A 57,671-nucleotide genomic window follows, 5' to 3' on the forward strand; every position below is an offset into this window, starting at 1 on the left:
TTTCCCCTCGTCAGCCGCTTCCTTGAGACGCGCTACAAAATGCCCATATCCTTGGCCTTTTGCGCCGCTTCTTTACTGCTTTTGCCCCCGAGCTTTTTAAGAATATTGCCGACATGAACCTTAACGGTTCGTATGGAGATCACAAATTTGTCGGCGATTTGCGTCTGGGTATGCCCTTTATCGATCAAATCGAGCACCTGAATTTCAGTCGGTGTAAGCAAATTTTTCAGTTCTTTGGCCCGCATCTCCTTCTCCAACTGCTTGAGGCGCCGGAATTCTTCGCGCATTTGTGCGGCTACGCTGGGGTGAATAGCGCTTCGGTTGGCATAAGCGCTGCGAATGGCCTGCGGGATTTCGGTGAAATTGGATTTGACCATGTAATCCACGGCCCCGGCTTTGAACGCGTCGAAAATCAATTCCTTATCCTCCATGGAAGAAAGCATAATGACGCGCGCGCCGCTGCACTTGACGATTTCCGCAGCAGCCCAAATCCCTTCCGGGCTATCAGACATCATAATGTCCATTAAAACAACGTCCGCTTCCGTCTTCTCCAGCAGCTCCACCGCCGCTTTCCCGGAAGAAGCGTGACCGACCAGCCTGATATCCGGTTCCTTTTGCAGGTAGCTTTGCAGTCCGCGCAGCCAGTCAGGATCGTCCTCTACGATCACGACGCGAATCCCGCTCTGCTCCATTTAACCCAACTCCCTTTCGGCCGCAAGCGGTTTCCGTTTCGGAAACTGCATGAACACACTGGTTCCTTGACCCGGTTTGCTGTGAATGCTAATCGTTCCTTTGTGCTTTTGAACTATATTATAACAGTATGACAGACCTAATCCGAAGTTCATGTTTTTCCCTTTTTTGGTAGAGTAAAACGGATCGAACACCCGTTTTAGCTGATGTTTTTCCATGCCTGGTCCGGTATCCTTGATTTCCGCGACGATTTTTCGCTTTGTTTCCGTCAATCTGACCGTTAACCGTCCGCCGCCGGGCATCGCTTCCATCGCATTGGTCAGCACGTTCGTCCAAACCTCTGCAAGCAGCACCCGGTCAGCCGACATGGTGCCGTTATACGTATATTGTTCAATCACTTCAATGCCCGCAAGCTCCGGCGACAGCATGCGCAGGCACTGCCGCATGAGTTCCGCCGGACGAACCTCCTCAAGCTTAAGCTCTACTCCTTGGGTCTGTCCATGTATGCGATATATCATGTCATAAATATGCTGCGATGCCTGTAAAATGACTTCAACATCCTGAATGATCCGAGAAGAATCCGCCTGCCCGGACACGGCTTCCGATTTGATCTTATCGCCAAACAGCCTGATTTTGCCCACATCATTTTTGATCGCATGGTTCAGAATGGATGTTCCCGAGGTGATCGCACGAAGCGTATAATCGAGCTTTTGGTTTTGGATAGAGATCTGAAGTCCCATAAATCCGTAACGGAAGCTGGAGACGATAATGACGGCTAAAGTAAACGCAATGACCCAGGCATTGTAACGCCACCATTCGTACGTTTCAAAGAAATGCGGCAGTAAATAAAGCGTAAACAGCGCAAAAAACAATGCAGGCGCCGCTGCCGCCGTCGTCATCATCCGGCTGCGCCGTAGAAATGAATTGCGTTCCTTCAGCGTGGCTGCCACAAGCAGCCCAATGCCAGTTAAAATATACGGAGCTGCCCATAGGGTCACGTAACTATAAGGAATAGGCTCGTTCGGCTTCGGCTCGAAAGCCAAAGAGAGCAGAACCGGAACAAGAAGCAGCCAGGGGATATAGCGTCTTTTGGTCCACAACGAGTAACCCGGATAATAAACGACGGCAAACATCAGGAACGTGTAGGGCAAACCGTAGTAACAAATACGCGAACAAGCCGTCTCCACGATGGGAAGCAACTCCGCCAGCAGTTCCGTCATCCAGCCGCGGCCGGCCAAATAAGGGATAAGCTGATCCCCGATGACGGCGGCCATTCCGCCGGACCCTCCGGTAAATGCGATGCTGCTGATCCACCGTGTCGTCTGCCGCTTCGGGTCGGTTACGATCAGGAGCAGGCCGATCGACCATAGTCCGATGACTACAAACAGCATAGCTGACACACTTCCGTCCTAATTATATTCTCCTTTCAAAAGCTCCAATTCATGGAGGCAGCGCTCGGCCCAGCGAATCATCCGCCGCAGTTCTTCCTCCTGCCGCTGCAGGGCACTGTGCAGTGACTCTTTGTAATCCGGCACCGGGCCGCTATAAGGCCGAACCGTATTTAACGGTATCAGCGCGATTTCCTGATATGCAAGCGCACGCCTCTGATGAAAGAACGCCACGTCGGGGTCCATATTCGTGTGCAAATCCCCCTGTGTCGGATGTTTGACTACAGCTAAAATTTTCACCGCAGCTTTGGCGTTGGAGGTCTGCTCCACCACTTCACCGATATATTCGCCGGTTTTGTAGGAAGCTCTGACCCGTGTGCCCGGTTCATAAGCGAATGATTCCATATTTTAGGATCGTCTCCTTTTGAAGGATGATAGGTTGGCTTGATCTTCAAGACCGATCGGTTACTTTGCCGCTCTCGTCCAGCATCCACAGGCGAATCTCTTGTACGCTTCCCAGGCGGTACAGAAGCGCGGCGGGATTTCCGTCCTCGATCCGGACGAGACAAGGGACACTCTCAATTTGCCAACCGTTAGCCAGTCCCGGGGCATAGTTGATATTGCAGAGGCCGACAGGAATGTCCGGGTGCATGGCCGCGATGACTTCAAGCATGCGCATGCCTACCTTGCAAGTCCCGCACAGTGGCGTATAAAAATAGATAAAGCGAATATCCTGCTTCGCCGCTTTACCGCCCGATCGTTCCAACAGCTGCTTCTCGGTCCATTCCGGCAACATCGTCTGCTCCCCCATCTTTTTTACATGTTGCTTCCTTGTGTACTAATCTATTAGAATGTAGCTATATATGACAAGGGCAGGTGTGAAAGATGTCAGACTCCACGAACATAAACGAGCCGCGCAAGATCAGCTTGGCTGATGCCATTAAAAACAAGCTCGCGCAGAAAAAACAAGGGCAGCACGAAGCCAGGGCAAACGCCCAGCAGCGGGCAGGCAGCGATGCGGTCATGCGCAGCCAGAACAATAAAAAGCCAAACAACCAAAGGCGCCGTACCGGCGGGAGCTAGTCTTGCGCTCCGCAGCCGTATGGGAAAGAAGGATGAGCACCGCTTGATCGGCGGCAGCTCATCCTTTTTCCTGTTTCCGTTATGCGTACAGCGCTTCACGCTGCTTCTTGATCTCTTCATTCTCCAAATATTCATCATATGTGATGCTCTTGTCGATCAAACCGTTCGGAGTAATTTCGATAATCCGGTTGGCAATGGTTTGCACGAATTGATGGTCATGAGAAACGAAAAGAATCGTTCCGTCGAAGTCGATTAATCCGTTGTTGAGCGCCGTAATAGATTCCAGATCCAAGTGGTTTGTCGGCTCATCCAGAATCAGCACATTGCCGCCGCTCATCATCATTTTGGAAAGCATGCAGCGCACCTTCTCGCCCCCGGACAGCACGCTCGCCTTCTTTAATGCTTCTTCGCCGGAGAACAGCATGCGTCCAAGGAACCCGCGGATGTACGATTCATCCTGCTCCTTGGAGTATTGGCGCAGCCAATCGACCAGGTTCAAGTCCGTATCGAAATAAGCGGAGTTGTCTTTCGGGAAATACGCTTGTGAAGTCGTTATGCCCCAGCTGAATTCGCCCGAATCCGCTTCAATTTCGCCCATCAGAATTTGGAAGAGCGTGGTCTTGGCAATGCCGTTCGGTCCAACGAAAGCGATCTTATCGCCTTTATTGACCGTAAAGCTGATATTGTTCAACACCTGCTGCCCGTCGATCGTTTTATTGATCCGATCAACGGTAAGCAGCTGCTTGCCCGCTTCACGCTCCGGCGTGAATTTGATGAACGGGTACTTCCTTGTGGACGGTTTAATATCCTCGAGCTGCAGCTTCTCAAGCATTTTCTTACGGGAGGTCGCCTGCTTCGATTTGGACGCGTTTGCGCTAAAACGACGAATGAACTCCTCCAGCTCCTTGCGCTTCTCTTCCGTCTTCTTGTTCTGCTCTCTGACAAGCTTCAAGGCAAGCTGACTCGATTCGTACCAGAAATCGTAGTTACCGACATAAAGCTGGATTTTACCGAAATCGATGTCGGCAATATGCGTACATACCTGATTCAAAAAATGGCGGTCATGGGATACAACAATGACCGTCCCTTCGAATTTGGCCAGGAAATTCTCCAGCCAATTGATGGATTCGATATCCAAATGGTTCGTCGGCTCGTCAAGCAGCAGGATGTTCGGATTTCCGAACAGGGCTTGAGCCAGCAAAACACGTACTTTCTGATTGCCGTCCAGCTCTTTCATTTTCAGATCATGCAGATCTTTGGGAATACCGAGCCCGATCAAAAGCTCGGCCGCATCGGATTCCGCTTGCCAGCCGTCCAGATCCTGAAACTCGCCTTCCAGCTCCGCGGCGCGCATCCCGTCCTCCTCGGAAAAATCGGGCTTGGCGTACAAAGCGTCCTTTTCCTCCATAATCTGAAACAATCGCGCATGGCCCATAATGACGGTTTTGAGCACTTCCACTTCTTCATATTCAAAATGGTTCTGCTTCAGCACGGCCAACCGTTCGCCCGGAGTAATGCTTACTTCGCCTTTATTCGGCTCCAGCTCGCCGGACAAAATTTTTAAAAAGGTCGATTTACCGGCACCGTTAGCGCCGATTAAGCCATAGCAGTTTCCCGGTGTAAATTTGATGTTGACATCCTCGAATAAAGCTCGTTTTCCGTATCTCAAGGTGACGTTCGTAACGGTAATCATATGATAAAAAACCTACTTTCCAAATAGACTGAAGTATCCCTTAAAAGATGACAGCTTCCAAATTTATATTATAGCACAAGTTGCATACGGTTCCCAATACGTGTAAGTTTTTTTACGCTTCGGTCTATTTGTTCCGTGCAATCGTTTCTACAAGCTCGGACAGCTCCGCCCAGCGGTCCATGGTCTGCTCCAGCTTGACGGTAAGCTCCTGCTCCTCGCGGTACAGCTCCTGCACCTTGCCGTAATCGCTCCCGGCCTTTTCAATTTCCTGTCTAACGTGCGCCAAACGCTCCTCCAGCCCGGCGATAATGCCTTCGATTTCGTCCCATTCTTTCTGTTCCTTGTAAGAAAGCTTCCGGGGACGGTTCGGCTCGCGCTTATCATTGGCGGCAGCTTCAGAAGCCTCGGCCGGCTTCGATTCCCGTTTCTCCGCTTCAGCTTGCTTCGTCAGCCGGACGGACTCCATGTACTCCGTGTAGTTTCCGTAAAACCTGGTAACCCGTCCTTCCCCTTCGAACACAAACAAGTGATCGGCCGTCCGGTCCAGAAAATACCGGTCATGGGATACGGTGATGACAACACCGGGAAAATCCTCCAGGTACTCCTCAAGAATCGTAAGCGTCTGAATATCGAGATCATTGGTCGGTTCGTCCAGCAGCAGCACGTTCGGCTCTCCCATCAATGTGCGAAGCAGGTAGAGCCTGCGCTTTTCTCCGCCCGACAGCTTCCCGATCGGCGTCCATTGCTGAGCAGGGGTAAACAGGAAGCGCTCAAGCATCTGCGCTGCGGTCACCGTGTCGCCGCTTGCCGTGCGTACGACCTCCGCCGCCTCCTTGATGTAGTCGATGGCGCGCTGCTTCTCATCCATTTCCACGCTCTCCTGCATATAATACGCCAGCTTCACCGTCGTCCCTGTGACGATGGCGCCCTCATCAGGTTTCAGACGCCCGGCCAGCATATTCAAGAACGTCGACTTCCCGCTGCCATTCGGTCCGATAATGCCGATACGGTCTTCCGGAAGCACGATATAGCTGAAATCCCTGATTAATGTCCGGCTTCCGATCGATTTGGTGACGTTCTCCAGCTCCATTATTTTTTTGCCGAGACGACTTGCGCCGAGCGAAATATCCAGGTTCGCCGCCGGTCCATCCGTTTTGCGGTCGCGCAGCTCGATAACGCGATCCACACGCGCCTTTTGCTTCGTCGATCTGGCCTTCGCTCCCCGGCGCAGCCAGGCCAACTCGCGGCGCAGCAGATTTTGACGCTTATCCTCTTCCGCCGCTTCCCGCTCAAGCCGGTCCGCTTTCTTCTCCAGGAACGATGCATAATTGCCTTCATAGCTGTAAAGCTTGCCCCGGTCGAGCTCAAAGATCCGGTTCGTCACGCGATCCAGAAAATATCTGTCATGCGTAACCAGCAGCAATGCTCCCTTCCACTTTGCCAGGAAATCCTCCAGCCATTCCACCGTTTCGTGATCGATATGGTTGGTGGGCTCATCCAGAATAAGTAAATCCGCCGGTTGGATGAGCACTCGCGCCATTGCCACACGCTTGCGCTGTCCTCCGGAAAGCGTACCGACCTTTTGGCCGAAGTCGCGGATACCGAGCTTGGTCAGCACGGTCTTCGCCGTTGTAGACGCATCCCATGCTCCTGTGGCATCCATTCGCTGCTGCGCGGCAAACAGCTTGGCCTGCCGCTTTTCATCCTCCGGAGCCAGCTGCAGCTCGGCAAGCGCCCATTCATATTCCCGGAGCGCCTGCATGATCGGAGTGTCACCGAAAAACACTTGTTCGAGCACCGTAGAATCCGGATCGAATGAAGGATTTTGCGGCAGATACTCGACATGGAAATGATTGGCATGAATCAGCTTGCCCTGCTCCAATGGTTCCAGTCCGGCCATCACCTTGAGCAGCGTTGACTTGCCGGTGCCGTTCACGCCGACAAGACCGATCCGCTCCTTTTCATTGATCTGGAATGTCATATCGTCAAAAAGTACTTTTTCACCATAGCTTTTGGATAAATGTTCAACCGTCAATATGTTCACGAGGCTCCTCGCTCCTTCGCAATAGAATACGGTTCTGCGGGCTCCGTCACGTATGCGGCGAGCAGGGCCGTTGTCTGTACGATCGCTTCGACGTGCGTCCGTTCCATCGCGTGGGAGGCGTGCACCCCCGGTCCGATCAGCGCCGCCCGAATGTTGCCGCCAGCTCGAAGCGCTGCGGAAGCGTCCGATCCGTAATGCGGATAGATGTCTACGGCATGCTTCAGTCCATCGCGTTTTGCCAACTCGATCAGTCTGGTGGTCATCGCGTAATCGTATGGACCGGAGGAATCCTTGGCGCAGATCGACACATCGAACTCCGTACAGGTCAGGTCGTCGCCGATGGCCCCCATATCGACGGCAATCATTTCTTCGATATCCTGCGGAATCCAGGCCGCCCCGTGTCCGACTTCCTCATAGGTGCTGATCAATATCTTCAGCTTGCGTGCAGGTACGACCGACTCCCGCCTGATGAGCTCAAGCAGCCCGAACAGCGCAGCCACCCCCGCTTTATCGTCGAGATGCCTCGATTTAATAAATCCGTTGGTTTTAAACTGCGTTCTCGGATCAAATGAAATAAAGTCACCGGGGGCGATGCCGAGCGCCTTTACCTCGTCCGCACTGCTTACAGGTTCATCCAGACGCACTTCCATGACGGCTTCTTCCCGTTTCAGGTCACGGGCATCCGAAAAGACGTGAACCGACGGCTTATGGGTCAGGATCGTACCATCGTAGGTCCTTCCGTCACGGGTATGCACCCGGCAGTATTCATTCTCAATGGCCCCCATCATGTATCCTCCGATCAAGGTCAAACGCAGAGCGCCGTTCCCTTTGATCGATCGCACCATGGCACCGAGCGTATCGACGTGCCCGGACAGGCCGATGACCGGGTCCTCACGGCGTCCCTGCACCTCGATAATGCCGCAGCCTTTGGGGGTAAAGTCCATCGCATACCCAAGTTTATCGGCTTCCCGGGCAAGCTTGTCCATGATCTCCCCGCAGAAGCCGCTTGGACTCGGCGTTTTGAGCAGCATGTCCAGCACCTGAAGCACATAGTCTTGATTGACGTTCCATTTCAAGGTCTTCGCCCCTTTCTTGCTTCTATTTTCATTTTCGTGTAAGCTACGTTTGGACACAATGAAGGAGGTTTAATTTTACATGTCAGAAACAGCATTGCCGCCCAAAACTTGCAGCATCGACCAACTGGTGACCAAGGAAAACGACGTAGAAAAGGTGCTAAGCGGCGAAAAAACGGCGACTCGCCGAAACGGACGCTACGCCGATGTCGGCGAGATCATGGAGCTGAAAGGCCGTAAATTCGAAATCACGAAAGTATACCAGCAGTCCTTGGGCGAGTTAACGGACGAAGCCGTTCAAACCGAAGGATACCCTAATGTGGAAGCATACAAAAATTACATATTGTCCATGCATGCCGGAATGCCTTGGCTGCCTCACATGAAGGTGTGGGTTCACGAGTTCCGCGCGGTATGATATGCAAAAACAGTGTAGCCGCCTTTTCGACGGCAACCCAAGGTGCGGTCTCTCCGCACCCCGCCCGTCAACAGGCGCCTGCTACACTGTTTTTGTACTCCCTAACGATGGAGGCCTTATTTCATGTATCCTTGGCTTGTATTCATTCATTCCCTTAGCGCGATGGTGTCGATCGGACCTTACATCGTGCTTATTCCTATGCTCCGGAAGCTGAAAAGCTCCGAGGGAGCCGTGACGGATTCCTATCTGGATTCGTTCCAATTCACCGTTCGCCTGACCAAGCATGCCGGACATGTCCTCGTCGGTTCCGGGCTGCTCCTTATGTGGCTGGGCGACTGGCCTTGGACCACGTCATGGATCGCAGGCACGTTTATCGTACTGTTCGCCTCGCTGTTCTTCCTGGCGCGCGCCTTTTCTCCAACCATCCGCAAGCTGCGCGAACCGGGTCATGACCGCATCGCCCTGGTCCGAAAGCTGGGACGGGCGCTGTACATCTATTTATTCGTTCTTTTCCTGATGTTGTGGCTGATGGTGATGAAGCCTCAGCTTTGGTAACCGCTGCTCATGCCGGAATCAGCTCTCGAAATCGACGCAAATGCTGGTTCCGTCGAGCACTTGCTTCATGTGCGCTTTCACCTCAAGATGGACCGGGTGATTGTCGTACACCTGCAGGTCTTCAAGCGAATCGAACTTCGTAATCAGCACGATGTCATAGGAACGTTCCAGATGAAGCACGTCGGTACCCACTTCAATATGGCGAAGCACCGGAATTTTCCCCTCCATATTTTTGAGCACATCGTAAGTCGCCTTTACGGACTCCGGGCCCCGGTCTTTCAGCTTAAACATCACTACATGGGTTATCATCTCATTCTCTCCCCTTTATATCCCATATCTTTTTTTGCTGCATCTCATAGCGTCGATATGCTGCTGTATATGGATAATCTGCCATTTGCAGAATTTTTCCGAAGTTAGCGGCGCAATTCGTCAGCCATTGGATTTTACTGCCTATAAAAGAAAATTTCTTTATCAAGAATTCATTATAACATTGAAAGTGTCCCGTAATCTACTGAAATCCTGACTTCCATTTGCGGAGAATAACAGAAAATACGCCAAGCATTCTTTTCAGGAAAAGAATGCTTAGCTGAAAATGGACGTTCACACGTCTCCTGACAGAAACAGGCGCCGTTCCCGACGGCTCCAGCAGCAGCAGACTGATGTTGTCCTCCGATTTCTTACTCAAAGCCCTGGAGAGTAGCTCATCGCACATCTCCTGAGCGTCCATTCCACTTTGCCGCAGCTTGCGAAGCATGGAAGCAACGGATGGATCGGAATAAAGATTATGAAATCCGTCGCTTGTTACGAGAAACAACGTATGAGCCGAATACAAGCCGGAACGTATGTAAATATCGGGATCCTTACGCATGCCAAGCGACTGCAGCAGGACATGGCGCTTCGGATGCGTGCGGGCGCGCTTCGCGGACATCCGTCCCCTGCGCACCTGCTCGGCAGCCCATGAATGGTCACGGGTCAACCGGCCGCATTGGCCGTTCGGCTTTAAGCGGTAAATCCGGCAGTCTCCCACATGGACAATGGTATATACAGGTTCAACAAGAAGGAGCAGCGTGAGCGTTGTGCCGAGCGCATCGTTTCTTTGGATCGCCGCATCACGAATTTCCCTGTTTATAGAACGAAAAAGCGCTTCGCCCTCCTGCGCCAACGCCGTTAAAGCGTCTGCCGAAACAAGCTGGGGCAAGCGATTGTCGAACCATGCTTTTACCCTTTGTACGGCAATCTCGCTGGCCCAACCGCCGTCGGCCGTCCCTCCCATCCCGTCGGCAATGGCTGCGGCGGCATAAGGCTTTCCTTCCCGGCTCGTCCCCATCCGGAGCAGCGAGCGGTCTTCATTCCATGTGCGAAACCACCCGGAGTGCGTGGCCGCTCCGTACCGCCAATGCACGGCAATCGTTTTTTTCACCCGTCAAGACCCCATTTTAAACGTAAATTCGGTCGTTACGATCTTTACTATATCACCTTCTTTCAAAGGCTGCACCTGGTATGGTACCAGAGCTTCCCCATTCAGGGTCGTACCGTTGAGCGAACCCAGGTCGCGAATTCCATATCCTTCCTGATCCTGTAAGATTTCCGCATGAAGACGGGACACCCCCTCTTCGGCATGGATCAAATCCGCTTCATCAGCAGCGCGTCCTATAACGAAGCCGGGCTTTTGAATGCAAGCCTGCTGCCGAACGCCATCCCTGAAGAATTCCAGGAAAGGCGCAGCGCGCTTTTCCTTTCGGGCAGGCCTTCCAAGGAATACGGTGGCGTCGGGAGGACTGAGCAGCATCGTTCGCATCGCCAGATCAGGCGCAGGGGTTAAGGAAGGAAACGGTTCCACCGGTTGGATCTCCTCTTTTAACGGCTCCTTCCGCTGCACCGGTTCCGCAAGGCCGATTCTCGAGAAAAATCCGCCGTCGCCTCCGGCATCCCCGTAATCAGGAGCCCAATCTTCTACAGACGGCTCATCCTCAGCTTCGGTGCCTGCAGCATGACGAATCCGGCGCAGGAAGACAAGGGCGGCCGCACCGAACAGCACAGTCAGTCCGGCACAGACATACAGCATAAGTTCTTGGGGCTGATCGGCATAAAGCTTCCAAATCAATCCCCACATCAGCACAGTCAAGAGTACGATCCAGAGCTGCTTCTTCTTGTGCCGGTTCTCTTCCCTGCCTCGGGCTTCGTATACCTCATCTGTCGACAAGATTGGCGAAACGGCCTGCGCGTGCTGCATATCATCGAATTCTCGGCGCTCCTGCGGCTTTTCCATTATTTTTCGATCAACGGCAGACGGTTTCTCCGGCAGCTCCAAGGACGATGGAATCCCGGACGGAACTGCTGCGGGAGTTTCCTCAAGAAGGTTCAACTGGTTGTGCAGCAGCTGCTTCAGCTCGGGCAAGTTGAAGGAATCCTCCTGCAAATAGCGCATCAGTTCCTGAAAGCCGTTGCCATGAAGCTCGGTAACGCGGTGGATCCAACGGGAAGCCAACTGCTGAATATCCGAGGACACCGGATGTTTGCCTGTCAAATTGTTTTTGGGCACGTAAGTCAAATACAGGTCCTGCAATCCGCTGCCGCAGTAGATGTACTCTTCCTTAAGCACATATCGTCCGGGCTGCAGCATATAAACTTTACTGTCATCGAGGATTTCAACGATCCTTAGCAGCAAACTATAATAACTGCGAAGCGTCAACTGCTCCATGCGGAGCCAATAGGCAAGCATTCTCTTGCCAGTGATGTTGTAGTGAAGCCGTATTTGGCCATCCTTCGCTTCTACCTGCAGCTCAAGCAGTCTGGGAATCCGGTTGGCCGAGAGCATATTGACCTGAAAGGAGGATAGCTCTTCCTGCTCTCCATGAGGAAAAGTGAGAACCATATAATGCCCATGCTCGCTTACGTAATTCACTTGCAGACCATAAAGCTGCTGATCCACTCCGTTGTCCTCCTCTCAGCCTAAAATAAGGGTGTACGCCGCCCCCGGCGCTACAGCCCACATAAAAGGAAAGCGCAGACGGCTTCCCGGATCCCCTGCCCATTCAGACGGGTGCAGATCGCGGAAAATGACGATGCGGAGCAGTGACACAGCCGTATCTTTCAGCCTTTGAACTCCGTCGCTGCGCCATAACAAAATTACTACGGCGATACATCCGGCCGCCAGAAGGGAAGCTGCCATAGCATACAATACAAGGGTCGCGCCAACAAGCGATCCCAATGCGGCAAACAGCTTTACATCACCGGCAGCTACTGCACGTATCGCATATAAGGCCAGCATCGGAACAAAGCCGCATAGAAATCCAAGACCAGCGAACCACAAACCGTTCCAACCGTCGGCAGCGGCATGGCAAACCACCCCCGCCCCGGTTCCGGAAACCGTAAGCCAATTCGGAATTTTATGCTTCGTAATGTCCGTTACAAAAGCAATGGAAAGCAACAAGCCCGAAAGCCACAGCGCCATCATGATTCCCCTCCCACCCATGCACGCTCCAGCGCTTTTTTTCGCAGCATGATCGTTTTCTTGAAAAACGGAACGGCAAACGTGTATTCATACTGTGCCTCAATGGTGACATAGACCTCCTCATGGTGATCGAAATCGGGAAACGAAAGCCTCGTAACCAGCAGCTTCTCCCTCTCCAGCCGGTCCGTCGCGGCCAATGATGCAATGATAGGCGTTGCCGCTTCCGCCAGCCGACGCTCGAGCTCCTGCTTGGCTTCCGCCGCAGCAGAGCCCCCTAATGCCTCAAGCTGCTCCCTCCGCTCTTTCTCCCATTGAGCCAAGCGGACAAGCGGCTCCGGAATCCATCGCCCGTATTGCTCCACAAATTGTTCGGCATCCAACACCTTCTGTCTTGCCGCATCCGCCTGGGCCGCAGCATGGCTGAGCCATACGCTCGCACGGCTGTTTGACCACCGGGATTTCGCTTCTCTGTACAATTGTTCTACTGGATACATATTCGCAGCAACGACCTTAGCCGATTCCGAAACGGCCGACTGCAATGCCATCTCCGTAAGAGACAGCCGTATGAAAGCAGTGAGCAGCGTAACAAAGGCGATAAAGAAAGGCAGCGTCAACGCCGCTTCCAGCACAATGCTTCCCTGCTGCTCTTTCATAATACGCAAGCTCTTCCGCCCCCCTAATATGTATAATCCGCCGTCTTGGTGATTCGGCACCTGTTCCCTTCGATGACGCAGCCGGAAAACTCCGATTTCCCTAGCGCTTTCATTACCCGCGGAAGAAACCAAAGCTGAAACGAGGTCGAAGCCGTGCCCGTGACATAGGTCGAAGCTTCCCGCAAATCGAGGCCCGTATTCAACTGCAAAAGTCCCTGCATACGGGATAACAGCGTCTCTTCCCGGCTGTGCAGAAGCAGAAACACACGCAAATAATCTTTATATCCCATCGTCAAAAGGTTCCCGAGTTTGCTGGAAACGGGAAGCTGCTCGCCCTGGATCAGCCTAGCCATGTCCTGCTGCGCCTGCAGCGCTCCTTCTGCAATGGCTGCGAGCAAAACCAGCAGCGGCGAGCCCGCGGTTAATACTTTGCTCTGCGGTTCGAGAAGCGATTCCAGCACGCCAACCGCCAGCCGGAACGCAAACATCTCCGCGTATGCCATGGAATAATTACCGGCGCATGACCCCGCCCCATAAAGCAAGTATTCCACCTCCTGGTTTGTGAGCGGATGCTGTTGAGGAGCCGAAAGCTCTTTGGAGGCTTTGATTTGACCGAAGGCATCTTTTTCAAGCCCTAATGTACGATAACTGAATTTGCTTACCGCAAATTCGTTGATATAAAAGTCATCCCTGATCTCCATAAGGGCCTGCTCAAGCTCAGTGACAAGCCTTAAAGCCGACAAACCGGCTTCATCGGGTGTTCGCAGATTGACGTCGGGAACCGGTGCGGCCGCGTTCGCGGCTTGATTCCATTCCAAATAGGATTGAACATACCCCGATCTTGCGCGCTCGGCCGGATTTCCTTGCAGCTCCTTGTAATATCCTTCATATGGATCCGTTCCGCTGATCAGACTGCAGCTTCCAAGGCCTCGCTGAATCTGATCCAGCACAGCTTGTGTTTTTGACCGCTGTTCCCGCTTGGCCGTCCGGTTTGCGCCACTTATCCGTTGACGCTCCTCATGCCCCGGATTGTATCTGGAAAATACTTCATCCGCCTTCTGACGGAAACCATCCAGAGAAGACATGGTGGCGGCATATTTTTGCTGCGTGAACATCAACCCGTCCTGGATTTGGGCATGAACTCCGTAAAATTTGGAGACCGAGGCGCTAACGCCGGCTTCCTGTTCGTCCAAATCCTGCCGGTCGACAAGATGCACGTGTCCAAAGACCTTTTCGGCTTCCAATGCACCGCTGTCCTCCGCTTGAGAAGAAGCAAGCCGGGAGATTTCGGCGTTGAGCTCGTCGTTTGCCTTCTTGGCCAGACTCATCGCTTGGCCGTAAGCTTCATGCAATGAGCTTAATGCTTTCATATCTGCCGTGGATTTCAGTTTCAGCATAGCGAGTACTTCTGCATATCGGATAAGATCTTGCAGAAGCTGTTCGTACTCCATGACCTTTTGCACGGCCTCATCCAATTGCCGCTCAAGATTCACACGGGCTTGATTCAGCTGGGCTAAAGCCTCGGCAGTCACAGCTCCGGCCGAGACCATTGCAGCGATCGATGCATTCAAGCTTCGGATCTGCTCTTGAATGGTCTCCACCTGGGCTTTGGCGTTTTGGAGCGTAGACCGGACATTCTCGATCGTATGAATTCCGATTCGCCCGCTGAGTTCGTTCAAATCACGCAAGTGCGTTTGATAGAACGGATGCATCTCCGTCGCCTTTTGACGGATATCGAGAAAGGCCTCCCAAGCCTCGTCCAGACGCAGGTCCCGTTCCTCCAACAGCTTCTCCACCCTAGCGGCATGCTCACCGAATCGGGAGGCTTGGCCCAATCGGGCGGCCACCCCGGTTTTCTTGAACTTGTCGGCCAGCTCCAGCCCATATATCATCGGAGCCCGGTATTTCATCTCCTCCAGTATTTGCTGTTTAAATATGCCGTGGTTGGAGAGAGCATACATGGGTGTGATCCGGGCGGAACCCGCTTCATACCGCTGATCGATAAACCGAAAGCGATCCGGCTCTGCTGCCTCGGACACATTGCCGGCAACGGTCCGTTCAAAGATCCGGTTTGCCCCATCGCCTCCGGAATGAAGCGAATAAAGCCCGTAAGTCTGCAGCGATTTGGAATATGCGGAGAGCGTAGATCGGACTCCGGCCTTTACCGCATTCTCCGCTTCTTTATCCGCGCTTTTCCACCTCATCACATCGATCAACAGCCCGCACAATAAAAATATGGGAACAAGGACCGCAATCAAATAGATCGAGACGGCACCGCTCTGCTCCTTCCAAAGTCGGTTCCGGCTTCTCAGTTCACCCACCTCCCGATTCGTTTTATTCATGAATGACCACGACGATCCCGTTTCGCTCCAGTTCACGCAGCAAGCCAGGCGATAATTTCACCTTGTCTTGTTTGGATGACTTAAAAAAATGCCAGACGACCCCCTTCACTTCCGTCCCTTTCTTGAGCAGCTCGGCATCTTTGACCATTTGAACCTCACGTAAATTTTTTTCATTAAAGGTATAGTAAGCTTGATGAGCCACCCCTCCGGCATCCAACGCGTCAATCTTCCGCATGGTTCCCGGATTAACCTCTATCTCCTTTTCTGTGCCGCTGACGAGCAGACGCAAATATTGAGCTGCCTTCTTTTCGTTATCGATCAGGGGCTTTTCCTTAACGGAGGTTTTAGGTTCAACCATCGCCGCGAGCGCATCTTTAGGCTTGATTCTGCCTTGAATTTCTCCGATAAACGTTCGTGTCAGATCGGTTAGGCGGATCGTCTCCGCCGGATCGACCACATAGGATTTAGAGGCTCCGCTGACGTTGGCTCTGCCCCACAGCCTTTGCGCAAAGTCTGGAAGGTGCATTGGCTTATGAAGCGCCGCCCGGACAAAACGCAGCACGCCAAAATTTTCGTACCCCAGCTCTCCCTGAGCTTCATCAGCTGCAATGGTACTCGCTGCTCTTACCAGTTTCGCTTGTGGTCCGCTATCTGCGGAAGCGTTGTTTGGAGTCAGCGGAAGTTTGACGGATGCCGACGGCATCGGCAGCAAAAAACTGAACATATGAGAAACGTTATCGTTCGTAAGCCGCCAATACAAACCGTCGTTGTCTCCCGCCTTCACCGCGCCTGTGAGCGGATCCTTTTTGCTGTTATCCCAAATATAGGCCGCCCGTTCGGATGCTATGGCTGTCGTATACTGCAGCGAAGCCTGGTGATAGCTAAAGAGCGCCAGAAATAAGAGCAGCACCGTGGCCAGGAAAACGGCCGGCAGCGCAAGCGACGCCTCCAGCATGATTTGACCTGCCGGGTCCCTGAGAAAGCGATGGATTCGTTTCATCATCAGAGCACCTAATTTTGTGAAGCAGGAGGATTGATTCTGACTTTATCCGATTCATAATTGTTTTGGTTATCGATAATTTCTTGGTTTGCTGATTTAAATAAACCATCGATCCATTCAATAATCCACTTCCGAAACGCAATCGCAATGATAATCAATACGGCGACAATCAACAAAATTTCCAGTGTGCCGAGACCGTCCTCCTCTTCCCACAATGGTTTCCAACCTATCGGCCAATTGTTCATCCTTCACCCTCCTCTTCTCGTCTATACACGTTTTGTTATTTATCAGTTCATCATCAGCATGGCCGGAGCCGCCACAATGACCATGACGACAAAGAAAATCAGCACCATCGGAAATACCAGTTTCGACGAACCCTCCTCTCCCAGCGTACGGGCCAGCGCTTTCCGCTTATCCCATAAAGTGATGGACAGCTCTTGAAGCGACATCACAAGTTCATCGCCGCCCCTCTTGTGATTCATAAGCAGCGCAGTCGTAAACAGGGAGGTTTCCTGCATGGCGCAGCGTTTGCTGAACTCTTCCATCACCTTGGAAAAAGAACCGTTCATTTTCAAAGCTTGGACGGCCGCCGCAAGTTCCGTCAGCAGTGGACTTCCCCTGTTTTCCTTGCCTTCCACCGAACGGATTAAGGCTTGAGGCACCGTTTCACCGGCACTGACCAGCAGCAAGATACGGTTGAGCACCTCGGGCAGTTCGATCAGCATCTGCCGCTTTCGCTTCTGACATTGATTTGAAATTTGCTTGTACATTACAAATGGAATAAAAGCGGCCAACAGCAAACCGTACAGAAGCATTTCGGCTTGGCCGCCTGCGGCCCATCCCAGGAGTGTACTCAAGCACAGCGCACCATAGGAATACACGATGGCCTGAGCTGCAAACCGTTTGGTTTCGATCAATGCCTTTTTGGCTCCGTGCAATTGAATCATGATCAAATGCACTTGCCCGAGCGGCTCGGTTAACCGGTCTGCCAGTCTTGTCCGGTCCATGACCCAAAGACCTGCGGGCAAGATTCGGCTGAGCGCATCCAACGGTTTCGTCCCCCGATGCTCATACACCCACGAACTGTACTGCGGACGTGCCATATATAACGCAGCGAAAGCAGCGGTCAGCTCCAGCACAAACAGGACAGCTATCCACACCTCAACTCACACCTTTATGTCCATTATTTTTTGCGCCAGCACATAACAGCCAAAAAGCACCGCGAGCGCACAGCTCATGATCAGTAATCCTCCACCCTGGTAAAGCGGCTCCATATAATCCGGAGTCGTCCAGGCCAGCGTTGCGATAATAGCCACCGGAGCAACGGAGAGTACTTTGGATTCGAATTTTTTTTGTGCCAGCATGACTTGAATATCCTGTTCGATATCCAGCTTTTCCTGAATCAATACGGATGTGCGGCGAACGACTTGAACCAAGCTTCCTCCGGTTCTTTTACAGGTGACGAACACTTCCGCAAACCTGTCGATTTCCTCAATATGGGCCCGTCCGCTGAATCCTGTTAAGCAGCTTTCAACCGTTTCCCCGTTTTCCATGCGCCTTTGCATGATCTCCAGCTCTTGGATGATCATGGCTTTGGAATCGGGATAAAGCAGCCTTAAGTCGCTTAACGCTTCCATCAATGCTGATTCCACCGACCGGCCTGCGCTTAATGCCGATGCGAGCGCCGCCAGCATTTGTTTGAACTGCAGCTTTAACTGCGCTTTTCTTTTGACGATCAACTGCTTTCGGCGAATCGACGGATAGCCCAGACCGACAGCTCCGAATAATGCGGCTGCGACCGGATGCTTATAGAAAATGTAAGCAATGGCTGCCATCACCGCAGCCCCCCATAATGCGGCGATCGTTATCTGTCCTGGACTCATAACGTATTCGTCATAATCTTGAAGTGTTGAATTCGCCGGGGGCCGATGCCCCCGAACAAAAGGAATCGGCACTTGAAGCTTTGTACGCCCTGGCGTTGCCTTGAACATGGCCATCGATTCTCCTTTTCTGAAGCTCATCTTTTTTTTAACCCAAGCCTGCCATCCGAAGCTTCCATGTTCGCATCAGCGGATTTCCCGTCGGCTTGAGTTCACCCAGCACCATCCCCTCCGGCGTTTCTCCTGTTTCCTCGAACAGGTACAATGGATTCAGCATCACCTCCCCATCATCCATTCCCACCACTTCACTGATTTCGGTCACCCGCCGGGAACGGTCCCGCAGCCTCTGCAAATGCACCATCACATCAATCGCCGAGGAGATTTGCTTTCGTACTACGCCCACGGGCAAGCTCGCCCCGCTAAGCACCATCGTCTCCAGCCTGCTGAGCATGTCCTTGACCGAGTTGGCGTGACCGGTAGACAAGCTTCCATCATGACCGGTGTTCATCGCCTGCAGCATATCCAGAGCCTCCGCTCCCCGCACCTCTCCGACAATGATGCGATTGGGCCTCATCCGCAGCGATGTACGGATCAAATCGCGGATAGTAATCTCTCCTTTTCCGTCCGTATTGGCATTGCGCGTTTCCAGTCTGACCAAATTCGGTATACCGAGAATCTGCAGCTCCGCCGAATCCTCAATGGTGATGATCCGTTCATCCGCCGGGATAAACTGCGCCAGCGCATTCAAGAATGTGGTCTTTCCCGACCCGGTCCCGCCGCCGATAAACAGGTTATATTTAGCCTTCACGAGCCGGATCAAGTCCTCGGCAGCTTCCTGGGATACCGCTTGTCGTGCGGTTAAATCCCGGATCGTCATCGGACGCTCCGGAAATTTGCGGATCGTCATGGCCGGGCCCTGAAGCGCAATCGGCGGAAGCACAATATTGACGCGGGAGCCGTCCCGCAGCCGGGCATCTACCATCGGGCTCGATTCGTTCACTAACCGGTTCACCCGGCCGACGATCGCCTGAATGGTATCCTCCAGCTTCTCACGGCTGTCGAAACGGATATCCGTCGCGATCACTTGCCCGTCTTTTTCAATAAAGATTTGATCATGGGAATTGACCATAATTTCCGATATGGTTCTGTCATCCACCAGCGGCTGCAGCACATCCAAGCCCCGAAAAGAGTAAAACAGCTCCGAAACGAGCTGCCGTTTCTGCCCAGCGGTCAGAAACGATTCTTTTGAATCCGCAAACACATGCTGTTCGATCGTTTCAACCAACTGCTCATCCGATAATGTGTTTCCGTAATCCATGCTCTCTTGAATTTTTTTGAGTAATTTCTGTTTCCTTTCCGCTGCGTTCATCCGGCCCGGCTTCTCCTTTCTCGCGCAATAATTCCTGGACCATAGAAGCTGTGAAGGCGGCTGAAACCATCCGCTCTACATGAGCCACCGCTTTCCACTCCGGCACATAAGGAAGCTCTCCCTGAAGGGTTATTCCGTACTTTGAAAAATCATTGAGCGCATGTCCGGTACTTTTATTGAGCCAAAAGGCGATTTTATCTATCGAGAGCATATCCTTATGATTGTCCTCCCCCTTCCAGCTTGCAAAAAGCTCCGCCGTCTTTTGCAAATGAATGCAGTCGTCAAGCACCAGCCAAAAAATATGATCCGCTTCTTGCAAGCCCTTGAGCGTGACCGGACTGGGGAAGGAATCCAAATCCAGAATGATCCAGTCGTATATACCCGATGCCGCCGCCCCTTGCAGAATGCGCTGCAGATCGGCGCTTTCCATCTCTACCATTTCTTTAGGGTGTGATGATGGCGGTACATAGTCGAACTTCAACTCCGGATGCCTGCGCTTTAACTGCTCCATTTTGGCTGCGAGGATGTCCGGATTCGTTTTGGCATAATATAGCATCTGCGAGAAAGTCTCCGACTCCCCGTCGCGATCTTCCGCAAACCAGGCTTTGGACGGAAGCCGTTCCAGCGGTAAGCACAATACCTTCTCCCCATGGAAGGCGAGTTGACGGGCCAGATGGACAGCCGTAACGGTCTTCCCGCTCCCGCCGACAGCGGAGTATACCGCTAAGGTCCTTGCGCCCCTTCTGCCGCGCAGCGGAGCGTCCTTGCGATATTCGTTATAATGAACGGCAACCCCCGACAGCAGATGATTCAGCGGCTGAAATTTAAACAGCACCGGATATTCAAGCAGCCCGCCCGCTCTCATTGAATCGCTGATCAGGACGATGCATCCCGTTTTGACGCGATAAGCCGAATCCGGCAAAGGCATCCAGGATTCATGGACCATCATAATAAACGGCTCTCTGGTTTCTTCCACAAAGCGAAAGCCCTCTTCCGCAGCGGTAAATACGCGTAGGCTGAAGCGTTCCGCATATTCCGAGGAACGAATATAGGCCGACAGCATATCGGCAAAATACGCGTCGTCATCGAGCAGCACCAGCAGCATTTTTGCCAAGCAGCATCACTCCCTTTCCTGTTTAGCGCCGAAAAAAGGCAACAAAAAAAGCACACGCCGCCAAGGTTCCCATCAACCTTGAAACAGCGGTGCTTCCGCTTGATATCATGAAATTAATCGTATTATATCCCTAATATTTGGAAAATGCAAGAGGAAATTGAGATAAAATATCGCTATTGGCCATGTTTATGAAATGGGCTCATCCTCACGTCTCCCAATTCCCTCCCCGACCGTCGGCTGCTAAGCTGAAATTCAAAAAAGCACACGCCGCCAAGGTTCCCTCGAACCTTGAAACAGCGGTGCTTCCGCTTAAATAATGAATTTGATATATCATCAATCTAATATCCCGCGAACCATCAGCGGGTTTTCACCAAAAACAAGGTAAGCTCTTCGCGGTTATGAAAAAGCTGCTTCGCTTTTTGCAGCTCCAGCTCGGGAGACAGATCTTGAATGACCTCGCGGATCGATTGAAATGCTTTTTTGTTCATCAGCTTCACGGTAATAATGGCCGTTCCGCCCGTCTTCAAAGCGTAAAGCAACCCGCGGACCAGCTTGGCCATCTGCCGGTGACTCCAGCTCATATCGCAAACCAGCAGATCGAAGGCGTCTGCCGCAAACACCACTTCATCCGCTTTTTTGGCATGATACGTAAGGTTCGGATGACTCAAAAGCCCGGCATCCAGCTTGGCCGGATCTACCGCCGTCACCTTCAGCCCCCGCTCCAGCAGCAAGGAAGTCCACCCGCCCGGCGCCGCCCCGATATCAAGCGCGGACCGGTACTGCGTAAAATCAAGGCCAAACGCCTGCTCCGCTTCCAGCAGCTTGAATTTGGCCCGGGATACCTGCCCATCTTCCCTGCGGAAGCGAACGGCTCCGCCGGACCAATCCGATAAGTTCTCTTCCGGACGCGACATGCCGTAATAAACGGTATCTTTTGTCAAAAAGAGCGACAAAATGAAGTCCGCTCCTTTGACCACGGGCTCCGCGGTATAATCAGATGAAAGCCTCTCATCCACTGCGGTCTTGACAACGGAAGAGGAAATGTCCGGTGCGGCATCCTCCGTTTTGCGGACCTGCACCGCAATCTTACTGCCGGTGTACGGAGGAGATGCAGACAGCCGTTCGACAACAAAGCCCATGAGCGAGTCCATGGAACCGTTCCATGACGTTCGTGCGTCAACAGGCTGCATATGCCTTAAAAAAACCGGTTCATTGCCCGTGATCCTGCGAATCGCTTCTTCCCTATCCGTTTCGGCTGCGAACAGAAAGACTTCCCCGGGAACGATCCATTCGGACTTTACCGATCCCAGCAGCCGACGCAGCTCTTCCTGCGCCTGCTGAGCAAATCCCCTGTTGGCAGTTCCGATAAAAACGCCTGCGTTCATCATAGTACCCGAATCCAGGGCCGGTCCCCGGACCAATCGATGCGGATCGGAACCTGAAACGCCTTATATAAATTGTCTTCCGTAAGCACCTCTCGCTTTAAGCCGGAAGCAATCAGCTGCCCTTGCTCAATCAGCGCCACATGAGTGAACATCGGAACAATTTCCTCAATATGGTGCGTCACGTAAATGACCGTCATCTGCTGCTCACCAAGCTCATTGATGTTTTCCAGCAGCCTTTCACGCTCAAAAAGATCAAGCCCGGAACAAGGCTCATCCATAATGAGGATCGATGGCCGTGTCATCAGCGATCTGGCTAGCATCACTTTTTTGCGCTCTCCCTGCGAAAGCGTACCCAGCGGTTGATCCGCAAGGTGGCGCAGCTTGACGTCACTCAGCATGTGGAGCGCCTTTTCTTTGGCCTGCACAGGTATTTCCTCATAGAACCGCAGGAATCCGAATTCTCCGGTGGCGACCACCTCCCAAACGGAATCTGCAGGGTTCAGCTTTTCATAAAGCGATTGGCTGATGTACCCGATTTGTTTCCGTACCTCGCGCACGTCGCATTGTCCATATGTATTTCCGAGAACCTGTACTTTGCCTCTGCTCGGAAATTCATATCCGTTCATCATCTCCAGCAGCGTCGTTTTTCCCGAACCGTTCCTTCCGAGAATGACCCAATGCTCTCCGGCTTGGATCTCCAGCTGAACTCCCGATAAAATATGCCTGTCTTCCCGGATAAAATGAATTTGCTGTAACGATAAGACCTGTGACACCAGTGACCACAACCTATTCTTTGACGTTTTGGGCAATCTCCTCAAGCAGCGCATGCGGCATGGGGCCATTCACCACAAGGACATGCTCGGGCTTGCTCGCATATAAAGCTTGAAACATATGTTGCCTTCCCGAATCGCTGGATGTGTGTAAATAAATGCGTTTCGGGTAACGGTTTGAAGCAACGATGCCTCTGACGACATCCATCCCGTTAGGCTTGCCCCATCCAAGGTCGTAATCGAGCGAAAGCACATCCACCTCGCATTCCTGCAACAGAAGAAGGCATTCTTCCGCACTGCGTGCATGCAGGAATCCCTTCGGACAAGTCCGATAATCGTCCAAATAAACATGAATCACCCTTCGCTCAGCTCCTTGACATAACGGATTTCCCCGGCATGCGTCGTCCCTCGCATCAAAGGCGTTTCCAGGACAACCGGAAGATTCATGCTCTTGAGGCGTTGGGAACGCAGCAGCGGAAGAAAAAGCGCTTCACCCATTTGGCCTTTGCCGATCATGGCATGCCTGTCTTTGCATGCGCCGCGCGCATATACGGAATCGTTCAGATGGATGGCGCGAAGATGCGGCAAATAGCCAACGGCCTCGGCATGTCGTTCCCACTCCGGCCAACCCGCCGGGAGCGCCGGGAACAATTTGGAGGCAAAGGCATGGCACGTATCGAAGCAAAAACCGATCAGTTCGGGCCTCCGGCATAATCCCCGAATCTGTACAAGCTCTTCCAGGGTTGTCCCCATCAACGAACCTTCCCCCGCTTGATTCTCGATCAGCAGCAAGGCGCGACCCGGATATCCCGCAAGCACCTCATTAATACATTCTATAATATTTTTATAGCCTTGTAACGGGTCCTTGCCTTTGTATTTGCCAAAATGAACAACGACGCCTACCGAACCGCATGCATCCGCAATTTCGAGATCGTTGCGAAGAGAAGCGATCGTCGCCTGCCGCAGCTCGCCCTCGTCTACTGCAAGGTTGGTTGGATAGGGCGTATGAGCGATGGTGAGAATGCCATGCTCGCGGCAGTACCGCTCGCAGCTCTCCGCGTCACTGCGATTGTATGCCTTCACCATCAGGCTGCGCGGGTTTTTGGGGAAATATTGAAATGACTGCGCGCCCAACAGGACCGCCGTCCTGGCCGCTTCCAGGTAACCCTTCCGAATACTGATATGGCAGCCGAACCTCATGTCCTCTCCCCCTTACCGCTGGCAGCCCAGGCAGCAAAAGGATTTCTTCGAGGAGACATCCTGCCTCACGATAGGACGTCCGCAGCGTACGCACGGCTCCCCCTCACGGTCATATACGCGGCATCGGCTGTCGAAGCCTCCAGTTAACGTATCTCCCGTAAAAAGCGGCATTTCCATATACCCGCCATAATGCGTCGCCTCGATCAGCACTTCTCTCATGGACCGGTACAGCCGGCCAAACTCCAGAGAGGTTAAATCGAACGGACGTCTTGAAGGCAGCAGTCCGGCATGAAAGCAAATTTCATCACTGTAGCAGTTTCCGATACCCGCCAACAAGCTTTGATCCGCCAGATTGCTTTTGAGTGTGCCTCTCTTCACTCGCAGCCGTTCTTCAAACCTCTCCGCGGTAAAGCCGGGATCGAGCGGTTCCGGCCCGAGCTTTTCCATAAGGGCGGAAGCTTCCTCGGCCTCATAAAGATGCAAATATCCCAGGCGGAGTCCTATGCAAAACAAATGCCGGTCTCCAAAATCGATCCGCACCTGAACGGTTCGCTCAGGCGCTTCTTCCATCGTGCCATAAAATATCATGCCCCCCAGCATCAAATGGAGCACCAGGACTTTGCCTGAGGTCAAAGGAAACAGCAGATGCTTGGCTCTGCGATCCACCGTCCGGACCGCTTGGCCTGTCAGTTCGCGTTCAAACCGTAGCGGAGATACGTTGATCGACTTTTCGCGTCCAATCTCCGTGCCGGTAATCGTCCGTCCTGCGATTCGTCCGTTCAGCAGGATGCGGTAATTTTCCATTTCAGGCAGCTCCGGCAACGACTTCACCTTCCTCAACTTTTCGATCTTTCACTAGATTTCCAAGAGGAAGGGAAATTATACCTTAAAGAGGCATCGACAACTGCTCGAATCCGGGGGCGGGCTGCCGTTTTCTTGATGGCTTCGTCACGGAAGGAGACCAAACGGAAGTGGTGGATGAAGCCGACTTTCTTTTCAGCCGTTCAATCCTTTTTTCCAGTTCTGCCGCTTCGTTCCCCGCCTCCTTCGACCCAGCTTCCCGTCTCACGGCTCCCGTCCGGTTTCCGCTGCGCTTTAGCGCGCCTTGGCGCCATACGAGATCGAGTGCCAGCTGAGCGTACTCCAAAGCCGGCTTCCACTCCTTGGCTTTATGTTCGTAATACATAGACAGCTCTATATAAGGCTCCAAGGATGCGGTTCGGCTTCCGCCCTTGCAGGCGATATAATGCTTCCAAAGCAGGCATGCCTCAGACAGCATACGCCGCCGCTTGAAAAATTGAGCCAGAGGCAGCAGGCAAGCATCCACTTCGCCTGTTTCTCTTTGGGCAATGTCTGATAGAAGTTCCTCCGCTAACGCGCTCAAAGCCTCGTCGGCCTGCGCCCTCATCCCGATTTTATCCAGCCACAGCCCGAGCCGGAACCACTCTTCCCTGCCGAATTCACGGGCATGCATCCAATCCAGCTTTCCGCTCAGCAAGGCGGCAAAATGCACGGCCAACCCGGCCAACGATAGAACGTCCAGCTCGTTGTGAACAAATACGCCCTTTAAAATCTCAGGGTCCCGCTCTGACAAATATTGAAAATAAAGCGCCGGCGCCAGCGATCCCGGGACATCGTTGTCCCGGTACACGCCCAGCCGCTCCTCCTCGATATGGCCTAATCGGCAGGACGGCAGCGTATGCTTCCATAAGCTTCGGGACGGATACAAAAAATCGATATGCCCTGCGGGCTCCGCCTGCAGCGGCATCCGGTTCATAATGTACCGGTTCTTGACGATGGGCCAGTCAAACGATTTGCCGTTATAAGAAATAAGCACCGGACGGCTTTTCAGCTTGTTTTGAAGGTAACCAAGCATGGCCGCTTCTTCCCCGGGATGCCGGATCAGCATTTGCTCGACCGTGAAACGGTCCCCTTCATAGAACCCGATCCCGATCATGAAAGGGACATTGCCGGCGCCATGGCCCAGACCGGTCGTTTCCGTATCCATGAAAAGAAGGCGTTCGTGCGGCATGCCCGACGTTTCGGCAGAACCGGTCCCCGGTTCTTTGGCAGCCAGCAAACGCCAAAGCTCATCCCCGCTGTTTGCCAAATCTCCCAGCCGGCTCCCGCCGTGCCGGTATTCGGCCTCATAGGTATTCCGGCGCAGCACGAAATCGCCCCATTCGCTTTGTTCCATGACCGCGCCAACCGCACTCCACTCGTCCGTAGAAGGATTTTCGCTTGGAGTGACCGGCACGGCCGTCTCCTCAGGCCGCTTATGCCGCAACAGCCTTTCCCTGAGCGAGCTCATCCCGCTCCCTCCAGTCGACGCAGCAAGCCAAGCGACAGCTGCTTCCCGGTCATCCCCACTTCCTCGATCGGACCGACACAAGCCGGGCAGCCGCTAAGGCAGCCGCATGAAGAAATAAGCCGCTGCGCTTCAGCAAGCAGCTTACCATGCACTTCGTAGAGCCGTTCACTGAGACCTACACCGCCCGGATACCTATCATAGAAGAAGATCGTCGGCTGCTTGTTATGCACGGCTTTTACCTGAGGGACGACGCGGATATCCTGCGGGTCGCACATCAAATACAGCGGAGCGATATGCACCAGGACGTTGGATAGCCCGAGAAGCGCAAACTGCATATCGTTCGCCGTCATCCCGGAAGCCGCTTCTTCATCAAATGTGAACCAGTAGGAGCTGGTGTGCAGTTCTTCCTCAGGCAGATGAATCGGTCCAGATCCAATGTTTTCATGAGTCCCCAGCTTGATTTTTTTGAAAATCGTCGCTTTTGCGTTTACCGTCACTTCTCCATACTGCCTCAGCAGTCCCCTCTCGGCCGCTTCCCGATGAACGTGCAGCACCTTCAACTGAACCGCCAGATTGGCGTCCGTAAAGTAATCGACGTTCACTTCGCGGACATACGCTTTCTTCTCTTCATAATCCAGCTTCTCCACTTGAAACTGCACGCCCTCGTGAATATAGATCGCTTCTTCATGGATCAGCGTTGGCGCGCTGAACCTGTCTACCTCGCCGAGAACACGCGCACCGTTGGTCATATCGATGATAATAAAATTTTCCTGCGCGGCGGAGCGCAAGCTGATATCGTGCGCCGGAAACGACTGCTCCATCCAATGCCAACGGTTCTTTACCCGGTGCAGTATCCGCTCCTCCGTCAAAAACTCCAAAATGTCCTTAAGCGATTCGTCCCCGAACTTCTCATTCTCCTCGAAGGGAAGCTCATATGCGGCGCACTTCACATGATCCACCAGGATGATAAGGTTGTCCGGACTGATCCGCGCCTGCTCCGGCGGGCGTTCAAAGAAATACTGGGGGTTTTGGATCATGTATTGATCCAGCGGATTGCTGCTCGCCACAAGAAACGTAATCGAGTTCTCCTGTCTGCGGCCGGCGCGGCCCGACTGCTGCCATGTGCTGGCAATCGTTCCCGGATATCCGTTTAATACGCACGCCTGAAGCTGCCCGATATCGATGCCGAGCTCGAGCGCGTTCGTGCTCACAACACCGCGGATTTCCCCGCTGCGCAGCCCCCGCTCGATCTCGCGCCTCAGCTTGGGCAAATAGCCGCCGCGGTAGCCGCGTATCGATTTGGCGCCCAACTCGTGGGCGACAAGCTCCTGCAGATATGTAAGAAGGATCTCCACCCGCACGCGGCTGCGCGCAAACACAATCGTCTGAATACCCTGCTTCAGCAGCAGGCCGGCAAGCTTTCGCGTCTCCAGCACGCTGCTCTTGCGGATGCCCAGCTGCTCGTTGACGACGGGCGGGTTATAAAACACAAAGTGCTTTTCTCCCGATGGCGCCCCATTGTCATCCACCAGCGCCACTGGTTCGCCAATCAGGCGTTCCGCATGCTCCTTCGGGTTATCGACCGTTGCGGAAGCACAGATAAACTGCGGATTGGAGCCATAAAAACGGCAGATTCGCTTCAATCTCCGGATGACATTGGCGACATGGCTGCCGAATACTCCCCGGTAGGAGTGAACTTCGTCAATCACGATAAATCGGATATTTTCAAACAGCTTCACCCATTTGGTATGGTGAGGAAGTATTGCGGAATGGAGCATATCCGGATTCGTCACTACGATATGTCCGGCGTTGCGGATCGCCTGGCGCACGGCGGGCGGCGTATCCCCATCGTACGTGTGCGTCTTAATATCCGCTCCCATAACATTCGCAAGCTCCTGCAGCTCGGCAACCTGGTCCTGGGCCAGCGCTTTGGTCGGAAACAAATAGAGCGCCCGCGCGCTCTCATCCTTCAATATTTCCTGCAGCACAGGAAGGTTGTAGCAAAGCGTCTTCCCGGATGCCGTAGGCGTCACCGTAACGACGTTCCGTCCGGCGCTCACTTCACGGAAGGAGTAGGCTTGGTGTGTATACAGCTTTTCGATTCCTCTTGTCTCAAGCGCTTCTCGCAGAAGCGGATTTAACTCGTCAGGGAACGGCTCGTACCGCCCTTCCCGAGGCGGAATCGTATGCCAGTGCGTCACCTGAGACATCAGCTCAGGCGTCGCCTTGATCAAATCTATCAATTCATTTATGGAAGCAACCTTTCCGGTCAATGGGTTCATCTTTTCGACTCCTTTTGACGGCAGCGTTACTCCCATTATATAGAATGCATGTTCGTATTACAATTCCTTTTTGCATTTGATCTGCCAAAAGACCTTTTAGCAATGACATATGCCGGCGGATCACAGCCTTAATAAAATTTAACATCATAAAATATTTATATGAAAAGACTTTTAAAAGGATTAGCCCAGACGTCACCCTATGGCAGTCTTTATCGTGATCCTTACCGCACGGCCTATTTTTCCCTGAAATAAAAATATAACCCGAGCCGATGGGTTTCGGTTCAGGTCTTTTTTTACTTAAACGCGAAAGATGTTGAATATTACCCTTGCCGGCACCCATGGCCGCGCAGGATTGTGTCACTTCCTGCGCTTTCCCGGGCAATTAGGAAAAACCCTTAGAGCGAATCAGAGGAATCATCGTAATCGTAACGAAGCCCGTCTTGAGAAGCCGTCGTCTGTAAAGGGGGCGATACCATAGCTGCTGCCGCATTCGTTTTGAGCTTGTCCAGCACTTCATGAAACTTCCGTGCCTCTGATTCTTCGCCCTGCGAACGAATTGCGATTTGCAGAGCCTGTTCTATGACGGCGATATCCTGACTTGTGAAAGCCATACCGCAATCCCTCCTCCACATTTTTACTGAGACTATTCTTGCCCAATCCCCTGTTCTTCATACTTTTTTGTAAATCTAAACCTCTTCTTCTCCCTTGGTTCCGGAACGCATTCGTCTATTTGAACCAAATATATATCGGGACGAAAAGTACGCTGGTGATAATCGCTGTTACTCCCATGGCAAACCCACTAATGCTTCCTGCCAGCTCCGAGTCCCGGATCATCCGGGCTGTACCGATACCGTGGGCGGCGGTACCGATGGCCGTGCCGAGTGAAATATCCTCTCTTACCCCGGCCAAACGCAGCAAAGCCGGTCCGAGCAAACTTCCGATCAGTCCCGTTAACACCGTCATTGCCGCCGTGAGCTCGGGTATGCCCCCTGCTTGTCGTGCAATTTCCATAGCTACCGGGGAAGTCACGGACTTGGGCATCATCGTGATCAGCAGCTCGCGGCTGCCTCCCAAGCTCCAGACTAGCCCGGCCGACATCATCAGCGCACTTACTGAGCCTACGGTAACGCCAGTGATGATAGGCAAAAAGTTCCGTCCAATTCGCTGGGCGTTCTTGTAAAGAGGGACACCCAGCGCGACTGTAGCCGGTCCGAGCAGGAAAACGATGTAGTCCCCGCCCTTTTTATAGGCTTCATAAGGGATCCGCATCAACATCAGCACCGCAATGATCAGGATAGACGAGATAAGAAGCGGATGCAGCCCTTTCCACTTTTGCTGGCACTTTAAAGCGACGGCATAAGCGATCACCGTTAACGAAATGCCGAATAACGGCTCGGCGCTAAGCTCTTGAACGGTCATAACGGCGTTCTCCTTCTTTCATCTTCCTGCCGCTCATCAGCTTCACCGTCCAACCGGTGAAAAGCAGCACGCCGAACGTACTCATGAACAGACTGATCACGATCGTCAGCGCCTGCTCCCCGATCAAGGAGAAAAACACCATCGTTCCAGCCACAATCGGCGCAAATAACAGGAGCATATGCCGAATCAGGAACTGGCTTGCCTCTTCCACCCATGACACCTTAACGATTTTCAGAAATAAGCTGAGCGTAAATAGAATCAAGCCAATAACATTGGCGGGTAAAGGCACTCCGAACCCTTCATGAAGTACCGTTCCCAGCATATAAAAAACAAGTAATATGGCAAATCCCATCATAATTTTCGTACTCCTTCCAATGATGGCCGTATACCGGACTCGCCGTATGCATAATTTGCCCTTTCGGGTGGTATCGTAAAATTGGCGCAATGCCACTAACGTATTGACACTAACCAAAACGGGAGTTGAATCATCATGGCCAAGCCGGACAATCGTGCGGACAACGTAGAACACCTGCAAAAAAACATTAATCACACCATCGAAAACATTGAAGAGGCTGAAGCCTATTTGGACGAGCATGCCGAGGAAATCAGCCCGGAGGAACAGCAGCAGATCGAATCCAAAAATGACCGCCGCCGTGAAAGCTTAGCCGCGTTCCGTTCCGAAATCAAAGACGAAGCAAACGAACAGAACGAAGAGTAAACCGCATAAATACCTCCTCCCCCTTCAAAGGGGAGGAGGTTATTAGCTTTGCGGCTATGCATTCGTTGATCTCCGCGATACAGGGATTTCAAAACGAAAATGATCATAGGCCAGGTACGTCTCCTCATGGACAGTACGAGCCTCCGCCGTTAATTGTTCCGCCAGCTCACCTTGATAACGCGAACTAATGTGCGTCAAAATTAACGTTTTCGCACCGGCCTCCCGGGCTGTACGTGCGGCGTCGATCGCCGTCGAATGATCATATTTTACAGCCATCTCTTTTCTCTGCTCCGCAAATGTCGCTTCATGGACAAGCACATCCGCAGCCTCTGCAAGCTTCACCGCATGAGTGCACGGCTGGGTATCGCCCAATATCGTCACCGTGCGGCCGGGAATGGATGGACCGATAAACTCCTGTGCATACAGCACCTTGCCATCCGGCAGTTCGATGTTTTCTCCGTTCTTGATTTTGCCGAACAGTGGTCCCGAGGAAAGTCCAAGCTCCTTCAAACGGGCTGCATCCAGCTTTCCTTTTTGCGGTTTTTCGGTTATGCGATAACCATAGCTGTCAATGCGGTGCACCAGAGGAGCCGCCGTAACGGTCAGCTGCTCGTCTTCAAATACAAGGAACGGCTCCGATTCTTTAAATTCTACGATGTCGATCTCATAACTCAGATGGGAATCGCTCACACGAAGCGCCGTTTCAATGAATTCTTTAATTCCCTTTGGACCGTAAATGGTAAAGGGACTCTCTCCCCCTTGGTAGGATCGGCTTGACATCAAACCGGGAAGACCATAGATGTGATCTCCGTGCAGATGGGTAATAAACAGCTTTTCCAGCTTGCTGATTTTGACCGGAGCCCTGAGCACCTGATGCTGCGTTCCTTCCCCGCAATCGAACATCCAATAGACGTTTCTCTCCGCCAGCAGATTCAGCATCACGGAGGTAACATTACGTTCCTTGGAAGGCATTCCGGCACCCGTTCCCAGAAAATAAAGTTCCAATATCCATCGACTCCCGTTTCGTTAAAGTCCAATCAGTGAAAAGAGTGGAGCGTTCACGCTCCACCCTGTATAGCATACCCCAAATCGGCTTTAGGCGTTAAAATATCTGGCATCGGGATGTGCAAATACGATGGCGGATACGGAAGCCTCTGGCTCCATCATGCTGCCTTCCGTCAGATGAACGCCGATATCCTCAGGGTGCATCAATGCGAAAAGCTGCTGCTGATCATCCAGGTTCGGACATGCGGGGTAACCGAACGAAAACCGCTGCCCGCGGTATTTGGCTCCGAACCTCTCCTGCATGGTCATCTCCGCCGGATCCGGGAAGCCCCATACGTCGCGCATCATTTGATGGATGCGCTCGGCGAATGCTTCCGCCGTTTCAAGAGCGGCCGCCTGCAATGCGTGAGAACGCAGATAATCGCCTTTCTCACGCCATTCAGCCGCCAATTCGCTGATCCCATGGCCGGCTGTGACGACAAGGAAACCGACATAATCCATCTCGCCGCTTTCTACCGGCTTTAAGAAATCGGCCAGACAGAGATAAGGCTCTTTTTGCTGCCGCGGAAAACTAAATTTCTGCAGCACCTTGGTATGATCTTCCGGGTCGTAAACCAGCACATCGTCGCCATCGGCCTGAGCCGGGAAGAAGCGATACATACCGTGGGCTTTAATAATGCCTTCACGCTGCGCTTCGAATAAAATCTGATCTACCGTTTCCTTCAACTGAACAGCTTTCGGGTCCTTCTCGGCCAGCAATCGATCGACTTTACCTTTCAGCCCCAAATGGTGTCCAAGCAGCATCTGCATGTTGATATAAGGCATCAAATGACTGATCGGATAATCGCGCAGCACGCGGCGTTCCAAATCCGGCGGCTGCTGTACCGGCACCGTCCGGTCTAACGTAGATACCTTCACCCGTGTCAGCTCAGGCATTTGCTCTTCCTTACGCCCGGATTCCTTCACATCCGACTCCATGCTTTCTCTCAGCTCACGAATCAATTGCTGCTTTTGTTCCGGGTCGCTGAGCTTGTTCGCGATTTCCAAGCCATCCATCGCGTCTTTGGCATAAAGGACAAGGCCGTCATATTCCGGAGCAATCCGTGTCTTGGTAAACTTCCGTGTTAATGCGGCTCCGCCCACAAGAATAGGAACATCAATTCCCGCATTCTTCAAGTCTTGAGCGGTAACGATCATTTGCTGTGCCGATTTGACAAGCAGTCCCGACAGACCGATCGCATCCGCCTTCTCTTTGCGGTACGCTTCAATCAACTGCTCGGGCGGAACTTTGATGCCCAAGTTGATAATTTTATATCCGTTATTGGACAAAATGATTTCGACGAGGTTTTTACCAATGTCATGTACATCGCCCTTCACCGTTGCCAAGATGATTTTTCCTTTGACGGCGCTCTCCGTCTTTTCCATGAACTGCTCCAAATGCGAAACCGATGCCTTCATCACTTCAGCACTCTGCAGTACCTCGGCTACGATGAGCTCGTTGTTATTGAAAAGCCGTCCGACTTCCTCCATCCCTTTCATCAGAGGACCGTTAATGATCTCAAGCGGCGAATATTTTTGCAGCGCGTCGTTCAAATCCGGAATCAGGCCTTCTTTGGTGCCTTCTACCACATAAGAAGCCAGACGCTCCTCCAAGGTCAGATTGGAAATCTTCTCTTTCTTCTCGACCTTCTTGCTGCGGAAATGCGCAACAAACGCGGCCAGCGTATCATCATTGGTATCATAGATGAGGTTTTCCGCCAATCTCCGCTCTTCTTCAGGAATGGACGCATAACGTTCCAGCTTCTCCGTATTGACAATAGCGTAATCCAGTCCTGCCTTCGTACAGTGGTACAAAAAGACGGCGTTAAGCACTTCACGCCCAGCCTCCGGGAGACCGAACGAGACGTTGCTGAGACCGAGGATCGTTTCCGTATCCGGCATCGCTTCCTTGATCATGCGAATGCCGTCAATCGTTTCTTTCGCCGATCCGATATACTGCTGATCACCCGTACCTACAGGAAAAACGAGAGGGTCAAAAATGATATCGTTCGGGTTCATTCCATATTTGTTCACAAGCAGATCATAGGAGCGCCGGGCAACCTCCAGTTTGTCTTTCGCTGTAATAGCTTGTCCCCGTTCGTCAATAGTACCTACGACAGCAGCTGCGCCATATTTATGAATGAGCGGTACGACTTTCTCGAACTTCTCTTCGCCATCCTCCAGGTTGATCGAGTTAATGATCGCCTTGCCCTGAGAATACTTTAGGCCCAGCTCAATGACCCGGTGGTCCGTGGAGTCGAGCATCAGCGGTACCTTTACTTTCTTGACGACAAGCTCCAGAAACTTCTGCATATCCGCCATCTCGTCGCGATCCGGATCCTGCAGGCAGACGTCGATCACGTGGGCTCCGCCCTTCACTTGAGCGCGGGCAATTTCCGACGCTTCCTCATACTTGCCTTCAGCAATCAGGCGCTTAAATTTACGCGAACCCAGAACGTTTGTTCTCTCTCCAACCATGTACGGACGATTCGCGTCTTCAATATATACCGTCTCTATCCCGGAAACGGCCGGCGGGTGAGTCCCTCTATGCACCCGAGGCTTGTATGAGCTGAGCGTCTCCGCCAAGGCTCGAATATGGTCAGGCGTTGTACCGCAGCAGCCTCCGGCAATGTTCAGCCAACCCTGCTCGGCGAATCCCGCCATCTTCATCGCTAACGTCTCCGGAGATTCATGGTAATTTCCGTTCTCATCCGGCAGTCCTGCATTCGGGTAACAGCTGACGGCCGTACCGGCGATATCGGCCAGCGTCCGAATATGATCCCGCATAAATTCCGGTCCCGTCGCGCAGTTCAAACCGATCGAAATCGGCTCCAAATGCTCGAGGGAAATATAGAACGACTCGATGTTTTGACCGGCAAGCGTCGTCCCCATCGGTTCGATCGTACCGGAAATCATCAGAGGAAGCTTCCTGCCCATCTGATCGAACGCCTTGCGAATGCCGATGCTTCCGGCTTTCACGTTAAGCGTATCTTGGGAAGTCTCCAGCAGCAGCGCATCTACGCCGGCTTCGATTAACGCCAGCGCTTGTTCATAATAGCTGTCGATCAATTCATCGAATGTGACGCCGCCTGTGACCGAAAGCGTCTTGGTTGTCGGACCCATGGCGCCTGCCACATAACGCGGCCATTCCGGTGTACTGTATTTATTAGCTGCCTCGATAGCCAGCTTGGCTGCAGCCAGATTGATTTCCCGGGCACGATCCTGCAGACCATATTCCGCGAGCACCACGCTGGTAGCTCCGAAGGTATTGGTCTCAACGATATCCGCGCCTGCGGCAAAATAAGCTTCATGAATTTTACGGATAATATCCGGTCTGGTAAGAACAAGGATTTCATTACACCCGTCCAGCTCTTCCCCGCCGAAATCTTCCGCAGTGAGATTTTCCTGCTGGATCATGGTACCCATGGCACCATCCAATATCATAATTTTCTTTTGTAATTGCTCTTGCAAGGATGACTTATCCATCAATAATCCCCTTTCAAACTGCCGCCATACCTGTCGTCTCTTTTTCTCAACCAGCATCTCTTTCGTCGCTGTCGAATAAACACGAAATTCAGCAAATCGTTTATCCCTAAAGTGTACCAGAAACATGCCATGATGAAAAGGAACTTCCATCATGTTCAACAGCTCACGATGCAAAAAGATTGAAATCTTTCTCCAATACTCATCGACAGATGTGGCACCTTTCACTATAATATATATAGAAACGAACAATTCTTATAGGAGAAGAGGGATTTACCATGGCAGAAATCAGAATTCGCAATACCAACGAACGAATCACCGGCGAGCAAAATGTCAAGGCATTTTTGGATAAGCAAGAGGTGCTGTATGAACACTGGAACGCTGCGAAGCTGCCGGCTGAGCTTCAAGAAAAATTTGTACTGACCGATGATGAAAAAGCGCAAATTTTATCCACTTTCGATGCGGAAATCCGCGATCTTGCAAACCGCCGCGGGTACCGGACATGGGACGTCATCGCTCTTTCCGATGCGACGCCCAACCTGGATGAACTGCTTAAAAAATTCGAGCAGGTGCATACGCATACGGAAGATGAAGTGCGCGCCATTACAGCAGGTAAAGGCATATTCATTATTAAAGGCAGCGACGATGTAGGCTATTTTGACGTCGAACTGGAAGCAGGTGATGTCATTTCCGTACCGGAGAACAAGCCTCACTTCTTCACTTTGATGGAAAACCGCCAAATCGTGGCCGTTCGCCTCTTTATTGAAACGGAAGGCTGGATTGCACACCCGTTCGAGGATCCGACGTTCCAGAAGGCATAATTAAATAACAATGAACCCCGCCATATAAGGAGGCCACGGAAGAACTTACACTTTTTCTCGGGGCAGCCAAAGCAGGACGACGAAAAAGGGGCCGTCCCAAAAGTAGCTTTTAGCTACGCAGGGACGGCCCTGTTTTCTTAACTTCTCGTTTCCATACAGAAAAAAAGGTCGAGTAGAGGGCTATACTTGCTCTCTTACTCGACCTTTTTGGTGCATCGCCGCCCACTTTAATAAATTATGGGCAAGGGAAAGCCACCCGACCTCCAGGCTCACTTTGGGCAAGCCGCGAAGCAGGAAACGCCGGCAGTTCCGGTTGTTTTTCATTTGTCCGAACACACTCTCCGGTTCGATCATACGTCGAACCGACATCGCGTAGCCTTCCTCACTTCGCAGCTTTTCCCGCGTCTGCTGCTTGTAACGATGGTATTTGAGACTCACTCGGATTTCCCGGTTCCCTTTGGCTTTCGTGCAGGCGTCTTTTAAAGGACAGCCTGTACACTCCCGACTCCGGAATAGTGCTCCAGCTTGACGTACTTCTCCTCGACAAGAAAACCCAAAATGGCTGTAAAAACCGTTTCGAGAACATCTTTCATCCGCTCGGAGCGGAAGCGGTTAATGGTGCGGAAATCCGGCCGCTGTCTGGCCGCAAGCCACATGAACATGATATTTTCGCGGACGGCTTTGCGATCTGACGAGAGGAATAGATTCGCTGGGTGTAGGCGTACACGATGACTTTCGTAAGCATTTTCGGTTGGCAGCTATCCTGCCCCCACCCGGGTAAGCAGCTGCAAAGATATTGTCGTCTAACCGATTAACCGCATCATTGACAATGCGGACCAGATGCCCCGCGGGAATATCTTCTTCTAAATCCATTGGCAGACAGAGTTGATCCATGTTATATTGAATGTACAAAAGAAGCCCTCCTTTGAATGGTTGCTCGTCACTTCCATTTTACCAAGGTTTGGCTTCTTTTTGTTTTACAAAATTAAAAAAGGGGGTATCCCCGTCACCTCAGTGACCTCCATCCGATTCAAGGTTCCGAACAATCTGGTCAAAAAGCGGCATCGAGTTTAAAGACTATGAATGGCCGGAACCAGTACTTCCTAAATTCAGAGAGCATTAAAACGAATTAACCGACTTCAATCAAGTCGGTTACTTTTTCATATATTGAACTTTTTACTAGCCAGTTGCTCTAAGACTGAGTCAAACCGTACGGGGGACGGTTTATATCCAAATGCTATTGGCTGGAATGAATCATTGTATGGGGTTTCAGGCCAAACGATTTCTAAAGAGAAAATACGGGAACATTAGGTGTGATCACAAGCATTAATCTTCCCATGCCAATAAAACCAGGTGAATCGAATAGCTTAATTATACAGGAAAAAAGGTACAGCCTTCTCATTTATTTTAGGGACTGTACCTTTTTTAATCCAAAGGGACTTTTTCAGTGGCCTCCCCTAACAGAGGGGTTTTCTTTTACCGACAATATGATAAAGTATTAGGACCAATTTACAACGAATCGATGACCGATTGAATCTCACGCAAGCTTTTGATTTCGTGCGACGGTACGATGTCATCCGTACGCTTTAGGCCGTGGCGGTTGATCCACATATTGCGCATACCGACGGTATTGGAGCCGAGAATATCCGTCGTCAGCTTATCCCCGATCATCACACCTTCATCCGCTTGAATCCCTAACAAACCCATTGCGTGTTCAAAGATCGCAGCCGCCGGCTTCCCTTGACCGAAATCTCCGGAGATGACGATATGATCAAAATACGGAGCAAGCTCAGGAACGCCTGCCAGCTTTTCCTGTTGCAAATCGGGCGAACCGTTCGTCAAAAGGAGCAGCTGGTACCGGCCCTTCAGCTGCTCCAGCACCTCGAATGTTTCCTCATAGACGATAGGGCGATTTCTTCGTTCTACGGGAAACAGCTCTCCAAGTTTATAGCCAAGCTCCTTGTCTTCAATGCCTACCGCTTTCAACCCGCGTGTCCAAGACTCGGTACGGTATTGGGGAGCCAGCGCTTGAAGCTTGCGAAATTCTTCTTGTTTCCCTTGGGTAAAATGCGCCCAGAGTCCTTCAAACGGGTTAATTCCGATCATTTTTGTGAACGGGAACGTCTCGTACGATTCATATAAAGCGCGGGCTTCACGTCGTACGGCTTCCTCCAACTGATCCGGATCCACTTGATAATGTTTAGCCGCTTCAGCACAGGTTGCTTGAAAAGCTTCTTTCACACTGCGGTCGTCCCACAGCAGCGTATCATCCAAATCAAAAAGTACTGCTTTGATCGCCATAAAAAGTGTTCCTCTTTCCAGATGTTAATCTTGTATTAACGTCACGTTGTATTTTTCAGCATACTCCTGAAGCTTGATTCTGGCGGAATCGATCGGAAACATATGATAGATCTTGGTGAAAACCCACCGTTTTCCTTTTGCCTTAAAGTTAATGACTATCGCGTCTTTGCTTATGGTAATATCCTTGATTTGGTCCGCGTCATAAAAACGGTCCCCACCAAATCGGCGGGAAGATAAGGTTTTTTTATCGATTTTCAAAAAAGGGCGACGAATCCAATAAATCAGTAACGCCAGAAATATATAGCTTGCTCCTGTAATCCAATACAGCTGTTCTTGCCCGGGTTGATTCCGAAACACGATAAAGCAAAAAACACCGGTAGCCACGAGCAGCATCGGCAAAAACCAGCTCCGGCCTTTGAATATGACCGAACCGTCGGCATTTACTCCCGATATCTCACCTTTTCCGCTCTTCCTCCGCTGCATATTAGAAATTTTCGTATTTTTACGAACCATACGTTCCCACTTACGTGACATGATGAGTGCCCCTTATATCGTCATTTACACCTTGCGCGAAAATTTATCAATAAATCGGGTTGGATATTCGTATTCCAGAGCGCTTACATCATCCAGACGCTGCCACAAGGAGTCGTCCAGCTTCCAATCCACCGCTCCCATGTTTTCCTCGAATTGTTCCAATGTCCGCGCGCCAAAAATAGGAGAAGTGATGCCCGGTTTATGAATCAACCAGTTCAATGCCACCTGAGCCGGGGTCTTGTCCGTCTCATGGGCAACCGAAATCAATTCATCCAGAATGCGGAAGTTTTTCTCCGTATTGCGAATTTCCCAACGGCTTTCTCCCGTTTTAGACGCCAAACGCCCTTCCGTCGGTTCCTGTCCACGAACATATCTTCCTGTCAAGAAGCCGCCGCCAAGAGGAGCCCAAGGGATCACACCAACGTTTTCCTCCAAACAAAGAGGCAAAACCTCACGATCCATTGTACGGCATACTAAACTGTACTGCGGTTGAATGGAGATAAAACGGGCATAACGATTAAAGTCACTGATGCTTAATGATTTCATCAGCTGATAGGCCAAAAAGTTGGAGCAGCCGATATACCGTACTTTGCCTGAAGTAACCAGATCATCCAAAGTTCTCAATGTTTCTTCTATGGGCGTAATTTGATCCCATACATGCATTTGATATAAATCGATATAATCAGTGCCTAATCGACGAAGACTGGCTTCCACACCGTCGAGAATATGTTTTCGGGATAAACCGACGTGATTGACATTATTACCTGTAGGAAAGCGTACCTTGGTCGCCAAGATCACATCGGAACGACGCTCCCGAATCGCTTTTCCCACGATCTCTTCGGAAACACCGGAGACATACACATCCGCCGTATCAATAAAGTTTCCTCCGCGATCCAAAAAACGATGAACCATTTCAATCGAGTCTTGTTCGTTTGTCGTATTTCCGAATGTCATTGTTCCTAAACAAAGCTCGGAAACGGCAATTCCGCTTTTGCCCAAAACACGATAATTCATCCCTTAACCCCCCTTCTTACTTCTTCTCTTCCTGATCAACAAACTTGATGTTATCCAGTTGACCACGCAAGGAGGTTTTAAAAGAATCGATATACTTCCTTCTTAATCCATTGCGTTCATCCAGTTCGGCATCGGTTAGCCCTTCCGATTTCGCTTTGCGGGCCAATTCGTTAATTCGCCGCACCAATGCATCATGATTCGATTCACTCATGCCGATCCTCCCGGTAATGTCATTTCAAATTATACTTTGACATTACCGAATCTGATTGTCAAGAGAAGCAATACGGCACATGCGCAGCGATTAGGGAAGCAACAATTTTTGTCCTACTTGCAAATGGGAATTCTTAAGATGGTTGATCCCTTTGATCTGATGTATATATTCCCTTATATCCTGTCCTTGGTCCGCATATTGAGAGGCAATGCTCCAAAGCGTGTCCCCCGATTCAACCTCCACGTAAGAATATATCTGAGGCTGCGAGGATGCCGCATGAACATCTTGGTCAAAAAAGAAGCTGAACATCGTAGAGATAAAGAACACTGCACAAAAAAGCAAGGCACCCAAAACGGCAGCGTGAACATATGTTCCCTTATTATTATCATTATGCTTGGTTAGCATTACCTGGCGGGAATGATAGTTATGTATAAGCCGAGAATTTTGAATCATCATGATCGACCTCCAAACATTTGTTCTGTTTTTAATCTATCAGGAACATTTGTTTGTGTCAACCATTTATTCGAACTTATGTTTGTACGAACTCCGGTTCTATGTTATACTTCTAAGTAATGATTACCAAAAATGGAGTGATGATCTTGAGCAAAATTTCCAATCGGCAGCAGGCGATTCTAGACTTTATCAAGAATGAGGTCAGAGAAAAAGGCTATCCCCCTTCAGTAAGAGAGATCGGAGAGGCTGTGGGACTGGCATCCAGTTCCACAGTTCACGGGCACTTGGAACGTTTGGAAAAGAAAGGAATGATTCGCAGAGACCCGACGAAGCCGAGAGCTATTGAAATATTGGACGGAAGCTCGGCGGACGGCGCATTCTCCGTATCGGTTGCCAGAGTGCCTTTGATCGGGCGCGTTACCGCCGGCGTACCTATTACCGCGACGGAGAACATCGAGGATTACTTCCCGCTGCCCAGCCATTATGTAAAAAATGATAACGTCTTTATGCTAAGCGTAATCGGAGAAAGTATGATCGAGGCCGGTATTCATAACGGGGATTATGTTATCGTACGCCAGCAGCAAACCGCCAATAACGGAGATATTGTCGTTGCCATGACCGAAGACGATGAAGCGACAGTGAAAACCTTTTATAAGGAAAAGGATCATATTCGACTGCAGCCTGAGAACCCGACGATGGAGCCGCTGAGACTCAAGAACGTCACGATCTTGGGCAAAGTCATTGGTGTATTCAGAAATATTCAATAATTTTTTCCCTTTCACCGCCGATTCCGCCGGTTGAAAGGGATTTTTTATATCAACGCATTTATGGCGAGTCTTTGGAAAGCGAAGAAGGATTTTACCGCTGAAATCCACTTTTTATGAGCCCAGTGCACCGCAGGAAATCTTGTTGAGCGTTTGCAAGCATATGATCTGCGTAAAATAAGCCTGTTCCGGCGTTATGCGGATAAGCGGCTTGTTTAGGCTTGTTTATATATGATCCTCAATTAGAAAAACCAAAAATCTACGTCGTCACCATAGCTCCACCGTTGACATGGACAACCTCACCGGTCACATAGCTGGAATCATCTGATGCCAGAAACACGTAAGCCGGAGCCAGCTCGAACGGCTGCCCTGCACGCTTCATCGGAGTATCCAGGCCGAAGCGCGATACTTCATACGCCGAATAGCTGGAGACGATCAGCGGAGTCCAGATTGGCCCCGGAGCGACGGCATTGACCCGAATTCCCCGTTTCACCAAGGATAGAGCCAGCGAACGCGTGAACGAGACGACGGCTCCTTTTGTGGAAGAATAATCGATCAGCTCGGGTGCACCTCTATATGCGGTGATCGAGGCCGTATTCACAATCGCGCTTCCCGGCTTCAGATAGGGAAGCGCGGCTTTCGTCATATAGAACATCGGGTAAATGTTCGTGCTGTACGTATTGTGCAGCTGTTCGGCGGAAATGTCGGACACGCTTTCCTGCGGAAACTGAACGGCCTGATTCAAAATCAAGATATCGATTTTTCCAAAGGTGCGGAGCGTTTGATATACCGCTTCCCGGCACACCGTTTCCATCCTCAGGTCGCCGGGTATGAGCAAGCATGCTCTGCCGAGCTGCTCGATGCGCTGTTTTGTTTCGTATGCGTCCCGATGCTCATATAAATACGGGATGGCTATATCGGCTCCTTCCTTGGCAAAGGCGACGGCGACCGCCCGACCGATGCCGCTGTCACCGCCGGTAACGATTGCAACCTTGCCGCGCAGCTTGCCGCTGCCGACGTAGTGCGGGTTTTCAAAAATCGGACGGGGCGTCATTTTGTACTCCAGTCCGGGCTGCACGGGCTGATGTTGAGGCGGGAATGCAACCGGCTCCTCGATACATTTCGTTTCTTTTCCATAATAGGGATAAACGGGTATCATATTGACCTCCTGAACTTCTTATTCAGATGGCCTATTGTATTCCAGCAGGATCGTAACTGTGCAGCCTGGCTGGAACTTGCGTCCACTCCGCTAAGGGAAAAAGCGATGGCCGCGCCTATGGAGCCTCATTCTACTTACAGAGGTCAGCCAAAACAACAAATAATGCCCACAAAAAGAAAAATCCCTTAACGCTTAAAGCGCCAAGGGATTCCCCGATTAATACAGCGTCAAATATTGATCCCGCTCCCATTGATGAACCTGAGTGCGGTAAATGTCCCACTCGATCTCTTTCAGCTCTATGAAGTGTGCAAGTGCGTGATCGCCGAGCGCGTCGCAAATGACATCGTCGCGGAGCAGCTCGTCCAACGCCTGCTTCAAATCAAGCGGAAGACTTGGAATGCCTTGCTCTTCCCGCTCTTCTTCACTCATCACATAAATGTTGCGGTCCGTTGGAGGCGGCAGTTGCATTTTGTTCCGGATGCCATCGAGACCGGCCTTCAGCATGACCGCCAGAGCCAGGTAAGGATTCGCCGCCGGATCCGGATTCCGCACTTCCACGCGTGTGCTGACGCCGCGGGATGCAGGAATACGAATCATCGGGCTGCGGTTGCTTGCAGACCAAGCCACATAACAAGGCGCCTCATAACCTGGTACAAGCCGCTTGTAGGAGTTGACCGTCGGATTGGTTATTGCGGCAAAAGCGCGGGCATGCCGCAGTATGCCGGCCATGTATTGTCTGGCTGTCTCGCTTAAGCCCAGCTTATCGCTCTCATCATAGAACACATTCTCTTTGCCGTTGAACAATGATTGATGGCAATGCATTCCGGACCCGTTCACTCCGACCAAAGGCTTCGGCATAAACGTGGCGTGCAGACCGTGCTGTCTGGCAATGGTTTTGACGACCAGCTTGAAGGTCTGAATTTGATCCGCGGCTTTAATCGCGTCCGCATATTTAAAATCGATCTCATGCTGACCCGGAGCCACTTCGTGGTGAGATGCTTCGATTTCGAATCCCATTTCTTCCAGCGTAAGTACAATTTCACGACGGCAGTTCTCGCCAAGGTCGGTTGGTGCCAAGTCAAAGTAGCCGCCCTGGTCGTTTAATTCTGTCGTCGGATTGCCCTTCTCGTCGGTTTTGAACAAGAAAAACTCAGGCTCAGGCCCGACGTTCATTGCGGTGAAGCCCATTTCTTCGGCTTCTCTCAATACGGATTTCAGAATACCGCGCGGGTCGCCCGGGAACGGACGGCCATCCGGCAAATACACGTCGCATATTAAGCGGGCAACACGGTCTTCCGTTACCCAAGGGAACACGACCCAAGTATTCAGATCGGGGTATAAGTACATATCCGATTCTTCAATGCGCACATAACCTTCAATCGAGGAACCGTCGAACATCATTTTGTTATCGAGGGCTTTCTCCAGTTGACTTACAGGAATTTCCACATTTTTGATGGTTCCAAGCAAATCTGTGAACTGAAGTCGAATGAACCTTACGTTTTGTTCCTTGGCGATGCGCAGAATATCTTCTTTGGTGAAATTCTTATCTGTCACTGTGAAATCTCCTCCTTAAACTAAGTGGCAAAATTAACGGAGCATGCCCGGTACGCTTGAAAACGGTACCGGACATGCTCCGGTCAAAGCCTACTTTCTGAAAAAACGGGATAATTCTCCCTGGATCAAGGACACTTGATTAGGACGCCGGCCTCCACCCAAGAGCTGTTGTTTCAGTATCCGGTGAAGCTGCGTGTCGCTCAGCTCTCTACGCTTGACTTCCGTCTGCTCATTGAGTATGGTAGCATCCTCGGAATCCTTATCAACCGGCAGCAGCACCTGCTTGATCCCGGCGATGTTAACGCCTTTCTCGATCAAATCCTTGATCTCGAGGAGACGTTCTACATCATTAAACGAATACAACCTTTGGTTTCCTCCGGTCCGGGCCGGGATGACGAGCTCATGCTGCTCGTAGTACCGGATTTGTCTGGCGGTCAAATCGGTCAGCTTCATTACGATGCCAATCGGAAAGAGCGCCATATTTCTGCGGATTTCATCAGTCATGACCATCACTCCTAAGCTACTCTGGAACCTTACCTCTATTGTAACCTTACCGGAAAACATATGTCAAGCTGTGTTAGGTTTATGCCATATGTTATTTTTGATTACAGCGGCTAACTTCCTATAGCAATAAGTCCTGCTCCTGAGCAGCAGCCGTCAGAGCTTGTCCGCGGCTTTGGCAAGTGAAATAGCTGGCCGAGCTGCGGGAATTAAGCGAGCAGTCCCCGGTCGATCATGTTTTGAATGGCCGTCAGCACACCCATCTTGCAATGGGAGTAGGTTAATCCTCCCTGCATATAAGCGATATAGGGCTCCCTGATCGGAGCGTCGGCAGACAGCTCCAGGCTTCCGCCCTGGATAAAGGTGCCTGCAGCCATAATGACGGGATGCTCGTAGCCGGGCATGTCCCATGGTTCCGGCACGACGTGAGCGTCAACCGCGGCGGCTTGCTGAATCCCTTGTACAAAAGCGATTAAATGCTCGGCGCCCGTAAATTGAATCGCTTGGATAAGATCGGTGCGAGGGTCGCTCCAATGCGGGCTTGTCGTAAATCCGAGCTGCTCGAACACCGCGGCGGCGAACACCGAGCCTTTCACGGCTTGTCCAACCAGATGAGGAGCCAGAAACAAGCCTTGATAGATGGATCTTGTCGTACCGAGCATAGCCCCGACTTCCCCGCCGATCCCCGGAGCCGTTAATCGATACGAAGCCAGCTCTACATACTTGGCTTTGCCCGCGATATATCCCCCGGTCTCCGCCAAGGCTCCTCCCGGATTTTTAATCAGCGAGCCCGCTATCAGATCGGCACCGACCTCGGTCGGCTCGGTCAGCTCTGTGAACTCACCGTAGCAGTTATCGACAAAGACGATGATATCGGGACGGATTTCCTTGACAAAACGAACCATCTCGGCAATCCGGGAAACGGTGAAAGACGGCCGCCAGGCATAGCCGCGCGACCGCTGGATTCCGACCACCTTGGTGCTCGGGCCGATCCGGCGGGCAATTTCGGCATAATCGGGCGATCCGTCCTCGAGCAATCCCACCTCGCCATACGAAATTCCCCAATCCTGCAAAGATCCGTTTCCGTCACCCGGTTTCCCAATGACCTTATGCAGCGTATCATAAGGTCTTCCGGTGATCATGAGCAGCTCGTCACCCGGCCGGAGCACGCCGAACAACGCCGTGCCGATCGTATGGGTTCCCGATACGAAATGGGGACGGACCAGGGCCGCTTCCGCCCCGAACACATCGGCATATACGAGATCCAGCACTTCACGGCCGCGGTCGTTATACCCATAGCCCGTAGAAGCGGCAAAATGATAATCGCTCACTTTGTGCTTTTGAAAAGCGCGAATGACCTTCCATTGATTCCGGTCGACCACACGGTCAATATCTTTCAGCTTCTCCTCGATTTTTTGCTCAGCTTGCTCCATCAAACGGAGCACTCGATCCGTAAACATACCCTAGACGTCTCTCCCTTGTTCTCCCTCAGCAGGCCGGACTGCATCGTAGGCAGCCAGCATATAACCGATTTTATCGAATGCCTTGTGATTTACTCTTACCTTAAACAGCATATCGCTGCCGTCAACCTCATTCTCAAGCACCTCGCCAATGCGGTAGACCAGCGAGATCATATCCCCTTTGTCCGCCGGAATCCGGAAGGAACGGCTGCCGCCCGTCATACGGACTTCAATCCGCTCTTTGAGCCGAAGTAAATCTTCCTCCCGAAAAGCGGATATTTTCAGGAATTCCCCTTCCGTCGTCAGCATATCGGCCTGCTCCGGCGGGCAAAGATCGATTTTGTTGAATACCGTTATCCGATCTTTCCCGTGGGCGCCCAGTTCTTCAAGCACTTGGTCGACCACCTGCATCTGGGCTGCCATCATCTTGGAAGAGCTGTCCACAATATGCAAAATCAAATCGGCTTCGCAGACTTCTTCCAATGTGGCCCGAAAAGCAGCTACCAAATCATGCGGCAGGTTCTGAATGAAGCCTACCGTATCCGTAACCACGATCTCCAATCCGTTTGGCAGCTTCAGCGAACGCGACGTCGGATCAAGCGTGGCAAACAGCTGGTTCTCGACATATACATCCGCATGGGTCAGCTGCCTCAATAATGTCGATTTACCCGCGTTCGTATAGCCTACCAGCGCGGCTTGATACACACCGGACTTCTTGCGTCTTTCCCGGTGCAGACTCCGATGCCGGACAACCTCCTGCAGCTGCCGTTTCAGCTCGCTGATCCGGTTGCGGATATGACGGCGGTCTGTCTCGAGCTTCGTTTCCCCGGGACCGCGCGTTCCGATACCTCCACCGAGCCGGGACAGATTTTTGCCCTGACCGTACAGCCGCGGCAGCAGATAGGTCAGCTGGGCCAGCTCCACCTGAATAATCCCCTCCCGCGTTTTTGCGCGCTGCGCGAAAATATCCAATATGAGCTGTGTCCGGTCGATGATTTTGACATCCAGAAATTGCTCCAGATTCCGCACCTGAGCTCCCGAGAGCTCCTGATCGAAAATGGCGGTATTCGCCCCGGTTTCCTCGATCATGGCTTTGAGCTCCTCGGCCTTGCCCCTGCCGATAAACCATTTGGAATCGGCATATTCCTTATTTTGCGTAAGCGAGCCGAGCACTTGTACCTTTGCCGTCTCCGCCAGACTGGCGAGCTCGGAAAGCGAAAATTCCGGATCATAGGCTTCCCGCATTTTTTGCTCAGCGGTAACGAGACTGACCAGGATGGCCTTTTCCTGTGCGTTCGGCATCACTTCGTAAGATGTTTTTTTCATATATGTTTATATTTCTCCTTTTTATAATCTCCACTGCTTCGCACTGAAGCAAGAAACAGGAATAAGGAACGTTCACGTTCATTGTAAACGTCCCTTCGCCGAATTACAATTCAATGATGAATTTATAATGATTCTTTCCGGACTGAAAGCGTTACAAACCCTCTTGATGACTCCTAACCGTATTGTTATAAGCCGATTTGTTTTTTTCTAAACGGATTCGTCAGCTGATCTTCATAGAGATTAAAATCCTGCGGGAGCAAATTCATTAAATCCTGTTTGTTCGGCTTCTGGGCTTTGCTTAACAACCGGACCGCCTGATACCGTATGGCTTTCTCAATCAAATTTCTGACATATCTCGCGTTGCTGAAATGCAGCTCTGTCAGCTTTTGAATATAAAGATGCTCTTTTATTTTTTTTATCGTCTCGGGCATTAACACATATTCGCGTTCGGAAGCCATTTTCTCCGATATCTTGATCAGCTGATCCACTTGATAATCAGGAAAATCAACTTGAATGGGAAATCGTGACGGCAGCCCGGGGTTCGTTTGCAGGAAATGATCGATCTCATCAGGGTACCCGGCCAGGATCAGGATAAAGTCGTTCTTGTGATCCTCCATGGCCTTGACGAGGCAGTCAATGCTTTCCTTGCCAAAATCCTTCTCTCCGCCCCGCGCCAGGCTGTAGGCCTCATCAATAAACAGAATCCCGCCCAGCGCCTTTTTGACCATTTCACGGGTTTTTAGCGCCGTATGGCCTATGTACTCTCCAACAAGGTCTGCACGCTCCACCTCGATCAGATGCCCTTTGGACAAGACGCCCATCGATTTAAACAGCTTGGCAACGATTCGGGCCACTGTCGTTTTGCCTGTCCCCGGGTTTCCTTTGAAAATCATGTGGTACACATGAGACCCCGCATGCAGGCCGGCTTCCGTTCGAAATTGCTTGATTTGAAGCACCGCATATATTTGGAAAATCAGTTCCTTAACATCTTCAAGACCAATCATGCCGTCAAGCTCTTTAAAAATGTCCGAAAATGTTTCGAGATGCGCAGGTATGGTTTTCCCGTTAATTTCGATCATCTGCGCTGCAGGCGGTTCCTGGTTGTTGAAGACAACATTAATTTGACGGTCCCTTTTGGTTATTTTACGCGTGTCCTCCTCCATCGCTCTCACCTCTTCACTCATTTTATGCATCAAGCCGCTGAGATCATGTTTTAAACTTTTGGCGCTTGTACTAAGGCTTCCTATTTTTGAATAGGGGATGAGACAATAATCGACACATCCTTCTGTTTACTCACGTGACTTTTGTATAATAAAATTGAACTGACGAACTTATGGGCGGGGACGATCACGATGGACCGAAAAGAGCTGGAGATTGAAGACATTGTTGAACAGCGGGGTTCAGTTTGGGAATGTTCAAGGAATGGAATAAGGAAAGCATCAATAACGAACCAGAAAGCTTATTTATAAACGCGAGCTGATAATCAATGAGGCGGCCCCTAGGGACCGCCCTTTTTTTCGTAAGGCATCAACCTCACTTTGAGATGATGATGGAGAACAGTTTATAATATACCAAGTTTGGCTGCAGCCTTTTGTCATATTCGGATCTGATTCAGTTTACGGTCCAGCACATAAATGTTTCCGTTCAGATCAGAGTAAAGCCTGCCGTTCAGGTCGCTCTATTTCTCGACTTTGCCGTCCGTTTCAATGCGGTATATACCGTGAGCCCCATTTTCTTGATCCCGAGAAAACCGGTTATACGTTCCGATCACCAAGCTCCCATCCTTTTCAAGCACTGACCACCTGAATATCGTGAGTATTCAATTGATCATTGATGACGTGACAGTACCCTTGGCTTTGGTCAAAGTCAATTCGCCCGCAAGATCCGCGTTTCTTACAGTGACCTCTTCCGGTGCGGTACGGATCACCCAAGAGGCCCCATCCTGATTTTTTTAGCGCTTCACCGGATCGTATCCACCGGCTCATCGATACGCCATCCTTTGCCTTCGACATAGCGCAATTTAATTGTTTTTTCTTCAAATTCATCAAAGAGCGGTACTTGGAAACGGAAGGATCTCGTTCCTTTGCCGTCTTGGATTAATGTCGCCTTGGCATCTGCCCAGCCCGTCATACTTCCGCCGTCAGCCTCAGGTTGGGCCAATTTCCCTTCAATTTCCACAATAGAGCCGTTCTCCGTCTGCTTTTTCCAATAAGCCTCCGCCTGTTCAGGCGTATAGATCTCTTCGATATAGGAGATGAATTTGTCCTTCGTATCTAAATCGCTGCCCATCCAACGGTAAGGATGTTCTTTCCCCGGAACGGAAAAGGACTCGCTGATGTGTTGTCCGTCGCCGCCCAGCAGAACAGCTGCAATACTTAGAATAAACCCGGTGGCCATGAAAGCAGCGAAGACATCCAGCTTCTTCTTGTGTTTAAGCAGATGAACCAGGGTATCGATCAGTGGAATTAATGTAGCGATGGACAGAGCCGCTACTTCCGACATATGATTCTCCAGGACTTTGAAGACCCATACCGGCAACCCGACATTGATGAATAAAGAAATGAATATCCCTCGTATCACCCTTTTCCGATCCATCTATTACAACCCTCTCTCATTCGTATACAAGCCGTGAAAACCAAAAGGAATGTGATGAGGAACCTCAGCCCGTCCTACCTCCTCCAAGTTGCGGGCATTACATACTAACAAATAGGACCTTCCTTTCAAGCCGTCCAAAACTACGGAAGCAAGAGGCCGTCATCCTCCGCTGTTGCTCCGGGAGAAGGAACAAATCCCGGTTCACCCGGATAACTGCCTTCTTTATGCCAAATCCAGGATTCACCTGTATGCGTATCGATTTTGATCAATTGGTTGCTTACGTTTTCCGGACGAAGCTGACTTGTGCTGATTCCATAGGCATAACGATATTCCCGTCCGTTAAAGCGTTGATAAGGAATAGCCGGAAGCTCTATCGTTTCGGGAGACAATATCTCAATCCGCGCATTAGATGTACCAGGAAGCAGAGTGAATCGTTTGAACTTGGGATGGGACTGCGCCGATTTCTCTCCCATCATTTGATCAATAAACAAATTGTTCACTGCAGCGGCGTTTTCCGACATACAAACATCCACAATAATATCGGAACCCTTCTCATATGCATTAATCTCGTGGTAACCAAAACCCGCATCGCCTTCCACCATTTCTTGCTCCAATGTTGTTAGGCCCATGTGAAATGTTTGCATAACTTCCTCCTATTGCTCGCTTTTTTTAAGCGTACCAACCATGAAACGGAACATATCCTGCAGCTTCGCAGCCTGACGATCCGGATTTTTGTCCAGCAGCTGGTTTATGCGTAATCCATAGGACAAGGTGACAAACATGGAAGCAAAGGATTTGGCATCTACATCAACCGGTATGGCGCCGTGCTCTTGCCCAACCTTGATCCATGCTCAGACAACAACAAAGAATTTTGATGTACTTCTTCCAAAATCGCTGCCGTTTTCATATTATGTCTTTGGCTTAATAAATAAATAAATAAAAATGAGATTACTTACTTCTCTCTCAGCAAACGAGGATACAAGAGCTTGAACAGGCTTCCGGACATCCTTGTCCTTTGATTGATTAACCTTCATGGAAGCTATGATTTAATTCCTCCATATAGCCTAATAGAATTTTCCCGAACAGCTCATCCTTGCTTTTCACATAATGGTATATTGCTCCTTTAGACAAGCCGGTTCTTTCCATAATGTCCTGCAGAGTCGTTTGTTGACATCCCTTTTCTTTAATCAGCTGCTCGGTCGTCGATAAAATAAATTGAAATGTATTTTGATCCATTTGATCCTCCTCTAATTCCAAAAAAACCGACCGTAGGTCTGTATTTTTATGATACATACCGTCAGTCGGTTTGTTTTCACTTTTTTGAAGAGCCCTCTTCATCGGATTTGCATTACGCCAGGCTAACGATTAGTTCACGCAGGGGAAGTTCTTCCATGGAACTCAAACGCTGATCATACTCCCCGAACTGAAGTTTGGCGGTAACGCTGTTCGGTACAATCACGCACCACATGCCAGCACGCTTGGCCGCAAGCGCTCCGTTAGGCGAATCCTCGAACGCTACGGCCGCCTCAGGACGTACGCCAAGCCCCTCCAACGTCTTCCTGTACAGCTCAGGGTCCGGTTTGACCTTGGTCACATCATCGGACGTACGAATGCAATCAAACCACGGAAGGAGACCGAAACGCTCCAAATAACCGGTAACCCATGCTCGCGATGAGCTTGAGGCCAGGCCGACGCGCAGACCCAGTTCTTTCGCTTCCTGCAAATAGGCGCGAACGCCCGGACGTACGTCCGCATGCCGCATTTTCTCCTCATAGGTCATCTTGTGCCTTTGACGTGCTGCCTCCCTATCCCATGCCCGGCCTATTCGCGCTTCTAAATCATCATAAGGATTAAAGGCTTCCGGTCCGGTTCCGATGCATTGCCCCCAAATGTCAAGAGTCAGTTCACAGCCGTGCTGCCGGTACATCTCTTGAAACGATTCAAACTCCGGCGTCTCCGTATCCACAATCAGCCCGTCGAAATCAAACACCACCGCTTGGATCACGTTCGTCATCTCCCTTCATTCCTTGTAAACTATCGTACTATGTCCGGAGTTCCTTGGATAGCATATTTTTTCTTCTAACAAAAAAGCGCCTGCCTTCCGGGGCAAGCGCAGCACGCAGCCATCAGGACTCCGCCGCCAGCGTCAGCTTCTTCTTATACACCCATTTGGATAACGAAATGCTGAATTCATAAAGCAGCAGCAGCGGGATAATTACCAGAATATCGGATATGAAATCCGGCGGCGTGACCGTAATGGAAACGACAACCAAAACAAAATAGGCAACTTTTCTCGCTTTCGCCAGCTTAACAGGATTAATCAGCCCGATTTTCGTCAAAAACATCACAATCGCCGGCATTTCAAACAGCAGCCCAAACGGTAAAGTAAGGTTCAGCATAAAACGGAAATATTTGTCCGCCGTATACATCATCAGTACTTGATCCTGGGCCATTTCCTTCATAAAGGAGAGCACCATCGGAAATAAAACAAAATAACCGAAAGAGATCCCTGCAGCAAACAGAACGGCAAGAGCGGGAATGAAAGCGAGCGCCGCCCTTCTCTCATCGGGCTTTAACGCCGGTTTGACAAAGCCCCATGTCTGGATGCCTGCAACAGGTATGGTCACCGCAATCGCAAACACGCCGGAGATCATCAGATACACCCACAGCAAATCGGTCGGACCCAGTACGGTAAGCCTGCCTTCCATGTCGCGAACCAGCCAGGCATATATTGGTTTGGCATATAAAAAGGCGGCGGCAAGCGCAACCAGGAAGGAGCACAAAGTCACGATCAAACGCCTTCTCATTTCTTCCAAATGAGTGATTACTTGCAATTCCTGATCTTGTTGTGCCATGAGATTTCCTCCGTAATCAAAAGATCGCTTCCGGTATGAAACAAGCGGAGGGGGTTCCGCTTGTCCACCGGAAGCGCGCATATTGGCTTGCATTAAGACTGTGTTTTCTCGACAGCAATCAAGTGAGGCTTGGTTTCAGCCGGCGAAGCGTTGGCAACGGCAGCGGAGGCGGGTTTCTCCTGCGTCTTGTCGTTATCGGTCTTCTCTTCGTCTCCACCGATCAATCCCTTCGTGGCGCTTTTAAATTCACTCAAGGTACGGCCAAAAGCTCTTCCGAGCTCGGGAAGCTTGGACGGTCCGAAAATGATTAAGGCAATGATTAAGATTAAGATCAATCCGGGAATCCCGATATTACCAAACGGCATGTAAAGTCAGCTCCTTATTAAAATTGAAAACCGGTAATCGCGATCACGGCCGGACGAGGCATCGTATCTCCCGGACGGCGCGGCCAAGTGCTGGTCGGTTTGCTTGGATCTGTCGTGTTTTCACCCGGATGCTGCACGGCGAGGAACAAGGTGCTTTCATCGGGTGTAAACCAGGGGCCTGTCATCTCGGCTTCGACCGGAGCGGAAGCAAACTGCATCGCAACTCCCATATTCGGACCCGTTGTCGGGATCACAAACATGCCGTTGTTGGCAAACGAAGTGAATACTCCCTTGTTCAAGCTGCCTGAAGATATATCGGTTACTGTCCACAGATTGCCGTTGCTGTCGAAGGTAAGGTTGTCCGGCGCGCTGAAGCCGCTTTGGCGTCCGCCTGCGGCAAAAATCTCAAAGTCAAATTCCATCGCGCCAAGGTCACTGTCTTTCTCAAAGAAGCGGGTGATGTGCCCGTGAATGTTCCCGTGATTGTCATTGTTGGTGTGAGCTACGAAGAAGGTATTGTCAAAAGGACAAATTTCGATGTCCTCAGGACGATCCGTCGGCGTTGCGCCAAGAATCAAGGCCGCTTCGTGCGTATTCACACAAACATCCGCCTGCGTCTGGAATTTGGCCGCGAGCTCTTCTTTTGTCGCTTTAATCAGGCTAGGCACCTTGAATTTTTCATCCTTCAATGCTTTCTGGACGGCTTCGATAGTAAGAGCAATCCACTTGCCTTTCTTCAAATCCGCAGCGTAGAGCGTTCCTTCCGTCAGCAGAGCCGTATTGGCGCGACCCATTTCGGGTACATAATTGTTCTTGGAAACGAATTTGTACACACAGGCATCCTTCTTGTCGTCTCCCATGTATACAACGACACGGCCGTCTTTGCTAAGGCCCATCGCCGTATTCTCATGGTTAAAGCGGCCGAGCGCGGTGTGCTTGCGGATTTCAAATGTCGGATCAAACGGATCGACTTCCACAACCCACCCGTAGTGCGTAGCATCCAGCCCCGCTTGTCCGGACGTCTCTTCAAAGTTTTCCTCACAGGTCAGCAGCGTGTTCCACAGCGTCATGCCGCCGGAACAGTTCGCGAATGTTCCCTGAACATTCACCGCCCCATTCACCGCCTTCGTTCCTGCAGCAGGACCCACTAATTTCGTTGGCGTCAAACCGGTCACGCGGCGTGCGTATTTCGATTGGGTGTCGAGCTTCCAGACCCCTTTTTCGTCGCGGCGCACTTCGATGACCGACCCGCCCTGAACATACAGCATTTTCTTGATCTGCTCCGCCGTATAATTCCCGTCGGCGCCCGGCTGGCCATGGACGAACACATCGCTGGAGTATTCATGGTTTACCCACAGCAAGCCGTGCGTATTGGAGCCGTCGATCGGAAAATAGACGGTAAAATCATTGTTAAAACCAAACGTATCTCCTGCTTCGTTAATGACGTCTCCGTACGCAGCCACCACATCGTATTTAAATCCTTTTGGAAGAATCACATCGTCTACCTTACTGTGCGCAATCGGCTCAAAAAAACCGGACACTTTGTTGCTTTTGTAACCAAACAAGTGGTCAGCCGTCCTGGCGGCATAGGCTTTATCGCCGCCGGTCAGGGACCCTAGTCCGGCAGATGCGGCGGCCAGCGCAGCCGTACCTGTACCCAAATAAGCAAGAAACTTTCTTCTGTTCATCTCCATACCATTACACCGTCCGTTTCTCCGTATTGGTAATGATTGTTTTCAAAGCTATCATACGGGTCAAACGTAAAAGGAAGATTAAGGCGGTATGGATTTTTTGTAAATGAGCGTATGAAAATGCATTGTATATTCATCTATTTTATCGTATATTTATTCATGAATTGTCGGATATAACCTATAAACGAGGAGTCGAACGAGACATTGAGCACGGCCTTTTTTTCATATATCGAGTCATTGGCCCTGAGGACATGGCCCGCGGAGACGGAAGAATACCACAACGGTTGGTTTTTTCGGGCCTCCGGCGGGATCACCAGACGGGCGAACAGCATCTGGACATCCGACGGCACAGGGCCTTGGCAGCTGGATGACGCCAGGCCCAAGATGGCCGAGGCATTCTACCGGAAGCACCTTCTTCCCTTGCGATATCATATCAGCGACGCATCGCCCGCGGGCTTGGACGCTTGGCTGGAGCGGCAAGGATATGCAAAGGAAACCCCATGCTCCGTAATGATCGCCGATACGGACGAGGTTTGCGAAAGGACCGAAGCATCCCGTAACACCAAAATCAAAACGGTCGTCCAGCATCGGCATGACCCGGCGTGGGTGGAGCATTTTATACATATGGAAGGGTTTAAATCCGAGGCTGCCGGTTTTTATGACGGCTTATTCCATCGGGTGAAGCCCGACAAAGGGTTTGTGAGCCTGATTGACGGAGAGCGGTGCGTTGGGGCAGGTATGGCCGTTGCCGAGGATGGTTGGGCAGGTTTCGTCAATGTTGTGATTCATCCTCAGGAACGCGGCTGCGGACTGGGAAAGCTGCTTCTGCACGAATTGGCCCAGTGGAGCCGCGACCATGGAGCCTCCCGATTGTACTTGCAGGTCATGAACGACAATGCCCCCGCGATTCGGCTGTATAGCAGTACAGGCTACAAAAGACTCTACGGGTTTCATTATCGTACACAGACTTCATCATAACTTTATGCATAAAAAACTCCCTGTTCCGTAAGCTTTCAGCAGCATACGCAGCAGGGAGTTTCAGTAAATACACTTATGATTTTTTCTCATCCTGGGGCTTGCTGTTATCTTCTTTATCCCCGGATACGAGGCCGCGAGTGGATTCCTTAAATTCGCTCAGCGTTCTGCCGAAGGCTCTCCCCAGCTCGGGAAGCTTGGACGGTCCGAACAGCAGCAATACTACGATCACGATCAATACGAGACCGCCGATACCGATATTACCAGGCAAGTCATTCCTCTCCTTTACGTTCAAACAGGTGTAGCTTTATTATATCAGCTTGTTTATGGAAAAGAAACCGTTCCCGCATTGTGCCTCGCCAACCTGCCATTCTATTCCGCTATTCAGATTTCCGTCTGCTGTCCGAATACCATCCTGACCTTGTCCCACTGCCATTTGGTTAAGGCTAATGTCTCCCTGCCTTTATGCCAGGCCATCATGAGCACCCTGGAATCCATTGGCGAGACCGCGGGGTCTTCATATCCCAGAAACCGGGCGATATCGAGCGCCCTTACGGCGTGATAACGGTGAGTTATAATGACGGACGAGGTCCAGCCGTTACTGCGCATGATTTTTTGGCTGAACAGCATATTTTCGTAAGTGTTCGTTGCTTCATTTTCCAGGTAGATGTCGCTCTGGCGGACCCCCTTATCCACCAGATAATTGCGCATGCCTTCCGCTTCCGTAAGCTCGGCGTTCGCATGATCGTATCCGCCGGATACAATAATATGTTTAATGGTACCCGATTCATACAATTGAACCGCACGGTTCAAGCGCTCCTGTAATGCCGGACTCGGTTCCGTTTGCCACAGTGCGGCGCCTAGCACGATCCCTACCTCTTTGGGCGGGAGCTTGCCTTCCGGCAAGCTGGCCATCTTCCATTGAATGAATAGCACCCACAGGAGAGCGATGGCCGTAACCATCAGCATCACTTTGACCGGAAACCTTAAAGCTTTCGCCAACCGGGGCGCAGAATTTCCTCTTCTTACCTTCACTTTCAAACCGAACACTCCCATACCCCAATCATTTCAAAAAACGCTCCACCGCTGCAAATAATTGCGGCGCTTCCGGCTCCATGCAAATCAGATGACGGGAATGCGGAAAGTAAATCAATTCCCTTTCCCCCTTCAGCTTGCGGTAAATATACTCTGCGCTTCGGGGGTGTACAATTGGATCCCGTTTTCCTTGAGCAATCAGCGTCGGTACCGTAATCCGCGGCAGCTCACGCAGCTTCGTATAACGAGCCAGCTTCGTAAATTGAAGGGCTGCAGGAAGAGGCGTATGTTTAATACGGTACATTGGCTCCAAGTCCCTGCAGCGGAGGCGGCCGGCCAAATCGCGAATAAACAAGTACGGGCTGAAGTAAATCGCCGCGGCATTAAGCAGCACCAGCCTGCGTACTGGGAAGCGGTTGGCCAGATAAGCGGAGAGGAGTCCGCCCATGGAAAAGCCTACTACCTCAATCTCCCCAAACTGCCGCGCAAGCCGATCGGCCTCCCGCGCAGCCGCTCTCAGCCAATCCCGCCATGTGACGTCACCGAGTCCCTTCAAGCCTTGATCATGACCAGGCAGCGTAGGCACATGACAATGAAAGCCTTGCTCGCGCAAATGCTCGGCCAGGGGCATGACCTCGTAAGGTCCGCCGGTAAATCCGTGCAGCAGCAAACAGCAGCGGCCATCTAATGAC

At 51.3% G+C, this 57,671-nt stretch carries 58 protein-coding genes and 3 pseudogenes (1 of these 61 only partly in view); 7 read left to right on the top strand and 54 right to left on the bottom strand.

Annotated features, from left to right (window positions below):
- Positions 1–32: 32 nt before the first annotated feature.
- The 4 genes from IJ22_RS10005 to IJ22_RS10020 are packed head-to-tail and all read right to left on the bottom strand — an operon-like array spanning position 33 to position 2,874.
- Positions 33–692: a response regulator gene (locus IJ22_RS10005; protein ID WP_062408710.1), complete on the bottom strand. Its 660-nt coding sequence runs from the start codon at positions 690–692 to the stop codon at positions 33–35.
- Positions 693–2,081 carry a sensor histidine kinase gene (locus tag IJ22_RS10010; RefSeq protein WP_062408711.1) on the bottom strand — a complete coding sequence of 463 codons (1,389 nt, stop codon included), beginning with the start codon at positions 2,079–2,081 and terminating at the stop codon, positions 693–695.
- Between the two features lie 18 nt (positions 2,082–2,099).
- Positions 2,100–2,483 carry a kinase-associated lipoprotein KapB gene (kapB, locus tag IJ22_RS10015; protein ID WP_062408712.1) on the bottom strand — a complete coding sequence of 128 codons (384 nt, stop codon included), beginning with the start codon at positions 2,481–2,483 and terminating at the stop codon, positions 2,100–2,102.
- 46 nt (positions 2,484–2,529) lie between these two features.
- On the bottom strand, positions 2,530–2,874 hold the full coding sequence (locus tag IJ22_RS10020) for a thioredoxin family protein (RefSeq protein ID WP_235594296.1): 345 nt from the start codon (positions 2,872–2,874) through the stop codon (positions 2,530–2,532).
- Between the two features lie 89 nt (positions 2,875–2,963).
- Between IJ22_RS10020 and IJ22_RS25705 the strand changes: the two genes are divergently transcribed.
- A complete protein-coding gene (locus tag IJ22_RS25705) occupies positions 2,964–3,161 on the top strand; it encodes a hypothetical protein (RefSeq protein WP_074726888.1) in 198 nt (65 codons plus the stop codon).
- Positions 3,162–3,240: 79 nt separating this feature from the next.
- On the opposite strand, the gene IJ22_RS10030 is transcribed toward IJ22_RS25705, so the two are convergent.
- The 3 genes from IJ22_RS10030 to IJ22_RS10040 all read right to left on the bottom strand — a co-directional run bounded on the left by IJ22_RS10030 (position 3,241) and on the right by IJ22_RS10040 (position 7,929).
- Positions 3,241–4,854 (bottom strand): ABC-F family ATP-binding cassette domain-containing protein, encoded by a 1,614-nt coding sequence (locus tag IJ22_RS10030; protein ID WP_062408714.1) that lies wholly within the window; start codon positions 4,852–4,854, stop codon positions 3,241–3,243.
- A 124-nt stretch (positions 4,855–4,978) separates the two neighbouring features.
- Positions 4,979–6,898 carry an ABC-F family ATP-binding cassette domain-containing protein gene (locus IJ22_RS10035; RefSeq protein WP_062408715.1) on the bottom strand — a complete coding sequence of 640 codons (1,920 nt, stop codon included), beginning with the start codon at positions 6,896–6,898 and terminating at the stop codon, positions 4,979–4,981.
- Positions 6,895–7,929, bottom strand: a complete 1,035-nt coding sequence (locus IJ22_RS10040) for a M42 family metallopeptidase (RefSeq protein ID WP_062410934.1) — start codon at positions 7,927–7,929, stop codon at positions 6,895–6,897. The genes IJ22_RS10035 and IJ22_RS10040 overlap by 4 nt, the downstream gene beginning before the upstream one ends.
- A 124-nt stretch (positions 7,930–8,053) precedes the next feature.
- On the opposite strand from IJ22_RS10040, the gene IJ22_RS10045 reads away from it, so the two are divergent.
- Positions 8,054–8,386: an ASCH domain-containing protein gene (locus IJ22_RS10045; protein WP_062408716.1), complete on the top strand. Its 333-nt coding sequence runs from the start codon at positions 8,054–8,056 to the stop codon at positions 8,384–8,386.
- Positions 8,387–8,509: 123 nt separating this feature from the next.
- Positions 8,510–8,941, top strand: coding sequence for a DUF2269 family protein (locus IJ22_RS10050; protein WP_062408717.1), 432 nt, complete (start codon positions 8,510–8,512; stop codon positions 8,939–8,941).
- 18 nt (positions 8,942–8,959) lie between these two features.
- On the opposite strand, the gene IJ22_RS10055 is transcribed toward IJ22_RS10050, so the two are convergent.
- From IJ22_RS10055 to IJ22_RS10165, 22 genes are all read right to left on the bottom strand, one after another.
- A complete protein-coding gene (locus IJ22_RS10055; RefSeq protein WP_062408718.1) occupies positions 8,960–9,250 on the bottom strand; it encodes a Dabb family protein in 291 nt (96 codons plus the stop codon).
- Between the two features lie 199 nt (positions 9,251–9,449).
- Positions 9,450–10,361 carry a PP2C family protein-serine/threonine phosphatase gene (locus IJ22_RS10060; protein ID WP_062408719.1) on the bottom strand — a complete coding sequence of 304 codons (912 nt, stop codon included), beginning with the start codon at positions 10,359–10,361 and terminating at the stop codon, positions 9,450–9,452.
- Between the two features lie 3 nt (positions 10,362–10,364).
- On the bottom strand, positions 10,365–11,873 hold the full coding sequence (locus IJ22_RS10065; protein WP_054818236.1) for a DUF6382 domain-containing protein: 1,509 nt from the start codon (positions 11,871–11,873) through the stop codon (positions 10,365–10,367).
- A 15-nt stretch (positions 11,874–11,888) separates the two neighbouring features.
- Positions 11,889–12,398, bottom strand: coding sequence for an A24 family peptidase (locus IJ22_RS10070; RefSeq protein WP_235594297.1), 510 nt, complete (start codon positions 12,396–12,398; stop codon positions 11,889–11,891).
- Positions 12,395–13,048 carry a TadE/TadG family type IV pilus assembly protein gene (locus tag IJ22_RS10075; protein WP_062410935.1) on the bottom strand — a complete coding sequence of 218 codons (654 nt, stop codon included), beginning with the start codon at positions 13,046–13,048 and terminating at the stop codon, positions 12,395–12,397. The genes IJ22_RS10070 and IJ22_RS10075 overlap by 4 nt, the downstream gene beginning before the upstream one ends.
- 23 nt (positions 13,049–13,071) lie before the next feature.
- The gene (locus IJ22_RS10080; RefSeq protein WP_235594298.1) at positions 13,072–15,390 is read right to left on the bottom strand and encodes a hypothetical protein; all 2,319 of its coding nucleotides are present in this window, start codon (positions 15,388–15,390) and stop codon (positions 13,072–13,074) included.
- Positions 15,383–16,393 (bottom strand): TadE/TadG family type IV pilus assembly protein, encoded by a 1,011-nt coding sequence (locus tag IJ22_RS10085; RefSeq protein ID WP_062408720.1) that lies wholly within the window; start codon positions 16,391–16,393, stop codon positions 15,383–15,385. The genes IJ22_RS10080 and IJ22_RS10085 overlap by 8 nt, the downstream gene beginning before the upstream one ends.
- Before the next feature lie 8 nt (positions 16,394–16,401).
- Complete coding sequence (locus IJ22_RS10090) at positions 16,402–16,635, bottom strand: Flp1 family type IVb pilin (protein WP_054818232.1); 234 nt, start codon at positions 16,633–16,635, stop codon at positions 16,402–16,404.
- Positions 16,636–16,677: 42 nt separating this feature from the next.
- Complete coding sequence (locus IJ22_RS10095; RefSeq protein ID WP_235594299.1) at positions 16,678–17,550, bottom strand: type II secretion system F family protein; 873 nt, start codon at positions 17,548–17,550, stop codon at positions 16,678–16,680.
- A 6-nt stretch (positions 17,551–17,556) separates the two neighbouring features.
- Complete coding sequence (locus IJ22_RS10100) at positions 17,557–18,411, bottom strand: type II secretion system F family protein (protein ID WP_062408721.1); 855 nt, start codon at positions 18,409–18,411, stop codon at positions 17,557–17,559.
- A gap of 7 nt (positions 18,412–18,418) precedes the next feature.
- Entirely contained in the window at positions 18,419–19,639 is a 1,221-nt protein-coding gene (locus tag IJ22_RS10105) for a TadA family conjugal transfer-associated ATPase (protein WP_062408722.1), read from the bottom strand.
- A complete protein-coding gene (locus IJ22_RS10110) occupies positions 19,560–20,753 on the bottom strand; it encodes a P-loop NTPase family protein (protein WP_062408723.1) in 1,194 nt (397 codons plus the stop codon). Before IJ22_RS10110 ends, IJ22_RS10105 begins: the two co-directional genes overlap by 80 nt.
- A gap of 356 nt (positions 20,754–21,109) precedes the next feature.
- On the bottom strand, positions 21,110–22,141 hold the full coding sequence (locus tag IJ22_RS10115; protein ID WP_062408724.1) for an SAM-dependent methyltransferase: 1,032 nt from the start codon (positions 22,139–22,141) through the stop codon (positions 21,110–21,112).
- On the bottom strand, positions 22,138–22,911 hold the full coding sequence (locus IJ22_RS10120; protein ID WP_062410938.1) for an ABC transporter ATP-binding protein: 774 nt from the start codon (positions 22,909–22,911) through the stop codon (positions 22,138–22,140). The genes IJ22_RS10115 and IJ22_RS10120 overlap by 4 nt, the downstream gene beginning before the upstream one ends.
- Positions 22,912–22,924: 13 nt before the next feature.
- Positions 22,925–23,266: a cyclic-phosphate processing receiver domain-containing protein gene (locus IJ22_RS10125; protein WP_062408725.1), complete on the bottom strand. Its 342-nt coding sequence runs from the start codon at positions 23,264–23,266 to the stop codon at positions 22,925–22,927.
- Positions 23,263–24,108 (bottom strand): deoxyribonuclease IV, encoded by an 846-nt coding sequence (locus tag IJ22_RS10130; protein WP_054818226.1) that lies wholly within the window; start codon positions 24,106–24,108, stop codon positions 23,263–23,265. The genes IJ22_RS10125 and IJ22_RS10130 overlap by 4 nt, the downstream gene beginning before the upstream one ends.
- Positions 24,109–24,120: 12 nt before the next feature.
- Complete coding sequence (locus IJ22_RS10135; RefSeq protein WP_062408726.1) at positions 24,121–24,930, bottom strand: Fpg/Nei family DNA glycosylase; 810 nt, start codon at positions 24,928–24,930, stop codon at positions 24,121–24,123.
- 64 nt (positions 24,931–24,994) lie between these two features.
- Positions 24,995–26,419, bottom strand: a complete 1,425-nt coding sequence (locus tag IJ22_RS10140) for a ribonuclease H-like domain-containing protein (protein WP_062408727.1) — start codon at positions 26,417–26,419, stop codon at positions 24,995–24,997.
- Positions 26,416–28,701, bottom strand: coding sequence for a DEAD/DEAH box helicase (locus IJ22_RS10145; RefSeq protein WP_062408728.1), 2,286 nt, complete (start codon positions 28,699–28,701; stop codon positions 26,416–26,418). Before IJ22_RS10145 ends, IJ22_RS10140 begins: the two co-directional genes overlap by 4 nt.
- 395 nt (positions 28,702–29,096) lie before the next feature.
- A complete protein-coding gene (locus IJ22_RS10155; RefSeq protein WP_062408730.1) occupies positions 29,097–29,312 on the bottom strand; it encodes a hypothetical protein in 216 nt (71 codons plus the stop codon).
- Between the two features lie 115 nt (positions 29,313–29,427).
- A complete protein-coding gene (locus IJ22_RS10160) occupies positions 29,428–30,120 on the bottom strand; it encodes an LrgB family protein (RefSeq protein WP_054818222.1) in 693 nt (230 codons plus the stop codon).
- Positions 30,101–30,475 carry a CidA/LrgA family protein gene (locus tag IJ22_RS10165; protein WP_062408731.1) on the bottom strand — a complete coding sequence of 125 codons (375 nt, stop codon included), beginning with the start codon at positions 30,473–30,475 and terminating at the stop codon, positions 30,101–30,103. Before IJ22_RS10165 ends, IJ22_RS10160 begins: the two co-directional genes overlap by 20 nt.
- 135 nt (positions 30,476–30,610) lie before the next feature.
- Between IJ22_RS10165 and tlp the strand changes: the two genes are divergently transcribed.
- Complete coding sequence (gene tlp, locus IJ22_RS10170; protein WP_062408732.1) at positions 30,611–30,838, top strand: small acid-soluble spore protein Tlp; 228 nt, start codon at positions 30,611–30,613, stop codon at positions 30,836–30,838.
- A gap of 54 nt (positions 30,839–30,892) precedes the next feature.
- On the opposite strand, the gene rnz is transcribed toward tlp, so the two are convergent.
- A complete protein-coding gene (rnz, locus tag IJ22_RS10175; RefSeq protein WP_062408733.1) occupies positions 30,893–31,843 on the bottom strand; it encodes a ribonuclease Z in 951 nt (316 codons plus the stop codon).
- 90 nt (positions 31,844–31,933) lie between these two features.
- Positions 31,934–35,368 (bottom strand): methionine synthase, encoded by a 3,435-nt coding sequence (gene metH, locus IJ22_RS10180; protein WP_062410939.1) that lies wholly within the window; start codon positions 35,366–35,368, stop codon positions 31,934–31,936.
- A gap of 275 nt (positions 35,369–35,643) precedes the next feature.
- On the opposite strand from metH, the gene IJ22_RS10185 reads away from it, so the two are divergent.
- Positions 35,644–36,186: a 1,2-dihydroxy-3-keto-5-methylthiopentene dioxygenase gene (locus IJ22_RS10185; RefSeq protein ID WP_054818220.1), complete on the top strand. Its 543-nt coding sequence runs from the start codon at positions 35,644–35,646 to the stop codon at positions 36,184–36,186.
- A gap of 180 nt (positions 36,187–36,366) precedes the next feature.
- On the opposite strand, the pseudogene IJ22_RS26705 reads toward IJ22_RS10185, so the two are convergent.
- From IJ22_RS26705 to yneA, 7 genes and pseudogenes are all read right to left on the bottom strand, one after another.
- Positions 36,367–36,645 (bottom strand): annotated as a pseudogene (locus IJ22_RS26705) (transposase); the annotation flags it as partial.
- A gap of 53 nt (positions 36,646–36,698) precedes the next feature.
- Positions 36,699–37,098: pseudogene (locus tag IJ22_RS27270) on the bottom strand (transposase); the annotation flags it as partial.
- A gap of 597 nt (positions 37,099–37,695) precedes the next feature.
- On the bottom strand, positions 37,696–38,487 hold the full coding sequence (locus IJ22_RS10195) for an HAD family hydrolase (protein WP_054818218.1): 792 nt from the start codon (positions 38,485–38,487) through the stop codon (positions 37,696–37,698).
- A 24-nt stretch (positions 38,488–38,511) separates the two neighbouring features.
- Positions 38,512–39,021 carry a hypothetical protein gene (locus IJ22_RS10200; protein WP_171005805.1) on the bottom strand — a complete coding sequence of 170 codons (510 nt, stop codon included), beginning with the start codon at positions 39,019–39,021 and terminating at the stop codon, positions 38,512–38,514.
- A 24-nt stretch (positions 39,022–39,045) separates the two neighbouring features.
- Entirely contained in the window at positions 39,046–40,035 is a 990-nt protein-coding gene (locus IJ22_RS10205; protein WP_062408735.1) for an aldo/keto reductase, read from the bottom strand.
- A 16-nt stretch (positions 40,036–40,051) separates the two neighbouring features.
- Entirely contained in the window at positions 40,052–40,246 is a 195-nt protein-coding gene (locus IJ22_RS10210) for a DUF896 domain-containing protein (protein ID WP_054818217.1), read from the bottom strand.
- Positions 40,247–40,336: 90 nt separating this feature from the next.
- Positions 40,337–40,702: a cell division suppressor protein YneA gene (yneA, locus tag IJ22_RS26715; protein WP_235594301.1), complete on the bottom strand. Its 366-nt coding sequence runs from the start codon at positions 40,700–40,702 to the stop codon at positions 40,337–40,339.
- Between the two features lie 143 nt (positions 40,703–40,845).
- Here yneA and lexA point away from each other — a divergent pair, with 143 nt between their 5' ends.
- The gene (gene lexA / locus IJ22_RS10220) at positions 40,846–41,466 is read left to right on the top strand and encodes a transcriptional repressor LexA (RefSeq protein WP_062408736.1); all 621 of its coding nucleotides are present in this window, start codon (positions 40,846–40,848) and stop codon (positions 41,464–41,466) included.
- A gap of 256 nt (positions 41,467–41,722) precedes the next feature.
- Here lexA and IJ22_RS10225 read toward each other — a convergent pair whose 3' ends face one another.
- From IJ22_RS10225 to IJ22_RS10285, 13 genes and pseudogenes are all read right to left on the bottom strand, one after another.
- Complete coding sequence (locus IJ22_RS10225; protein ID WP_062408737.1) at positions 41,723–42,622, bottom strand: SDR family oxidoreductase; 900 nt, start codon at positions 42,620–42,622, stop codon at positions 41,723–41,725.
- A gap of 216 nt (positions 42,623–42,838) precedes the next feature.
- Complete coding sequence (gene glnA, locus IJ22_RS10230; RefSeq protein WP_062408738.1) at positions 42,839–44,176, bottom strand: type I glutamate--ammonia ligase; 1,338 nt, start codon at positions 44,174–44,176, stop codon at positions 42,839–42,841.
- 90 nt (positions 44,177–44,266) lie between these two features.
- Positions 44,267–44,680 (bottom strand): MerR family transcriptional regulator, encoded by a 414-nt coding sequence (locus tag IJ22_RS10235; protein ID WP_054818215.1) that lies wholly within the window; start codon positions 44,678–44,680, stop codon positions 44,267–44,269.
- 206 nt (positions 44,681–44,886) lie between these two features.
- Complete coding sequence (locus IJ22_RS10240) at positions 44,887–46,137, bottom strand: methionine gamma-lyase family protein (RefSeq protein ID WP_062408739.1); 1,251 nt, start codon at positions 46,135–46,137, stop codon at positions 44,887–44,889.
- Positions 46,138–46,140: 3 nt separating this feature from the next.
- Complete coding sequence (gene hflX, locus IJ22_RS10245; protein ID WP_062408740.1) at positions 46,141–47,463, bottom strand: GTPase HflX; 1,323 nt, start codon at positions 47,461–47,463, stop codon at positions 46,141–46,143.
- A 185-nt stretch (positions 47,464–47,648) separates the two neighbouring features.
- Positions 47,649–48,626: an AAA family ATPase gene (locus IJ22_RS10250; RefSeq protein ID WP_054818214.1), complete on the bottom strand. Its 978-nt coding sequence runs from the start codon at positions 48,624–48,626 to the stop codon at positions 47,649–47,651.
- A 796-nt stretch (positions 48,627–49,422) separates the two neighbouring features.
- Complete coding sequence (locus IJ22_RS10255) at positions 49,423–50,058, bottom strand: DL-endopeptidase inhibitor IseA family protein (RefSeq protein ID WP_062408741.1); 636 nt, start codon at positions 50,056–50,058, stop codon at positions 49,423–49,425.
- A gap of 3 nt (positions 50,059–50,061) precedes the next feature.
- A pseudogene (locus tag IJ22_RS10260) lies at positions 50,062–50,702 on the bottom strand (carotenoid oxygenase family protein).
- A 379-nt stretch (positions 50,703–51,081) separates the two neighbouring features.
- A complete protein-coding gene (locus tag IJ22_RS10265; RefSeq protein ID WP_054818209.1) occupies positions 51,082–51,294 on the bottom strand; it encodes a TetR/AcrR family transcriptional regulator in 213 nt (70 codons plus the stop codon).
- A gap of 112 nt (positions 51,295–51,406) precedes the next feature.
- Positions 51,407–52,063, bottom strand: a complete 657-nt coding sequence (locus IJ22_RS10270) for an HAD family hydrolase (RefSeq protein ID WP_054818257.1) — start codon at positions 52,061–52,063, stop codon at positions 51,407–51,409.
- A gap of 121 nt (positions 52,064–52,184) precedes the next feature.
- Complete coding sequence (tatC, locus tag IJ22_RS10275; RefSeq protein ID WP_054818256.1) at positions 52,185–52,913, bottom strand: twin-arginine translocase subunit TatC; 729 nt, start codon at positions 52,911–52,913, stop codon at positions 52,185–52,187.
- A gap of 92 nt (positions 52,914–53,005) precedes the next feature.
- On the bottom strand, positions 53,006–53,278 hold the full coding sequence (gene tatA, locus IJ22_RS10280) for a twin-arginine translocase TatA/TatE family subunit (protein WP_062408742.1): 273 nt from the start codon (positions 53,276–53,278) through the stop codon (positions 53,006–53,008).
- 17 nt (positions 53,279–53,295) lie between these two features.
- Positions 53,296–54,972 carry a PhoX family protein gene (locus IJ22_RS10285; RefSeq protein ID WP_062408743.1) on the bottom strand — a complete coding sequence of 559 codons (1,677 nt, stop codon included), beginning with the start codon at positions 54,970–54,972 and terminating at the stop codon, positions 53,296–53,298.
- A 201-nt stretch (positions 54,973–55,173) separates the two neighbouring features.
- Here IJ22_RS10285 and IJ22_RS10290 point away from each other — a divergent pair, with 201 nt between their 5' ends.
- Complete coding sequence (locus IJ22_RS10290) at positions 55,174–55,947, top strand: GNAT family N-acetyltransferase (protein ID WP_062408744.1); 774 nt, start codon at positions 55,174–55,176, stop codon at positions 55,945–55,947.
- Between the two features lie 73 nt (positions 55,948–56,020).
- On the opposite strand, the gene tatA (IJ22_RS10295) is transcribed toward IJ22_RS10290, so the two are convergent.
- The 3 genes from tatA (IJ22_RS10295) to IJ22_RS10305 form a co-directional block, all read right to left on the bottom strand.
- Positions 56,021–56,215, bottom strand: a complete 195-nt coding sequence (tatA, locus tag IJ22_RS10295) for a twin-arginine translocase TatA/TatE family subunit (protein WP_062408745.1) — start codon at positions 56,213–56,215, stop codon at positions 56,021–56,023.
- A 113-nt stretch (positions 56,216–56,328) separates the two neighbouring features.
- Entirely contained in the window at positions 56,329–56,979 is a 651-nt protein-coding gene (locus tag IJ22_RS10300) for a SanA/YdcF family protein (protein ID WP_235594341.1), read from the bottom strand.
- A 28-nt stretch (positions 56,980–57,007) separates the two neighbouring features.
- Positions 57,008–57,671, bottom strand: the 3' portion of a protein-coding gene (locus IJ22_RS10305; protein ID WP_082660765.1) for an alpha/beta hydrolase. Its footprint extends 62 nt past the window's final position; only the last 664 of its 726 coding nucleotides appear in the window; the start codon falls outside the window, past its right edge; the stop codon is at positions 57,008–57,010.

This window comes from Paenibacillus naphthalenovorans, from assembly GCF_001465255.1.
Taxonomy (GTDB): Bacteria; Bacillota; Bacilli; order Paenibacillales; family NBRC-103111; genus Paenibacillus_G; species Paenibacillus_G naphthalenovorans.

What these genes read in the sequence shown, in the direction of transcription:
- IJ22_RS10005 (WP_062408710.1), bottom strand. Translation starts at nt 692, where the DNA reads ATGGAGCAGAGCGGGATTCGCGTCGTGATCGTAGAGGACGATCCTGAC.
- IJ22_RS10010 (WP_062408711.1), bottom strand. Translation starts at nt 2,081, where the DNA reads ATGCTGTTTGTAGTCATCGGACTATGGTCGATCGGCCTGCTCCTGATC.
- kapB (WP_062408712.1), bottom strand. Translation starts at nt 2,483, where the DNA reads ATGGAATCATTCGCTTATGAACCGGGCACACGGGTCAGAGCTTCCTAC.
- IJ22_RS10020 (WP_235594296.1), bottom strand. Translation starts at nt 2,874, where the DNA reads ATGTTGCCGGAATGGACCGAGAAGCAGCTGTTGGAACGATCGGGCGGT.
- IJ22_RS25705 (WP_074726888.1), top strand. Translation starts at nt 2,964, where the DNA reads ATGTCAGACTCCACGAACATAAACGAGCCGCGCAAGATCAGCTTGGCT.
- IJ22_RS10030 (WP_062408714.1), bottom strand. Translation starts at nt 4,854, where the DNA reads ATGATTACCGTTACGAACGTCACCTTGAGATACGGAAAACGAGCTTTA.
- IJ22_RS10040 (WP_062410934.1), bottom strand. Translation starts at nt 7,929, where the DNA reads ATGCTGCTCAAAACGCCGAGTCCAAGCGGCTTCTGCGGGGAGATCATG.
- IJ22_RS10045 (WP_062408716.1), top strand. Translation starts at nt 8,054, where the DNA reads ATGTCAGAAACAGCATTGCCGCCCAAAACTTGCAGCATCGACCAACTG.
- IJ22_RS10050 (WP_062408717.1), top strand. Translation starts at nt 8,510, where the DNA reads ATGTATCCTTGGCTTGTATTCATTCATTCCCTTAGCGCGATGGTGTCG.
- IJ22_RS10055 (WP_062408718.1), bottom strand. Translation starts at nt 9,250, where the DNA reads ATGATAACCCATGTAGTGATGTTTAAGCTGAAAGACCGGGGCCCGGAG.
- IJ22_RS10070 (WP_235594297.1), bottom strand. Translation starts at nt 12,398, where the DNA reads ATGATGGCGCTGTGGCTTTCGGGCTTGTTGCTTTCCATTGCTTTTGTA.
- IJ22_RS10075 (WP_062410935.1), bottom strand. Translation starts at nt 13,048, where the DNA reads ATGAAAGAGCAGCAGGGAAGCATTGTGCTGGAAGCGGCGTTGACGCTG.
- IJ22_RS10080 (WP_235594298.1), bottom strand. Translation starts at nt 15,390, where the DNA reads ATGAATAAAACGAATCGGGAGGTGGGTGAACTGAGAAGCCGGAACCGA.
- IJ22_RS10085 (WP_062408720.1), bottom strand. Translation starts at nt 16,393, where the DNA reads ATGATGAAACGAATCCATCGCTTTCTCAGGGACCCGGCAGGTCAAATC.
- IJ22_RS10090 (WP_054818232.1), bottom strand. Translation starts at nt 16,635, where the DNA reads ATGAACAATTGGCCGATAGGTTGGAAACCATTGTGGGAAGAGGAGGAC.
- IJ22_RS10100 (WP_062408721.1), bottom strand. Translation starts at nt 18,411, where the DNA reads ATGAGCTTCAGAAAAGGAGAATCGATGGCCATGTTCAAGGCAACGCCA.
- IJ22_RS10105 (WP_062408722.1), bottom strand. Translation starts at nt 19,639, where the DNA reads ATGAACGCAGCGGAAAGGAAACAGAAATTACTCAAAAAAATTCAAGAG.
- IJ22_RS10115 (WP_062408724.1), bottom strand. Translation starts at nt 22,141, where the DNA reads ATGATGAACGCAGGCGTTTTTATCGGAACTGCCAACAGGGGATTTGCT.
- IJ22_RS10130 (WP_054818226.1), bottom strand. Translation starts at nt 24,108, where the DNA reads ATGAGGTTCGGCTGCCATATCAGTATTCGGAAGGGTTACCTGGAAGCG.
- IJ22_RS10140 (WP_062408727.1), bottom strand. Translation starts at nt 26,419, where the DNA reads ATGAGCTCGCTCAGGGAAAGGCTGTTGCGGCATAAGCGGCCTGAGGAG.
- IJ22_RS10145 (WP_062408728.1), bottom strand. Translation starts at nt 28,701, where the DNA reads ATGAACCCATTGACCGGAAAGGTTGCTTCCATAAATGAATTGATAGAT.
- IJ22_RS10155 (WP_062408730.1), bottom strand. Translation starts at nt 29,312, where the DNA reads ATGGCTTTCACAAGTCAGGATATCGCCGTCATAGAACAGGCTCTGCAA.
- IJ22_RS10160 (WP_054818222.1), bottom strand. Translation starts at nt 30,120, where the DNA reads ATGACCGTTCAAGAGCTTAGCGCCGAGCCGTTATTCGGCATTTCGTTA.
- IJ22_RS10165 (WP_062408731.1), bottom strand. Translation starts at nt 30,475, where the DNA reads ATGATGGGATTTGCCATATTACTTGTTTTTTATATGCTGGGAACGGTA.
- tlp (WP_062408732.1), top strand. Translation starts at nt 30,611, where the DNA reads ATGGCCAAGCCGGACAATCGTGCGGACAACGTAGAACACCTGCAAAAA.
- metH (WP_062410939.1), bottom strand. Translation starts at nt 35,368, where the DNA reads ATGGATAAGTCATCCTTGCAAGAGCAATTACAAAAGAAAATTATGATA.
- IJ22_RS10185 (WP_054818220.1), top strand. Translation starts at nt 35,644, where the DNA reads ATGGCAGAAATCAGAATTCGCAATACCAACGAACGAATCACCGGCGAG.
- IJ22_RS10195 (WP_054818218.1), bottom strand. Translation starts at nt 38,487, where the DNA reads ATGGCGATCAAAGCAGTACTTTTTGATTTGGATGATACGCTGCTGTGG.
- IJ22_RS10200 (WP_171005805.1), bottom strand. Translation starts at nt 39,021, where the DNA reads ATGTCACGTAAGTGGGAACGTATGGTTCGTAAAAATACGAAAATTTCT.
- IJ22_RS10205 (WP_062408735.1), bottom strand. Translation starts at nt 40,035, where the DNA reads ATGAATTATCGTGTTTTGGGCAAAAGCGGAATTGCCGTTTCCGAGCTT.
- IJ22_RS10210 (WP_054818217.1), bottom strand. Translation starts at nt 40,246, where the DNA reads ATGAGTGAATCGAATCATGATGCATTGGTGCGGCGAATTAACGAATTG.
- yneA (WP_235594301.1), bottom strand. Translation starts at nt 40,702, where the DNA reads ATGATGATTCAAAATTCTCGGCTTATACATAACTATCATTCCCGCCAG.
- IJ22_RS10225 (WP_062408737.1), bottom strand. Translation starts at nt 42,622, where the DNA reads ATGATACCCGTTTATCCCTATTATGGAAAAGAAACGAAATGTATCGAG.
- IJ22_RS10235 (WP_054818215.1), bottom strand. Translation starts at nt 44,680, where the DNA reads ATGACTGATGAAATCCGCAGAAATATGGCGCTCTTTCCGATTGGCATC.
- IJ22_RS10240 (WP_062408739.1), bottom strand. Translation starts at nt 46,137, where the DNA reads ATGTTTACGGATCGAGTGCTCCGTTTGATGGAGCAAGCTGAGCAAAAA.
- hflX (WP_062408740.1), bottom strand. Translation starts at nt 47,463, where the DNA reads ATGAAAAAAACATCTTACGAAGTGATGCCGAACGCACAGGAAAAGGCC.
- IJ22_RS10250 (WP_054818214.1), bottom strand. Translation starts at nt 48,626, where the DNA reads ATGGAGGAGGACACGCGTAAAATAACCAAAAGGGACCGTCAAATTAAT.
- IJ22_RS10255 (WP_062408741.1), bottom strand. Translation starts at nt 50,058, where the DNA reads ATGGATCGGAAAAGGGTGATACGAGGGATATTCATTTCTTTATTCATC.
- IJ22_RS10265 (WP_054818209.1), bottom strand. Translation starts at nt 51,294, where the DNA reads ATGGATCAAAATACATTTCAATTTATTTTATCGACGACCGAGCAGCTG.
- tatC (WP_054818256.1), bottom strand. Translation starts at nt 52,913, where the DNA reads ATGGCACAACAAGATCAGGAATTGCAAGTAATCACTCATTTGGAAGAA.
- tatA (WP_062408742.1), bottom strand. Translation starts at nt 53,278, where the DNA reads ATGCCGTTTGGTAATATCGGGATTCCCGGATTGATCTTAATCTTAATC.
- IJ22_RS10285 (WP_062408743.1), bottom strand. Translation starts at nt 54,972, where the DNA reads ATGGAGATGAACAGAAGAAAGTTTCTTGCTTATTTGGGTACAGGTACG.